This window comes from Sphingomonas faeni (assembly GCF_023195535.1).
Taxonomy (GTDB): domain Bacteria; phylum Pseudomonadota; class Alphaproteobacteria; order Sphingomonadales; family Sphingomonadaceae; genus Sphingomonas; species Sphingomonas faeni_B.
In genome coordinates this window covers 1-56233 of the sequence record NZ_JALPNF010000013.1, presented here as the reverse complement: position 1 = coordinate 56233, position 56233 = coordinate 1, and the positions used below count along the sequence as shown (strand labels likewise).

General features: G+C 61.3%; 48 protein-coding genes and 2 pseudogenes. 21 read left to right on the top strand and 29 right to left on the bottom strand.

Annotated elements, in window-relative coordinates:
• Window positions 1-434: 434 nt before the first annotated feature.
• Window positions 435-701, bottom strand: a pseudogene (locus SPHN_RS17160) (transposase); the annotation flags it as partial.
• 935 nt (window positions 702-1636) lie between these two features.
• On the opposite strand from SPHN_RS17160, the gene SPHN_RS17155 reads away from it, so the two are divergent.
• Window positions 1637-2374: a Crp/Fnr family transcriptional regulator gene (locus SPHN_RS17155; protein ID WP_248525016.1), complete on the top strand. Its 738-nt coding sequence runs from the start codon at window positions 1637-1639 to the stop codon at window positions 2372-2374.
• Between the two features lie 718 nt (window positions 2375-3092).
• Here SPHN_RS17155 and SPHN_RS18630 read toward each other — a convergent pair.
• The 5 genes from SPHN_RS18630 to SPHN_RS17135 form a co-directional block, all read right to left on the bottom strand.
• Window positions 3093-3329, bottom strand: a complete 237-nt coding sequence (locus SPHN_RS18630) for a double zinc ribbon domain-containing protein (protein WP_432715110.1) — start codon at window positions 3327-3329, stop codon at window positions 3093-3095.
• A gap of 296 nt (window positions 3330-3625) precedes the next feature.
• Window positions 3626-3937, bottom strand: a complete 312-nt coding sequence (locus tag SPHN_RS17150; RefSeq protein ID WP_248525015.1) for a ribbon-helix-helix domain-containing protein — start codon at window positions 3935-3937, stop codon at window positions 3626-3628.
• Window positions 3934-4602 carry a ParA family partition ATPase gene (parA, locus tag SPHN_RS17145; protein ID WP_248525014.1) on the bottom strand — a complete coding sequence of 223 codons (669 nt, stop codon included), beginning with the start codon at window positions 4600-4602 and terminating at the stop codon, window positions 3934-3936. The genes SPHN_RS17150 and parA overlap by 4 nt, the downstream gene beginning before the upstream one ends.
• 284 nt (window positions 4603-4886) lie before the next feature.
• Entirely contained in the window at window positions 4887-5693 is an 807-nt protein-coding gene (locus SPHN_RS17140; protein WP_248525013.1) for a helix-turn-helix domain-containing protein, read from the bottom strand.
• Window positions 5694-6140: 447 nt separating this feature from the next.
• Window positions 6141-7184: a replication initiator protein A gene (locus SPHN_RS17135; RefSeq protein ID WP_248525012.1), complete on the bottom strand. Its 1044-nt coding sequence runs from the start codon at window positions 7182-7184 to the stop codon at window positions 6141-6143.
• A gap of 529 nt (window positions 7185-7713) precedes the next feature.
• On the opposite strand from SPHN_RS17135, the gene SPHN_RS17130 reads away from it, so the two are divergent.
• The gene (locus tag SPHN_RS17130) at window positions 7714-8163 is read left to right on the top strand and encodes a hypothetical protein (RefSeq protein WP_248525011.1); all 450 of its coding nucleotides are present in this window, start codon (window positions 7714-7716) and stop codon (window positions 8161-8163) included.
• A 365-nt stretch (window positions 8164-8528) separates the two neighbouring features.
• Here SPHN_RS17130 and SPHN_RS17125 read toward each other — a convergent pair whose 3' ends face one another.
• The 4 genes from SPHN_RS17125 to SPHN_RS17110 all read right to left on the bottom strand — a co-directional run bounded on the left by SPHN_RS17125 (window position 8529) and on the right by SPHN_RS17110 (window position 10767).
• On the bottom strand, window positions 8529-8948 hold the full coding sequence (locus tag SPHN_RS17125; protein WP_248525010.1) for a hypothetical protein: 420 nt from the start codon (window positions 8946-8948) through the stop codon (window positions 8529-8531).
• 9 nt (window positions 8949-8957) lie between these two features.
• Window positions 8958-9326 (bottom strand): helix-turn-helix domain-containing protein, encoded by a 369-nt coding sequence (locus SPHN_RS17120; RefSeq protein ID WP_248525008.1) that lies wholly within the window; start codon window positions 9324-9326, stop codon window positions 8958-8960.
• 23 nt (window positions 9327-9349) lie between these two features.
• Entirely contained in the window at window positions 9350-9652 is a 303-nt protein-coding gene (locus tag SPHN_RS17115) for a type II toxin-antitoxin system HigB family toxin (protein ID WP_248525006.1), read from the bottom strand.
• Between the two features lie 122 nt (window positions 9653-9774).
• On the bottom strand, window positions 9775-10767 hold the full coding sequence (locus SPHN_RS17110) for a site-specific integrase (RefSeq protein ID WP_248525004.1): 993 nt from the start codon (window positions 10765-10767) through the stop codon (window positions 9775-9777).
• Between the two features lie 494 nt (window positions 10768-11261).
• Between SPHN_RS17110 and SPHN_RS17105 the strand changes: the two genes are divergently transcribed.
• Both SPHN_RS17105 and SPHN_RS17100 read left to right on the top strand, forming a co-directional pair.
• Window positions 11262-12257 (top strand): NAD-dependent epimerase/dehydratase family protein, encoded by a 996-nt coding sequence (locus SPHN_RS17105; protein WP_248525002.1) that lies wholly within the window; start codon window positions 11262-11264, stop codon window positions 12255-12257.
• Between the two features lie 203 nt (window positions 12258-12460).
• Entirely contained in the window at window positions 12461-18106 is a 5646-nt protein-coding gene (locus SPHN_RS17100) for an autotransporter domain-containing protein (RefSeq protein WP_248525000.1), read from the top strand.
• A gap of 111 nt (window positions 18107-18217) precedes the next feature.
• Here the strand turns inward: SPHN_RS17100 and rfbA are convergent, their stop codons facing one another.
• Genes rfbA through rfbC form a run of 4 tightly spaced genes read right to left on the bottom strand, consistent with a single transcriptional unit; the run spans window position 18218 to window position 21661 of the window.
• Window positions 18218-19084, bottom strand: coding sequence for a glucose-1-phosphate thymidylyltransferase RfbA (gene rfbA, locus SPHN_RS17095; RefSeq protein ID WP_248524998.1), 867 nt, complete (start codon window positions 19082-19084; stop codon window positions 18218-18220).
• Entirely contained in the window at window positions 19081-20022 is a 942-nt protein-coding gene (gene rfbD, locus SPHN_RS17090) for a dTDP-4-dehydrorhamnose reductase (RefSeq protein WP_248524996.1), read from the bottom strand. The genes rfbA and rfbD overlap by 4 nt, the downstream gene beginning before the upstream one ends.
• Complete coding sequence (gene rfbB, locus SPHN_RS17085) at window positions 20019-21074, bottom strand: dTDP-glucose 4,6-dehydratase (RefSeq protein WP_248524994.1); 1056 nt, start codon at window positions 21072-21074, stop codon at window positions 20019-20021. Before rfbB ends, rfbD begins: the two co-directional genes overlap by 4 nt.
• 11 nt (window positions 21075-21085) lie before the next feature.
• Window positions 21086-21661: a dTDP-4-dehydrorhamnose 3,5-epimerase gene (gene rfbC, locus SPHN_RS17080; RefSeq protein ID WP_248524993.1), complete on the bottom strand. Its 576-nt coding sequence runs from the start codon at window positions 21659-21661 to the stop codon at window positions 21086-21088.
• Window positions 21662-21952: 291 nt separating this feature from the next.
• Here rfbC and SPHN_RS17075 point away from each other — a divergent pair, with 291 nt between their 5' ends.
• From SPHN_RS17075 to SPHN_RS17065, 3 genes are all read left to right on the top strand, one after another.
• On the top strand, window positions 21953-23167 hold the full coding sequence (locus SPHN_RS17075; protein ID WP_248524992.1) for a right-handed parallel beta-helix repeat-containing protein: 1215 nt from the start codon (window positions 21953-21955) through the stop codon (window positions 23165-23167).
• Window positions 23168-23341: 174 nt separating this feature from the next.
• On the top strand, window positions 23342-24601 hold the full coding sequence (locus SPHN_RS17070; RefSeq protein ID WP_248524991.1) for a glycosyltransferase family 4 protein: 1260 nt from the start codon (window positions 23342-23344) through the stop codon (window positions 24599-24601).
• Entirely contained in the window at window positions 24598-25290 is a 693-nt protein-coding gene (locus SPHN_RS17065; protein ID WP_248524989.1) for an acyltransferase, read from the top strand. The genes SPHN_RS17070 and SPHN_RS17065 overlap by 4 nt, the downstream gene beginning before the upstream one ends.
• Here the strand turns inward: SPHN_RS17065 and SPHN_RS17060 are convergent.
• Together SPHN_RS17060 and SPHN_RS17055 are read right to left on the bottom strand one after the other, a co-directional pair.
• Window positions 25287-26579: a hypothetical protein gene (locus tag SPHN_RS17060; RefSeq protein WP_248524988.1), complete on the bottom strand. Its 1293-nt coding sequence runs from the start codon at window positions 26577-26579 to the stop codon at window positions 25287-25289. The two genes, SPHN_RS17065 and SPHN_RS17060, sit on opposite strands and share 4 nt — an antisense overlap.
• Window positions 26580-26661: 82 nt before the next feature.
• Entirely contained in the window at window positions 26662-27642 is a 981-nt protein-coding gene (locus SPHN_RS17055) for a glycosyltransferase family 4 protein (RefSeq protein WP_248524987.1), read from the bottom strand.
• A gap of 7 nt (window positions 27643-27649) precedes the next feature.
• On the opposite strand from SPHN_RS17055, the gene SPHN_RS17050 reads away from it, so the two are divergent.
• From SPHN_RS17050 to SPHN_RS17035, 4 genes are all read left to right on the top strand, one after another.
• On the top strand, window positions 27650-29245 hold the full coding sequence (locus SPHN_RS17050) for an O-antigen ligase family protein (protein WP_248524986.1): 1596 nt from the start codon (window positions 27650-27652) through the stop codon (window positions 29243-29245).
• A 123-nt stretch (window positions 29246-29368) separates the two neighbouring features.
• The gene (locus tag SPHN_RS17045; protein WP_248524985.1) at window positions 29369-30064 is read left to right on the top strand and encodes a polysaccharide biosynthesis/export family protein; all 696 of its coding nucleotides are present in this window, start codon (window positions 29369-29371) and stop codon (window positions 30062-30064) included.
• A gap of 121 nt (window positions 30065-30185) precedes the next feature.
• Window positions 30186-32339 (top strand): GumC family protein, encoded by a 2154-nt coding sequence (locus tag SPHN_RS17040; protein WP_248524983.1) that lies wholly within the window; start codon window positions 30186-30188, stop codon window positions 32337-32339.
• Between the two features lie 37 nt (window positions 32340-32376).
• Entirely contained in the window at window positions 32377-33573 is a 1197-nt protein-coding gene (locus SPHN_RS17035) for a hypothetical protein (RefSeq protein WP_248524981.1), read from the top strand.
• Window positions 33574-33608: 35 nt separating this feature from the next.
• Here the strand turns inward: SPHN_RS17035 and SPHN_RS17030 are convergent, their stop codons facing one another.
• Both SPHN_RS17030 and SPHN_RS17025 read right to left on the bottom strand, forming a co-directional pair.
• Entirely contained in the window at window positions 33609-34619 is a 1011-nt protein-coding gene (locus tag SPHN_RS17030; protein WP_248524979.1) for an acyltransferase family protein, read from the bottom strand.
• Window positions 34620-34973: 354 nt separating this feature from the next.
• Window positions 34974-36155 carry a glycosyltransferase gene (locus SPHN_RS17025; RefSeq protein WP_248524977.1) on the bottom strand — a complete coding sequence of 394 codons (1182 nt, stop codon included), beginning with the start codon at window positions 36153-36155 and terminating at the stop codon, window positions 34974-34976.
• On the opposite strand from SPHN_RS17025, the gene SPHN_RS17020 reads away from it, so the two are divergent.
• Window positions 36144-37694, top strand: a complete 1551-nt coding sequence (locus SPHN_RS17020; protein ID WP_248524976.1) for a lipopolysaccharide biosynthesis protein — start codon at window positions 36144-36146, stop codon at window positions 37692-37694. The genes SPHN_RS17025 and SPHN_RS17020 overlap by 12 nt on opposite strands.
• Window positions 37695-37947: 253 nt before the next feature.
• A complete protein-coding gene (locus tag SPHN_RS17015) occupies window positions 37948-38691 on the top strand; it encodes a class I SAM-dependent methyltransferase (protein ID WP_248524974.1) in 744 nt (247 codons plus the stop codon).
• 89 nt (window positions 38692-38780) lie between these two features.
• On the opposite strand, the gene SPHN_RS17010 is transcribed toward SPHN_RS17015, so the two are convergent.
• From SPHN_RS17010 to SPHN_RS18625, 3 genes are all read right to left on the bottom strand, one after another.
• Window positions 38781-39740: a glycosyltransferase family 2 protein gene (locus SPHN_RS17010; protein WP_248524972.1), complete on the bottom strand. Its 960-nt coding sequence runs from the start codon at window positions 39738-39740 to the stop codon at window positions 38781-38783.
• 13 nt (window positions 39741-39753) lie between these two features.
• Entirely contained in the window at window positions 39754-41169 is a 1416-nt protein-coding gene (locus SPHN_RS17005; protein WP_248524970.1) for a sugar transferase, read from the bottom strand.
• Between the two features lie 143 nt (window positions 41170-41312).
• Entirely contained in the window at window positions 41313-41669 is a 357-nt protein-coding gene (locus SPHN_RS18625; protein ID WP_432715111.1) for a hypothetical protein, read from the bottom strand.
• 78 nt (window positions 41670-41747) lie between these two features.
• On the opposite strand from SPHN_RS18625, the pseudogene SPHN_RS16995 reads away from it, so the two are divergent.
• Window positions 41748-41956, top strand: a pseudogene (locus SPHN_RS16995) (DUF4158 domain-containing protein); the annotation flags it as partial.
• A 97-nt stretch (window positions 41957-42053) separates the two neighbouring features.
• On the opposite strand, the gene SPHN_RS16990 reads toward SPHN_RS16995, so the two are convergent.
• Entirely contained in the window at window positions 42054-42812 is a 759-nt protein-coding gene (locus tag SPHN_RS16990; protein ID WP_248524969.1) for a DUF6118 family protein, read from the bottom strand.
• A gap of 9 nt (window positions 42813-42821) precedes the next feature.
• Complete coding sequence (gene traA, locus SPHN_RS16985; protein WP_248524968.1) at window positions 42822-45728, bottom strand: Ti-type conjugative transfer relaxase TraA; 2907 nt, start codon at window positions 45726-45728, stop codon at window positions 42822-42824.
• A 174-nt stretch (window positions 45729-45902) separates the two neighbouring features.
• Here traA and SPHN_RS16980 point away from each other — a divergent pair, with 174 nt between their 5' ends.
• From SPHN_RS16980 to SPHN_RS16965, 5 genes are all read left to right on the top strand, one after another.
• Window positions 45903-46226 carry a conjugal transfer protein TraD gene (locus tag SPHN_RS16980; protein WP_248524966.1) on the top strand — a complete coding sequence of 108 codons (324 nt, stop codon included), beginning with the start codon at window positions 45903-45905 and terminating at the stop codon, window positions 46224-46226.
• A gap of 19 nt (window positions 46227-46245) precedes the next feature.
• Complete coding sequence (locus SPHN_RS16975) at window positions 46246-46470, top strand: conjugal transfer protein TraD (RefSeq protein ID WP_248524965.1); 225 nt, start codon at window positions 46246-46248, stop codon at window positions 46468-46470.
• Complete coding sequence (locus tag SPHN_RS18560) at window positions 46470-46592, top strand: hypothetical protein (RefSeq protein ID WP_349238515.1); 123 nt, start codon at window positions 46470-46472, stop codon at window positions 46590-46592. Before SPHN_RS16975 ends, SPHN_RS18560 begins: the two co-directional genes overlap by 1 nt.
• A gap of 8 nt (window positions 46593-46600) precedes the next feature.
• Complete coding sequence (locus SPHN_RS18555; RefSeq protein ID WP_349238514.1) at window positions 46601-46753, top strand: hypothetical protein; 153 nt, start codon at window positions 46601-46603, stop codon at window positions 46751-46753.
• A 62-nt stretch (window positions 46754-46815) separates the two neighbouring features.
• Window positions 46816-47133: a hypothetical protein gene (locus SPHN_RS16965; RefSeq protein ID WP_248524964.1), complete on the top strand. Its 318-nt coding sequence runs from the start codon at window positions 46816-46818 to the stop codon at window positions 47131-47133.
• Window position 47134: 1 nt separating this feature from the next.
• Here the strand turns inward: SPHN_RS16965 and SPHN_RS16960 are convergent, their stop codons facing one another.
• The 4 genes from SPHN_RS16960 to SPHN_RS16945 all read right to left on the bottom strand — a co-directional run bounded on the left by SPHN_RS16960 (window position 47135) and on the right by SPHN_RS16945 (window position 51895).
• Window positions 47135-48046 (bottom strand): hypothetical protein, encoded by a 912-nt coding sequence (locus tag SPHN_RS16960; RefSeq protein WP_248524963.1) that lies wholly within the window; start codon window positions 48044-48046, stop codon window positions 47135-47137.
• A complete protein-coding gene (locus SPHN_RS16955; protein ID WP_248524962.1) occupies window positions 48018-50510 on the bottom strand; it encodes a hypothetical protein in 2493 nt (830 codons plus the stop codon). The genes SPHN_RS16960 and SPHN_RS16955 overlap by 29 nt, the downstream gene beginning before the upstream one ends.
• Window positions 50511-50513: 3 nt before the next feature.
• Window positions 50514-51173, bottom strand: coding sequence for a hypothetical protein (locus SPHN_RS16950; RefSeq protein ID WP_248524961.1), 660 nt, complete (start codon window positions 51171-51173; stop codon window positions 50514-50516).
• Window positions 51174-51337: 164 nt separating this feature from the next.
• Window positions 51338-51895 carry a hypothetical protein gene (locus SPHN_RS16945; protein ID WP_248524959.1) on the bottom strand — a complete coding sequence of 186 codons (558 nt, stop codon included), beginning with the start codon at window positions 51893-51895 and terminating at the stop codon, window positions 51338-51340.
• A 293-nt stretch (window positions 51896-52188) separates the two neighbouring features.
• Between SPHN_RS16945 and SPHN_RS16940 the strand changes: the two genes are divergently transcribed.
• Entirely contained in the window at window positions 52189-53091 is a 903-nt protein-coding gene (locus SPHN_RS16940) for an HWE histidine kinase domain-containing protein (protein WP_248524957.1), read from the top strand.
• Here the strand turns inward: SPHN_RS16940 and SPHN_RS18550 are convergent.
• Window positions 53088-53678, bottom strand: a complete 591-nt coding sequence (locus SPHN_RS18550) for a response regulator transcription factor (protein WP_248524955.1) — start codon at window positions 53676-53678, stop codon at window positions 53088-53090. The two genes, SPHN_RS16940 and SPHN_RS18550, sit on opposite strands and share 4 nt — an antisense overlap.
• Entirely contained in the window at window positions 53675-55105 is a 1431-nt protein-coding gene (locus tag SPHN_RS16930) for a sensor histidine kinase (protein WP_248524954.1), read from the bottom strand. The genes SPHN_RS18550 and SPHN_RS16930 overlap by 4 nt, the downstream gene beginning before the upstream one ends.
• A 555-nt stretch (window positions 55106-55660) precedes the next feature.
• On the opposite strand from SPHN_RS16930, the gene SPHN_RS16925 reads away from it, so the two are divergent.
• Window positions 55661-56110, top strand: coding sequence for a MucR family transcriptional regulator (locus tag SPHN_RS16925; RefSeq protein ID WP_248525018.1), 450 nt, complete (start codon window positions 55661-55663; stop codon window positions 56108-56110).
• Window positions 56111-56233: the final 123 nt, after the last annotated feature.

Sequence of the window (56233 nt, the reverse complement as noted above, 5' to 3'; positions counted from 1 at the left end):
GCTGCTCGAGCCTATCGGCAACATCCCGCCTGCCGAAGCCGAACACCAATATTATGCTGCCGCAGACAACATCGATATGGCGGCGTGACTCACAACCCAAGGCCTCCGGCAGACCCGGGGCGGTTCAAAGCCTTCGGCGAAGAAGCCCGTAGCCGGGGCTAACGAAAGCTGATCTGGAAAGCCCGCTGTCTAAAGATGGCGGGCTATCCCGTAGGTAATAGATCAAGATTGCGCCGTCCAATCTCACCCGCAGAAGCGTCCGCGTCGGGATCGCCCGCTACGCCGTCCGTGCCTGATGCGCCTGTGGCAAACCCGAGGACCGCTACGCTAAATATGGCCGCTTGTTCATACCGGTTCGTCAAAGGATCGTGTCCCATCACGTGGTGTAGCTTCGCCGGCGCGGCAGCGGCGATCCCCGGTGTGGGCGGGGCTGATCATGCGGCCATGTCTGGCAGCGTGACGAGGGGATCATCGCTCAACTGGGCGATACTTTCCAGTGTGATGCAGTGGGCGCGCTGGACGGCCCATTCGTCGTTTTGTTCGAGCAGGATCGCGCCGACGAGGCGGGTGATGGCATCCTCGTTGGAGAAGATGTCGACGACGTCGGTGCGTCGCTTGATTTCGCCGTTGAGGCGCTCGAGCGGGTTGGTGCGATGCTGCGTTGGGAAGCTCTTGTAGGCGAGGACATCGGAATCTCCGTCGGTTTGAGTGTCGCAACCCAACCTTCTCGAAGATCTCCGATGACCACCCGCGAAGCTGACCGGCCGCTACAACGCTTGCGGGGAGCGCGCGGCCGGTCAGTTTCGCTACCGTCGAGCTACACCACCACCCGGGACACGATCTCGTCAAATGTCGATTTCACATTCCCTACACGCCTCCGCGAGAGCATCGATCCACGGAACGACGGGACGGCAATCCGAAGCCAAATACCCAGTGCGAACCGCTTTGTTAGCCCAAGCAGAACAATCTTTGAGTTCGAAGGCCGTGGCTTCGCTATCGTCCTCGCCCATGTAACTTATTTACTATCGTGATTTTATCTTGGATTATCTTAACGGCTCCCGCTCATGATATTGGTTCGAACCGAGTTGAGGGTGCCGCTATGGTTTGGATGCTTCTGTATTTGTTTATCGGTATCTGGGGCGGATCGGCCCTGATTGCAGTCTCAATGTGGGGGTTCATGAAGATGTCAGACGCGCGAAGAATAAAATCTTCCGCACAAAATTCCGTAATTCCCTGATCCGAGTAGCCAGTTAACGGAATTGCGCGGTAGACGTTTCCAGCGACGTCCTCTTGAACCGCGCCGGATTTTGCCAGAGGCTCCAACTCCTGAAAAGGTGGAGCCTGTATGATCAAGACGACGAACCAGTTTTCGCCGGAAGTTCGCGAACGCGCGGTACGGATAGTTTTCGACCACGAGCGGGATCAAGGCCGGACTGTTCGCCGCTGACCAGCGCCAATTGCGGCGGAGAGTGTCGCTCCCGAAGTCGAACTCGTTCGCCGATTACCGGCCAACTTTCTCGTCGGGCCTCAACATAGGCAGATTCTAGGGGCTTGCTATGTGTTATAAGTTAGTGTCCGAACACGCGCGTCCTTGCACTTCGTTCCCGCAACGGCGTTGAACCCTCGGGGAGTATGTGTGACAAGAGCTCTCTCAGTTTTTACGAACCTCCTCTCCGATATGTTCCTGCTATCGAAGAGTGACCAAGACGCCCTATTATCGTTGGATGTGACGCAACGAGAGATGCCGGCGGGCAGCTATATCGTACGGGAGGGTGACGTCGCACGCACCTGTTCGATCCTGATAAGTGGGATTGCGCTCCGTCAAAAGGTTTCCGCTTTCGGTCATCGCCAGATTGTCTCCCTTATTATTCCCGGCGACGCGCTGGACCTACCAAATGTCTTTCTTGGGACTGCCGATCACGATGTCCGGACATTAACGAAAGCCAATATCGCAACTGTTTCAGCGGTCGAATTGAATGAGCTTGTACAGAATTTGCCAGCACTCGCCGGAGCCATCTTGTTGGCGGTTCTAACCGAAGGATCCATAAGTCGAGAATGGATTTTAAACCTTGGGCAGCGGGATGGGCAAACCCGCGTTGCGCATTTTCTCTGTGAGTATGCGGCACGTATGAACGAGCGAGGTCTTTCCTCCGGCGACGTAATCGATATTTCAATGACTCAGCAACAGTTGGGCGACGTCACCGGCTTGACTGCTGTTCATGTGAACCGAATGCTTAAGCTACTCGAGGCTGAAGGTTTAATTGTAAAAATGGGTCGTCAACTGCGCATACCTAGGATCGCCGCCTTACGGGAGCGAGCCGATTTCAACGCCCGGTATCTACACTTGCCAGGTAGAGAAATGACCAAAAACTAGTGGGGTACGCCGCGCTGCTTTCCTGCTGCAAGCGGAGCACCTGCTGCCGAGGTACCGATGCGGCTCTTGGCTTGTCGAATGGCGGCTTTCGGCTCGCCTATCGCCAACCTGAGCGTCCGGCTCTGGGCGCCTACTGCGCGGCACACCCTGTCGGAAAATTTCCAGTGACACCCCGAAGCCACGAAAGCGGCCATTAATCGGGGCTCAGCATGGGCGACAAACACTGTCGCTTAGCCCGAGTAGGCGGAAACCCAATTTTCGAGGTTTTTCGTCACTCCCAATCGTTAGCGTATAGCTGGGTCCGTTCTGTGTACCGGCCCGTCTGACGGTTTTGGGCATGATCAGAGGGTTGAGTGCTCCGTCGCGACCTTCCGATAACTGCGTAGCAGCTACAATAATGCCGCGTGCTTTGAAAGCGCACCCTGTCGAGGCCCACTATTTTTCGGCCATTTTACTATTTGGGGTCACTGCGCGAAAGTGAGGTTTACGCACGCTGGTGTAAGCGGGCATTACCGTTGACGCGACTTGGATAGTTTCTTGATTAACGAGAACACTACCGGTTTTGCAAGTTACATCTTTTCTAAAAAATAAGATGAAACTGGTACCGCTATATTCGCGACCGCGAGCCCAAGTTAGAACTTTTTGTTACCAAGACCATTATCGGACCGTGCATTAAATCAATCACCCTTCTTACCGCCTAGCGCCTAGCGCCTAGCGCCTAGCCAACCGCACCAACTACAAAGGGATGCTTGCAGTGGAGGCAAGGTACTGTATTTTTAGGGGTTGGCTTTGAACACGATGGGCAATGAAATATCTCTAGAACACTCGGCGTTAGTAACAGCTCTAAATCTCTTGCTCTGCGCGTCGGCAATCGCGCACCACAATACTTGCATATGCTAGCCGCGCTGTTGATCGTCTCATTACAATAAGGGCAGACTTTTTCTTTGTTATTCATGCCCCCCCCCATTTATCGCTCTTATCAATTGGCAACGGCTTATACCGTTTATATACAGGCATTAGTGGTAAGCCCCAATAATGATAGCTATCCCCATACCGTTTTATCTTTTTCATGCGCTCCGCGTCTTGATACGGAACCTCCTGGATCAACTTTCGGCGGGTTCTCGAATATTTGTTATATATCTGACTCTAATAGATCGGCTGTAGAGGCCTAGCTATTGGCTATCGCGTTTATACGATAGGCTGAAAAATGTACCTGCCTATTTCGAACGTGCAAAGCTGACTGCTGCTCCCTCAATCGCCGATTGGGCTTTCGCCGTGCTTACGCAGGACGTCGTTGAAGGCTTCGGCCATCAGCGTCTGGAGGCTTCGGCCATGGCGGCGTGCGAGCGTATGCATCGCGAACGACATTTCGGGCGAAAAGAAACCGGCGATCTGCTTGCGGCCCTGGCGGCTGGCGGGACCGGTGGTGGCCCCCTGCCCCGCTATGGTCTGGCCGTTCGGAATATTCACGGTCGGCACCTGGCCGTCCGTTGTTGCCTGCGCGGTGACAGCTCCAGGGGATGTGCGATCACGCAGATTGGCGAACGAGGGTTTGCGGCTCATGCTGCGACTTTTCCTTTTCGCGCCGGTTTGATGGTCGGTGTTGATATGCCGACCTGTCGACATGTCCACTCGAAGATCTGTCGAACATCGTCCGCGGCCTTGCCTGTCGGCTCGAATTCCATGACCGTTCGCCCTTCGGCGCTGGCGTGACGGAATGCGGCGCGATCAGGGATCTGGATCGGACAGGCGGGCGTACCGAAGCTTTCGACCAGTTCGCCAGCCTCCTGATACACGCGCGGCGCATTGGGCGAGCCGGCGGTGAAGACGACGAAGGCGGGCTTGCGCAACAATTGCACCAGCTTTGCGGTCGTCTGGATCGCCGAGAGATCGAACGCGCTGGGCCGACACGGGATCAGCACCAGGTCGGCGATCTCGACTGCGGCGCGGGCGGCGCTGTCGGCATGCGGGGGGGTATCGATGACGATGAATTCGGCCCCCTGCTCTTTCGCCTGGGCGACCTTGGCGGCGAGCCGTGGTGGCGGACTGTCGATCACTTCGGGCGGAGCCTCCTGGCGCCACGCGGCCCATTGACTGGCGGTTGCCTGGGGATCGGTGTCGATGACGAGCGCGACCCGCCCGGAATCGTGCGCGGCTGCGGCAAGATGCAGCGCCAGCGTCGTCTTGCCGGCCCCGCCCTTTTGGCTGATGATTGCGATTGTCGTCATGTCAGACCACCTACATGTCTACATGGCGACAAGGCAACAGGGCTGGCAAGCGATCTGGCCACAAACCTCGCCTCTGCCCTCTCCTCGACGGTTTCCCCGATCGATAGGTCAGCCGTTTGAAACGCACCGCCAACCGCTTGCTCCATCTAGGGAGCATGTGACGGCGTAGCCGGCATTTCGAGGTTGTCCTTTGTTTTTGCGTTTGTTTTGGTTCTACGAGTCTTTCCGGTGCCGTCAGGCAAATGCACCGACCGGCTAGGTCGGTTCGATATAAGATAATCATATTAAGTTAGGAGCGGTTGCGGATGGATATGAGACTCGCGCTCTCGACGATCGATGGTTGCACCGAGTTTGGCGAGCATCTTGCCTAATTGCCCCCCGACCGTGGCCGCTGCCATATCCCGGCAGGATAGTCCCGCGACCATCGTCGCGACCTCGCCGGTACGGTCGATTTCGTGCTGTACTGCATCGTCGGGCAGGGGGGCCGGCCGCATCCAGCGGGGCATGAAGCCAAGCACACGCTGGGGCAGGGTCGGGCGGTACGCGTTGGACGTCTGCCGATAGCGTGGCCCCGGTCCGTCCGCGTCGATCCGCTTGAAGCGGCGCTGGCGAACGAGAAATCCGATGTCCTCGAGGATATGGAGGGCGCGGGCGATGGTCGCGCGGCCGAGGCTGGTCGCATCCGACAGGTGATCGTAGCTCGGGAAGACCCGCCCGCGGTTGAGCCGTGCCAGCGTGAGGATCTCCTCGTAGACCCGGACGGCAGCGGCGGTCAGCGTGACGATCCGGCGCTCGGCCGCGGTCAGGATGCGATCGCCGGCGCGGGCCTCGCGGCGCAACTGGCGGCCCGCATCGAGCGTCCGCCGGGCAATCCGCAGCAATTTGTCGGTCTCGCCCTTGGCCGGCACCGCAAAGAACAGCTCCTCGAACGTCCCCGCCTCGATGCTGTCGCGCAGCACCGGTGCGCCTGTGCGATGCGGCATGCGGGCGCGCTTGGTGCCGGCATCAGACGCTACATTGCGCGCGCCTACGCTCGCGCCCGCCTTGCCGAGCGCCCTCGCGGTCGCCTGGCCCAGGGTAAAAACCGTCATCTTCCATCCCCTTGTCGGGGCTGGGACCAAGGCAAAAAGGGGCGTGGCGCGGAACGCGCATCCTTGAACCGAAGTTCGTGTCCGGCTATGTGAAGGGGGTCTGATTGTGACCCCGGATCGACGTTTGGCGACGTCGCTCCATCTAAGCTTGGGATGCCCGGCCTCGTGCCGGGCTTTCCTTTATGAGGTCACAGCCACTCCATCTTCGGTCGTGCCAGCATCAGCGCCGACATTTCTCGATTTTTGCAGCAAATCCCGGAGAGTGAAAGCACCTACGGTTCGTGCTTTCGAGTATCAATTACGAATTACTTTACATTTCGCAGTCAAAAGTTCGTGCTTTCGAGTATCAATTCATGCGCGCATTCGTGCTTTCGAGTATGAATTACCGTGTGTCTTCGTGCTTTTGGATATCAATTCCGATGCAAGTTCGTGCTTTCGAGTATCAATTCACGATGCCCGATCGAAATCGGGCGATGCCGATTCGCGCCGTGATTCGGAAATCGAGTGGCGCATCGATCCCCGCGCCACGTCGTGGGCCGCTTCGTGGGCCGCTTCCGTCGGCGGACCCATCAACGGCGCAGAGTCGAGCAAGGCTGGGCGCCGGGTGATGACGACCTTGACCGGGTTGCTCTTGCGGCCGCGCTTGACGGTATCGACCACCGCGTCGGGGTCGCTGACGGTCTCGATCAGTTCGAGCCGGTAGTCCGGAATCGTGTCGGCGCCCGCGATTTGCCGCAGTGCCGCACGGAAATTGGCAAGCGGATTCTGGTAGCCGATCTGCAGCCGGAAGGTCGCGAGGTCGATTTCGAAGCCGTCGCCATCGCCGGTCGAGCGTGCGACTTCGTAGATCCGCCGTTCGATCGGTCCCAGTTGAAAATACGCCGCGGCATAGTCGAGGACATGCCGATCGAGCAGGATCGCCCTGAACAGCCAGTCGCAGAGCCGAACCTTGACCGCCTTCAACCGCCGCTCGCCGGCCCGCGTCTTGTTGTAATGCAGCTTTGCTTCGGACAACCACGAGAAAAACCCTTCCTCGCCTTCTCCGCCCGCCTCGATATTGGTCTTGATCTGCGTGCCTTGGAGCCGTTCCAGCGCCTCCGACAGCCGGCCATAGGAGCGCGCGCTGTGGTTGCTGCCGGTGACGCTGAACAGATCGTGCGCGGTGAACACGAAATCCTGCGCGACATCCTCGCCCGCCTCGAGCTTGGCGGCCATCAGGCTGGCGATGTAGAGCACGATCTCCTTGTCGTAAATCGTCGCCACGCCGCTGGCGCTCGGGCGGACCTCGATCGTGACGGTATCGGTCTGATAGCTGAGCGGCTTCATCCAGGCATTCTTGCTGAGCGCGAAGAACGGGAAGGCCATCAGCGATCGCTCGCCGCGGATCTCGCCGTACAGCGGGCTGTCGAGCAGGAAGAGCTCGCCTTGGGGGATCCTGGACGGCGTCGTCTTGCCATCCTTGGTACGCTTTACGGTGGGCGATCGGGTCATTGGCTATTCCTACTCGAAAGCACGAACTTTTGGCATCCCATCTCCTGCCATACGGGGCAGGGGGGGCGCTACCGCCCTCCAGTTCGTGCTTTCGAGTAGAAATTCACCGGGCCTTTCAAGCAAATCGACTAAATGCTCCATCTGGTCCTGCCGTTGCTCTGATGCGTCCTACCCTGTCTGAATGTCGACATGTCGACATGTCGGCGCGTCGAGGCTTCGACAGGCGAGGCGTGATAGGGTGCGCCGCGCATTTGCTACGGGTCTGCCTAGTCGCCAGTCCGGATCCAATCTCTCCGCATTCGAGGAGAAGGCAACACAGCAAACATTCAAACATCTCGACGTTCCGACGATCTGACAGATCGACGGCTCGACAAGTCGATGTGTCGATGTGTCGACATATCAGAATGTTGTCTGCGGTAGTGCTTCCGCCCTTGGCCGATCCGCTTCTCGAACACGTCCGGAACAGGACGGCAACGAAAGGCGAAAGATTTCGCTTTCCTTCGAATCGGCGGTGACTCATAGAATCACGATGCCGATCCGCCCCGAAAACCGCTGGCTCTATCCGATCGACTGGCGGCAAGTGTCGGACACGATCCGGTTCGGCCGCGCCGGCGCGCGTTGCGAACAGTGCGCGCGGCCGCATCGCCGTTTCGTCGCGCATCTCGGCGATGGGCGCTGGTGGGACGCCGAAACGGGATGCTGGCGCTCGGAGCGCGGTCGACGGATCGTGGTCCGCGACCGGTTCGAGCTGGCCGGCGTCCGCACCACCTATGTCGTCCTGGCCTGTGCGCATCTCGATCACGACCCGGGGCACAACACGCCGGCCAACCTCGCCGCCCTGTGCCAGCGCTGCCACATGCTCCACGACGCGGCCGAGCATCGCTGGCAACGCTGGTGGAACGCGTTCCGCCTGCGCGCGCTGCGCGACCTGTACGAGGATCCCCGCCTTACCCGCGACCGTCTTGCCTTACGTTCTTGATCGGTCCGCAGCGACGCATGTCAGTCGAGCACGACGACACGTTGAGATTGAAGCTGTTGTCTATCTGTCGACACGCCTACATCACGACAGACATACATGCCTCACCGCGTCATGTCGAAGGATAGCCGTTCTACGATAGCGGACGCCTCGGCGAACCGATTGAGCTCGCGCGAACAAGTCGGTGAATTGCCACCCACGCGCCGTCAGAAGCCCCACCAGCGTTCTCTCCTAGCCCGGGAACGTTTTGATAATCAAACGCGGCCACCGCCTCGTCTCCGAGCAATGGCGTAATTGCCGACGCAAACTAGACGGTATGCAACCGCCTAATTGTAATGATCAATCGTCAACCGTGGCCTGTCTTCAGGTCAGAGCAAACTCGATTTAGAGGTTTGCTGTTTAGCTTGCCGAGACCCTTCGGGTTTCAAACCCGATCGAGACGTTTGACCAAGATCGGACGTTGTTTTCCCCAACGGCTTTCCCGGGGAAGATACATCGCCGCCAACCTTGGCCTCCAGGGCCTCCACACGGTTGGTCAGCAGCTCGAGATCGAGCTTTTCCGGCGTTGCCTGCAACGCGCCGACCTGTTGCTCCAGTTCGTCGATCCGCTTGGTCGCGGCGGCGATCCGTATCCCAGCCTCCATCCGGTCGACGTCCGCCTTTATCGGATCCTCCGCCGCCTTCGCCGCTGCCGGATTTGTTGTTGGCGTGGGCGATGATGCCCGGTCGCAGCCTGCCACAAGGATCAAGCACGCCAGCGATGCGGTGGCCCTACGGAAATATGTCATGCTCTCCGCCTACGCCGTCGCCAGCGCGTAATCCTGCACCAGCACCTTTTCGGGGACGTGCCACGCCCCCGCGATCTTGCGGATCATCGGAAGCGTGAGGGCACGGTGACGCGCCAGTATCTCGGTCGCGCGCGACTGCCCAATCAGCGCGGCGAGTTCGGCGCGGGTATAGCCGTTCATCTCCATCGCCGCCTCGATCGCGCGCACCGGATCCAGCGGTTCGATCGGCCAGCGCCGGCTCTCATACGTCTCGACCAAGGTCGCCAGCACGTCGAGCCGATCGCCCGCCTCGGTGCCGTCTTCCGCGCCCCACAGCGCCTCGATCTCGCGCAGCGCCGTTTCGTGATCCTCGTCGGTCCGGATAGGACGAATGTGCATCGCACCACCTCCATTGGGCATAGTCAAAACAGGCTCACCGTCAGCGCATCGATCTTGTCATAGTCCGCATGCGTGCCGACGAACTTGATGAAGGCGATCGACCGCTTCCAGTCGAACGCGACCACCATCCGATAGTCCCCGCCGGCAACCTCGAACCGCACCCGCTCGCCGTCGAGCGACTTGGCTTTCGAAAAGTCCGTGACCACCTCCAGCGGACTCTTCCACGAAGCCGCGCTGGCGACCTCATGCCAATGTCGCAACGAGGCTTCGGTCGTCGGGTGCCTCGCCCAGAACGCGATCAACCGGTTCCTGGCGATGATTCTCATGCCTCGACGAACTAGCATTTCCCATGATGGGAAGCAAGCCATTTTCCCGCCATGGGAAGCATGGGCTTCGTGCCTCGTATATATAGCCATATATATAAGGCCGGATCGCTATCGCTTCGGCGCTACAGAAAGCGTTCGCCGGCATGGTCGCGAAACAGCTCGTGGTTGCGGACATAGTCGGACAGGATCTCAAGCGACTTGTGCCGGCTGACCTCCTTCATCTTGAACACCGTCGCGCCCTGCCGCGCCGCCTCGGTCAAAAAGCCGGCCCGCAGCGAGTGCCCGGCAACCTGCGCCGGATCATAGCCCGCGGCCGCAGCGCGTGCCTTGACGACCAGCGCCACGCCGCGGTCGCTCATCGGCTTGGCCGTGATCCGCCCCTGCGGAGTCAGCTTGCGGAACACCGGGCCGTCACCGAACCCGGCGCACGCGATCCACGCCAGCAGCAGCGCCTTGGGCCGGATCCGACGCCCTTCCGGCACCGCGATCGTCGCGCCTTCGCCTTCCTGGTCGGTCTTCGATTTGCGGATCGTGATCAGCAGCCCGTCGGGCGTTATCGCGACGTCGTCGATATCCAGCGCGACCAGTTCCGATCGCCGCAGGGCGGCCGCCATGCCGATCGCGAGCAGCGCGCGATCACGCACCGCACGCACGCTGTCGCCTTCGCAGCCACGCAACATATCGCGCAGCATGTCGCCGTCCGCGGCCCGCTTCTGGACCTTCTTGATACCGTGGGTTCGCCGGATCCCGGCGACGACATTGCGGATCGCGACCGCGCCCGGTTGCTGCTGCGGCGGATCATACCCGGCCTGCGCGTGCATATAGCCGATCGCCGCCAGGCGCCGCCCGATCGTCGATGGCCGCGCGCCGGTATCCGCTTCGGTCGACAGGAAGATCGCCACCGCGCCGGGTGCGGCGGGCAGCGGCTCGATCGCCCGCGCCGCGCACCAAGCGAGAAATATCCGCCAGTCCGACTCATACGCCCGTCGCGTCGCCGGCGCCCGCGCCGCGGCGACATAGGCGCGGGCCACCTCGATCTCGTCGTCCAGCAGCAACGGGATCAACGGTGTCGGCGAAATCCGCTTCAGCGCGGTGTCGTCGAGATCGTCGGTCATGCGTCGTTGCTCCGGATCGGGGATAAGCGGCGACGGGTTCGATCGATCGCAAAATCCGCGCCCATTTTGCCTTGGCCGACCTTAATATCTTTATTCCGAGAATATCAATTATCGGAATAAACTTTTACCGCTCAGCGACCCGTGGGATCGCTTTTGCTTCGTTTTGATCTAAGGACGCCATCTGATTGATTTAGCCGGCACTTTACCAAAATCGACAGGTCTTCGAACAAGCGCGGCACTTGCCACTCACGTTCCCTTTGTCGAAGGAACCGTTTGCCAAGGAACCGATGCTCAATGTCGCACGAGCCGCGCTCGCTGGCTAAGCATCTTACCGACACGAATGACCAGACAAGATCGCTTTGGCAGTGCTGATGTTCCAGGGCCTGCCGCGTGAATAGAGCGCCCTGGTACCCAGGCGACACTTCAGCACGAGCTGTCGTTGCCGTTTACGGGGTGCCATCCTAGAACCCTCGCGATTTTCTAGGAGTGACCGCATGCGCGTTCTCGTTACCGGCGCGGCCGGATTCATCGGCTTCAACGTTAGCCGCCATCTGATGGCACGCGGTGATACCGTGCTAGGCATCGACAGCCTCAACGACTATTACGACGTTAGGCTGAAGCACGCGCGACTGGCTGAGCTTGGCAAGTCGGATGACGGGTTCGCGTTCAAGCAGGTTGATTTCTCTGATCACGTGGCACTCGATGCCGCTCTTAACGCCGAGCAGTTCGACCGCATTGTTCATTTGGGCGCGCAGGCTGGCGTGCGCTATTCGATCGAGAACCCACGCGCCTATCTGCAAGCGAACCTCGCCGGGCATCTGAACATGATCGAGATTGCCCGGCATCGACAGGTCGAGCATATGGTCTATGCCTCTTCCTCGTCGGTTTATGGTGGCAACGATACGTTGCCGTTCCGTGTCGAGGACCGCGTCGACCAGCCATTGTCGCTCTATGCTGCCACCAAGAAGGCGGACGAGTTGATGAGCGAGACTTACGCACATCTGTACCGAATTCCGCAGACCGGGCTGCGCTTCTTTACCGTTTATGGCCCGTGGGGGCGTCCCGACATGGCGATGTGGCTGTTCACCAAGGCGATCTTCGACGGCCATCCAATCGACGTGTTCGGCGAGGGCCGGATGCGGCGCGACTTCACCTATATCGACGACATCGTCGCCGGCATTGTCGCTTGTGTCGACAATCCGCCTGCCGACGACGGCACGGTCAAGGCAGGCGGCAGCATCAGCCCGCACCGGATTTACAATATCGGCAACAGCCGTTCCGAAGACCTCGGCGAGATGATCGCGTTAATCGAGCAGGCGTGCGGCCGCCCCGCCGAACGTCGTCTACTGCCGATGCAGCCAGGCGACGTGCGCGACACTTTTGCCGACATCAGTGCGATCCAGCGGGATCTAGGCTTCGAACCGCGCACCACCCTAGGCGAGGGCCTGCCGCGTTTCGTACAATGGTATCGCGAGTACCACGGCCTTTAATAACAAATGACAATCTGAATGGGTGACTACTAACCACTCTTCAATACTATGCCGATTCCAACGATATAGTTTGCCCAGCCTGATGTTTATCACCCTATTGACGTTAGCTTACAACCAAAATTTTTTGATCGACGTCTTGATCGGGGTAATGGTAGCAGACCCACAATGATGCGTGTCGCGTTGTACGTACCGGGGGATTTCAAATGGTTGGTAAGCTTGCGCCGTGGCCGATGCGGTCGCGCTTGGTGTCGTTCGCGCTCGGCAGCAGCGTCCTCGCGATCGTCGCGAGCGCATCGCCCGCCTCCGCGCAGTGCGCACCCGACCCGACCAGCATCAACGGAACCACGACCTGCAGCGGTGTCGACAGCGACGGCCTGAACGTTCCGACCAGCGGCACCCGCGTCATCGTCCAGCCGGGTGCGACCGTATTCGCCGGAAGCAACGGGGCGGGCATTGCGACCTCCGGCAGCAGTTCGACCCTGACGATCGGCGGCAGCGTCGTCGGTGGGAACCGGCCGGGCGTCAGTGTCACGAACGCCAATTCCTATTACGGCTATCTGGGACCGTGCGATCCCTATGCCGGCGCGAGCGTCATCGTGTGCGAGAGCCCCTACGGCTATGTCTACCCCTCGAACGCGACGGCGATCGGCATCGACGCAGCCGGCGTGGTCAGCGGCAGTTCGGCGATCCGGTTGCAGGCCAATCCCAACAACAGCGCAGGCACGCTGACCGCGACGATCGTCAACGCCGGCACGCTGAGCGGCAGCGCCGGCGCTGCGCTGGTCGCCGATACCGGGGCCTATTTCACGCAGATCACCAATCAGGCCGGGGGCACGATCGGCGGGATCTCCGGCGTGTCGCGGACGATCGTCAACGCGGGGACGATCAACGGGGGCATCGTCGCCGGCACCCCGACCGGTTTCGCGCCAGGTACGGTCATCACCAATTCCGGCACGATCAATGGCGGCATCTCCGCGGTGATCCAGTCCGTCGCCAATACCGGCACGATCGACGGCGGTGCGACGTCCGCGATCGCGGCGAACACTACCACCGCACAATATGTCTCGATCACCAACAGCGGGCGGATCGTGTCGAACGGCAGCGCCGCGACGCTCACGACGCCGGGCTACGCATTCGTCCAGAATAGCGGCTCGATCGTAAATACGGGCAGCGGCGGTGCAATCGAGGTCGGCAACAGCCTGACACTGACCAACGCCGCGGGTGCGACGATCGGCAGCGCAGGCCCGGTCGCGATCCGCGCCGGCGTCCTCAGCCTGACCAATGCCGGCACGATCAACGGGTCGGTCGTGTCGACCGGCACGGCCAACCAATACGGCATGGTCGACATCACCGCCGGTACCATCAATGGCGACCTGTTGCTCGGCGCGAGCAACGACACCGTCGCCGCGCGGTTCGACATCCCCGCTGGCCGGATCGCCGGCGTCAGCGGCACGATCGACGCAGGGTCCGGGATCGATACGCTGACCCTGTTGGTCGGCGGTGACGCGACGCTCGGCGCAGGCACGATCCCCGCCAGTTTCGAGCGGCTCGGGCTCGACCTCACCGACGCCACGGTGACGCTCGCCAATGGCATCCAGCTGCCCAACGGCGTGTCGGCGACCGGCACCGGAACACTCGTCAACGACGCGACGCTGGCGACCACAGGTCAGGCGATCATCACGTCCGCCCGCTATCCCGGCACTTTGTCGGTGGTGAACACCGGATCGATCACCGCGAACCTTGCCAACAGCTATGGTTCGGCCGTGTCGGTCAATCTCGGCGCCCTGACGAACAGCGGCACGATCACCGCGGTTGGTGGCAGCGGCGTCAGCGTCACCAACTATGACGGGACCGCGCTGACCAATACCGGCACGATCACCGCATCGGGCTTCGGCGCGCTGGTCTATTCGGGGCCGCTGGTGAACAGCGGTACGATCCGCTCGACCGGCAACATCGGCGCGATCATCAGCGGTTCGTCGTTGAACGCCACGCCGTCGAGCAACAGCGGCCTGATCGAAGGCGCGACCAGCGGCGTGTCGCTGTCGTTCGGGCGCTTCGTCAATACCGGCACGATAATCGGCGGACCGACGGGCACCGGAGCGGGCGTCGACATCACCTATTACGGTATCGTCGACAACCAGGCGGGCGGGACGATCACCGGCGCGACCGGGATCAGCGCGCGCAACGGCTATAACAGCATCGTGCTGAACGCCGGGACGATCAACGGCGGTGTGAACTTCGCGAGCGGATCGAGCTACGACCAGTCGCCCGACGTTTTCGTCGATACAGGCGGCGTGGTGAACGGCGCGGTCCGGCTCGGCGGCGGGGACGACCTGTTCGTCACCGACCTGGTGCAGCCGGCCGAGCGCGCCTTGGGCGGTGCGACCGGGGGAGTCGATGCCGGCGACGGCTATGACAGCATCGTCTACCGCGTCGGTGCCGACACGACGGCGCAGATCGCACGGCCGACCGGCTTCGAGGGGGTCGGTTACGAGCTGGCGAACGCTGCGGCGCTGACGCTGACCGCGGCAAGCCCGCTGGCGAACACGCTGACGCTGTCTGGCACCGGCAAAGTCGATCTGACCGCGGACATCGTCGCGGCGGACCGGACGCTGATCGACATGACCGCGCCCACCGTCGCGCAACGGATCGGCGATCCGGATGCAGCGGCGAACGCGCTCGACGTGATCAGCCGCGGCACGCTGACGGCCTCCACCACCGGCGATGGGTATTATTATAGCCAAATCTCTGCGGTGAACGCGGGCGAAGGCCGGTTCGAGAATGCCGGGACGATCAACGTCACGGGCTTCGCATCCGACTATTATTACTATTACGCGCCGCTGGCGATCGTCGGGAACGGCACCGTCGTCAATTCGGGGACGATCAACCTCGCAGGCCTGTCCTACGGCATCAGCGCCCCGGCGGTCGTCAATTCCGGTACCATTCTCGGCGCGATCGGCGCGCAGACCTACGGCGTGGTCGGCGCGCAATCCGTCCAGAACAGCGGCAGCATCGTCACCGACGGCACGGCGATCACGGGCGCCTATTACGCCCCCAGCCAGATCATCAACACCGGGCTGATCGAGAGCCGCCAGGATACCGCGTTGGTCTTCTACGAGGGCGCCGACATCCTCAACGATAGCAGCGGCGTCATCCGTGGCGCATCGCAGGCGATCACCGCCTACGGCAGCACCGTCGTCAACCGCGGTACGATCGTCGGCGACGTCTATCTCGGCAGCTACCCCGGTTACAGCATGTCCAGCTATACCGCCGATGGTGGCACGCTGACCGGCGACCTGGCGTTTGGCGAAGGCGACGACGTCTTCGTCCAGACCGGCGCGACCACCGGGATCAGCGGCGTGATCGATGGCGGCGACGGTACGAATGCCGTGATCCTGCAGCGTAGCGGTGCAGGCAGCTTTACCGGCGCGACCAACTTCGCGACGCTGGCGGTGAACGCCGGCACCTGGACGCTGACCGGCGCACAGACCTATGCGGGCGGCACCACCATCGCCGCGGGCGCGACCGCGATCGGCACCGGCGCGGTGCTGAACGGCGCCTTTGCCAATGCCGGTGCGCTGGTGTTCGACCAGTCCATCGACAGCGGCTTCACCGGTACGATCACCGGCAGCGGCAGCGTCACGAAGGCCGGCACCGGCACGCTCACGCTGGGCACGCAAACCTATACCGGTGCGACCAACGTGACCGGGGGCACGCTCGCGCTGACCGGAACGCTGGCCAGCACGACCTACGACGTGGCGACAGGCGCGACGCTGACCAGTGGCAACGCGGCGACGATCGCCTCGACCGTATCGGCACTGTCGATCCGCAACGCTGGCACGATCGAGAGCACAAGCGGCGCGGCGATCGCGCTGGGGCTTGGCGACGACCTGATCGTCAATGCCGGGCGGATCGTCGGTGCCAACGGCATCGCGATCGACATCGGGGCGGGCAACGACACGCTCACGCTGATGCCGGGCTCGACGATCGTCGGCCGCGTCGATGGCGGCGCAGGCACCGACCAGGTGGTCCTGGGCGGAACGGGAACCGGCAGCTTTGCCGGCGCGGTCAATTTCGAGCGGCTGAACGTCGCCTCGGGCAACTGGACGCTGGGCACCGCGTCGAGCTTTGCGAACGGCACCGGCATCGCCGCAGGCGCGACGCTGACGGGCACCACGACCACGCTCACCAGCGGGATCGCCAATGCCGGCACGCTGCGTATCGACCAGGCTAGCAACGGCGCCTTCGCCGCGACGCTGACCGGTACGGGCACGCTGGTAAAGGCAGGCACCGGCAATCTGATGATCGGCAACCAGCTCGGCTTTACCGGCGCGACCAGCGTCCAGGGTGGTCGCCTCACGCTTGCCGGCACGCTACCGTCCGCGGTGACCGTCCAGTCGGGCGGCACGCTCGGGGGCAATGGCAGGATCGCCAGCGCGACGATCGCCAGCGGCGGGACGATCGCACCGGGCAACAGTATCGGCACGATCGTGATCGCGGGCAATCTCGTCCAGCAGGCGGGCTCGACCTATGCGGCCGAGATCGACGCGGCGGGCCGGTCCGACCTGATCGCGGTCGGTGGCACCGCGACGCTGCAGCCCGGCGCGCAACTGGCGCTGTCGGGTACCGCCGGCGGGATCGGCACCCGCTACACCGTGCTGACCGCGGCAGGCGGGATTTCAGGCAGCTATACTGTCATCCAGCCGATCGGCACGGTCGCCGGCACCGAGGTCCGTCTCGCCAATACCGGCACGACGCTGTTCGCCGACGTCGCCCGCAGCGGGGCCGGCTTGGTCGCACTGGCCGGCACCGGCACGGCCAACCAGCGTGCGGTGGCCCCTGCCTTCGCCGCGCTAGGCGTCGGCAACGCTGCCTATAGCGCGCTGACGTTGATCCCCGACGCCGCGACCGTCACACGCGCATTCGACCTGCTGTCGGGCGAGGTCCACGCCTCGTTGCGGACCGCGATGGTCCGCGATGCGCAGTTCGTCCAGGGCACCGTGCTGGCGCGCACGCTGGCGGACCAGCCGAGCGGCCTGTGGGGCACGCTGCTCGCCAACAGCGGCGACGACGATGGCGGCCGCAATGCCGGCGCAGTCGATCGCACCACGCTGGGCGGCGTCGGCGGGTTCGATATCGATCTGGCCGGCGCGGATGCCGGCCGCGTCGGCATCGCCGGAGGCTATACGCGCACCAAGGCATCGATCGACGCGCGCGCCAGCGACGCGAAGGCGAAGACGGTCCATCTGCTCGGCTATGCGGGGGGTGCTTATGGCGCGATCCGCATCCGTGCCGGGCTCGGCTATGCCTGGTCGAACGCGCGCACCGATCGGTTCGTGGCGTTCCCCGGCTTCGCCGATCGCCTGCAGGGGGACTATGACGGCAACAGCGCGCACAGCTTTGCCGAAGCAGGCTATGCGCTGCCGCTCGGCGGAGGCACTCTCCAGCCGTTCGGCGGGCTTCAGGCGTTCCGGATCCACACCGACGGGTTCACCGAGACGGGTGGCGCGACCGCATTGACGGTCGCCAAGCGGACCGAGTCCTTCGCCTTCGCGACTGCCGGCCTGCGGTTCGACACACCGATCGTCGAGGGTCTGTCGGCCCGCGGCGTGACCGCGTGGCAGCGCCGCATCGACGGTAGTGCGCCAACCAGCGCGGCGCGGTTCGCGACCGCCGCCACGACGTTCGACATCGCCGGCGCACCGCTGTCGCGCGATGCGATGACCGCCGGGCTCGACCTCGTCTGGGCACCCGCCGCGAACATCCGGATCACGTCGAGCTACGCCGGCCTGATCGGCAGCCAGGGCGAGGACAGCAGCTTCAAGCTGTCCGCCAGCATCGGCTTCTGATCCGGGGGGATCGTGATCCTGTGGTGTACCGCCCCCCGATCCGCCGGTGGTTTCGGCGGATCGGGGGCGGTACACGACTAGCGCAACCTCGCGGGATCGTCCCGCGGGGCCTTATTCCGCGATGGCGTTGAGGATCGCGCGGCCATAGGCGGTCTTGCTGAAGCGTTCGCCGGCAGCACGAGCCTGGTCGATCGTGATGAAGCCCTGCTGATAGGCGATCTCTTCAAGGCAGGCGACCTGAATGCCCTGGCGGTGCTGGATAGTGCGGACGAACTCCGAGGCCTCGAGCAAGCTGTCGTGCGTGCCTGTGTCGAGCCAGGCATAGCCGCGGCCCATCTGTTCGACGAACAGGTCGCCGGCGTCCATGTAGAGACGGTTGAGATCGGTGATCTCGAGCTCGCCACGCGGCGATGGTTTCAGGTCGCGTGCGAACTGGATGACGCGGTTGTCGTAGAAATACAGGCCGGTGACCGCATGGTGCGACTTGGGCTTTGCCGGCTTTTCCTCGAGGCTGACCGCTTTGCCGCCCGCGCCGAACTCGACCACGCCGTAGCGCTCGGGATCCTCGACGCGGTAGGAGAACACCGTCGCGCCGCCCTTGCGCGCGACCGCGCTCGCCAGCAGGTCGGTCAGATGCGCGCCGAAGAAGATGTTGTCGCCGAGCACGAGCGCGACATCGTCGTCGCCAATGAAGTCCGCGCCAATCGTGAACGCCTGGGCAAGGCCCTCGGGCTTGGGCTGTTCGGCGTAGGAGATCGCCAGGCCGAATGCCGAACCGGCCTCGAACAGGCGACGGTAATTGTCGATATATTCGGGGCTGGAGATGATCAGGATGTCGCGGATGCCGGCGAGCATCAGCACCGACAGCGGATAATAGATCATAGGCTTGTCGTAGACCGGCAGCAGCTGCTTGTTCACGGCGAGCGTCGCCGGATGGAGCCGCGTGCCCGAGCCGCCTGCGAGAATGATGCCCTTCATTGGGAGATGTCCTTCTTGGGGGCCCCGAGCAGTTCGTCGAGGATGTTGCCGAGCGCGGTCTGCCACGCTGGCGGATGGATGTCATAGTCGCGGGTGATCGCGTCGTGGCTGAGCAACGAATTGGCGGGCCGCGTCGCCGGTGTCGGATAGTCGGCGGTGGTGATGCCCTGCACTTCGGCGCTGGCACCGCCGCGTGCGGCGCTCTGTGCGAAGATCTCGCGCGCGAAGCCTGCCCAGGTGACGGCACCCGCGTTGCTGAAATGATAGGTGCCGGTGGGGGCGACGGGGTCCTCGACCAAGCGCATCGTGATCGTCGCGAGCGCTGCAGCGAGATCGGTCGCCGAGGTCGGGCTGCCATGCTGGTCGTCGACGACGCGAAGTGTCGGGTTGGTCGCACCGACGCGCAGCATCGTCTTGATGAAGTTGTTGCCGTGCGCGCTGACCACCCAGGCGGTCCGGACGATCGCGTGGCGTGCGCCCGAGGTCCGTACCGCGAGTTCGCCGCCAAGCTTGGACGCGCCATAGACGCCAAGCGGTGCGACCGGATCGTTTACGTCCCAAGCGCCATCGCGCGCGCCGTCGAAGACATAGTCGGTCGAGACCTGGACGATCGGGATACCGGCCTTCGCGCACGCCTCCGCAAACGCTGCAGGCGCCATCGCGTTGACCGCCCAGGCGGTGACGATGTCGCTCTCGGCCTTGTCGACCGCAGTATAGGCGCCGGCCGAGATTACCGCGGCCCAGGGCTGGCCGTCATGGCCCTCGGCAACCTTCGCGGCGATCGCGGCGGTATCGCGCAGGTCGAGTTCGTCGATGTCGATCGCAGTAACCGCCCAGCCATTCGGCCAGGCATGGCGCTTCAGCTCGGTGCCGAGCTGGCCATTCCCGCCGGTAACGAGGATCTGCTTCACGCCACCAGCCTGAGCGCCATCGCTCATACGGAAAGCCCGCGGCGCTGGTCGGCCTTGTGCTCGGCGACGATCGCTTCCCACCAATCCTGATTGTCGAGATACCAGGCGACGGTCTTCTCGATCCCCGTCTCGAACGTCTCGGCCGGCTCCCAGCCGAGCTCGTCCTTGATCCGGGTCGCGTCGATCGCATAGCGCTTATCGTGGCCGGGACGGTCGGCGACGCAGGTGATCTGCATCGCATAGGACTGGCCATCGGCGCGCGGACGCAGCCGGTCGAGGATCGTGCAGACGGTCTTCACGACCTCGAGGTTCTGCTTCTCGTTGTTCCCGCCGACATTGTAGGTCCGGCCGGGCTCGCCTTTTTCGAACACCGCATGCAGTGCGCGGACGTGATCCTCGACGAACAGCCAGTCGCGGACCTGATCGCCCTTGCCGTAGACCGGCAGGTCGGCGCCAGCGAGTGCCTTGACGATCATCAGCGGGATCAGCTTTTCGGGGAAGTGATACGGCCCGTAATTGTTCGAGCAGTTGGTGATCAGCACCGGCAGCCCGAACGTATGGCCCCAAGCGCTGACGAGATGGTCCGACCCCGCCTTCGACGCCGAATAGGGCGAGCGCGGGTCGTACGGCGTGTCCTCGGTGAACAACCCGGTATCGCCGAGCGAGCCGTAAACCTCGTCGGTCGAGATATGATGGAAGCGGAATGCCGCCTTCGCCTCGTCGTCGAGCCCGAGCCAATAGGCGCGTGCTTCGCTGAGCATCGTGAAGGTGCCGACGACGTTGGTCTGGACGAACGCGCCGGGTCCGTCGATCGAGCGATCGACATGGCTCTCGGCCGCGAGATGTGTGACGATTTCGGGCTTGAACTCGGCGATCGCGGCCTTGACGGCGTAGGCGTCACAGATGTCGCCCTGAACGAAGCGATAGCGGTCCGAGCTCGCGACGCGCTCGACCGTCGACAGCGTTCCGGCATAGGTCAGCTTGTCGAAGTTGAGGACCTCATGCTCGGTGTTCTCGATCAGGTGACGGACCAGCGCCGAGCCGATGAAACCGGCCCCGCCGGTAACGAAAATACGCATGGGTCTGTCCTTCAGACGAGCGGGCCGAGCGGGCGGCCGTCATAGGGGAATGGGCTGTCGAAATCGGCAAGCAGCGGCTGGACCTGGTCCTTGGCCGAAAGTTCGGGGACGGTGCCGGCCGGCATCGGCCAGTCGATGCCGCCCGTGCCGAGAGCGGGGTCATCCCAGCGGATACCGCCATCGGCATCGGGCGCATAGGTATCGGAGCACTTGTACGTCACTTCGCAATCGGGCTCGAGCGTCACGAAGCCGTGCGCGAAGCCGATCGGAATGAAAAGCTGATGGCCGTTCTGAGCCGACAGTTCCGCGCCGACCCATTGTCCATAGGTCGGGGATCCCTTGCGGATATCTACCGCGACATCGAAGATCCGGCCGCGGATGCAGCGTACCAGCTTGTCCTGCCCACGTGGGGGAGTCTGGAAATGCAGGCCGCGCAGGGTGAATGCGGGGACCGACAGCGAATGATTGTCCTGCAAGAAGGTGCAGGCGATGCCCAGCTTGGCGAACGCCTCGACGTTGTAGGTTTCGGTAAACCAGCCGCGGGTATCACCGTGGCGCCTGGGGCGGATCAATTGAACGCAAGACATGGGCAGGCGACATAGCCCTGCACTCGGCCAGGAGCAATTGCGCAGAGTGCGACCGCGACTTGCTTGCCCTGACCTTTGTTTGGGCGTCACGCGTCGTAGCGCCCGGCAAAGCGGATCAGTCGTGGCAGCAGTGTACGGTCGACCTGTTCAGGCACGTGTGTTGTTCCTACGACTAGATATTCGAAACGGAACGCGGCAGCGTGATGGACGGTGGCCGCCAGCAGGAGACAGATATTGCGCGATCGTACGGGTATTGATCGGCGATGGATGATGGGCAGTACGTTGCTAGCCATGGCATCCGCAGCCTGCGGACAAGGCTTGCGAACGGATGGCGGCAGCAACGTCCGAGCGTTCGGAGCGAAGGGTGACGGTGTCACTGACGATGCAGCCGCGATCCAGCGCGCGATAGATACCGTGGCCAAGGCTGGTGGTGGAGTCGTGACGATCGATCCCGGCGTGTACCTGCTACGTTATCGTCCCTCGGACGATGGCGATGGCGGCAGCGGGCTGACGTTACGATCCGGAGTGACGCTAGCCGGTACTGACCGCGATCGCTGCATCCTGAAACTCGCCGACGCACAGCTCGGCCCAGGCTCCTATGCCCGAATTATCGCCAGCCAAGGCGAGCTTGCCCGCGCTGGCTTGCGCGGGTTTAGCATCGATGGCAGTCGCCAAGCGCAAGGCCAATTCCGCGACGAGTTCGGCGGCGCGGCCGTGCTGTTGGGATGGAAGGGCCGGTGTATCGACGTCACGGTCGAGAACATGGCGGTCCGGGATGCGGTCGGCCAAGGCATCATGTTGCAGGGAACGACGGGCAACCTTTCACGCAATCTCCGGATCGCGAACAATCTGGTCGAGCGGACTAGCTTCATCGGCATCCAATGCTCGCAGTTCGACGGGATCGAAATCGTCGGCAACCGACTTAACAACTGCCGGGACAACGCGATCGACGTGTATGGCGACGACACCGAAGGCCATTCAACGGTCGCGACATCACACCGCGCGATGATCGCCGACAACATCATCCGCGGCAGCAGCATCGGCGTGTTCCTAGAGACCGTCGCGGACTGCATCGCCACGCGCAACGTCATCACCGACTGTCGGACCGCAGGCGTCCGCGTCAACCGCATCCACGGCGAGCCCCGCAACCTGACGATCTCACGCAACAAGATCAGCGGCACGCCAATCGGTGTGGCAATGGGCGGCGATACGGGCGGCGTCATGATCCGCGACAACGACATTCGCGGCTTCGACAAGGCGGGGATCGAGCTCAGCTACAATGTCAGCCGGGTAACAGCGACCGGCAACCGGTTCGTGCCGAAAACCGCGCAGGTTCCGATCGTCCTCGGTCGACCAACGATATTGGGATCGAAGCCCGAGGAACAGCTCGCGCATATCGACATACACGACAATCGCGTGCCGCGCCGGCACGATCCCGCCAAGCTGTTCGTCAACGGATATCGCCGCACGGTAGAGGTGGCGGTCGGCGGTTTCACGCGCGAATAGCCCTCATCGCCGCGACCGCACCCGTCTTGCGGTCGCGGCCTCGCCGATGCAAGGCGCACCTATGACATTGCCAGTTGAACAGATCACCCGGGCTCGCGCGGGCTGGGCGAGCTATCATCCAGATTGTCCTGTTCGGATCGCGCGCCGCAGTGCAGTGCGCTCGATTGGCATGCCATGAATCCTGACATCGATCGACCGCTGCGCATCCTCAACGTCAACCAGAACTATCATGTCCTGGGCGGAATGGATGTTGCGATGTTTCAGCTAGAGGCGATATTAACGGCGTATGGGCATCATGTCGTGCCCTTTGCGGCAGCCGATCCGGCCAATCGGCCGACCGACTATGCCCGCTATTTTCCACCCGCGCCGCCCACCACCGATACCGCTGCGCGCGATCTATTGCGGACGCTCTACTCGCCCACGGCACGGCGGGCAATCGGCCGGATCCTGGACGAACAAGCGATCGATCTTGTCCATCTGCACAGCTATTTCAAGCGGCTGACGCCGGCGATCCTGCCCGAGATCCGACGTCGCAACATTCCGATCGTCCAGACCATGCACGAATATCGCGCGGTCTGCCCAACCTCGCTGCTCTACCGCGACGGCCATGTCTGCACCGACTGCCACGATCGCCGCTATGGGCAGGCAGTGCGGCATCGCTGCGCTGGGGGATCGCTGGCACGCTCGCTCTGGAATGTCGCCGAGATGCGGCTGTCGGATGCGCTGGGGCACAAGCGCGACATCGCCCGCTATCTGTCGATCAGTGCCTACCAGCGCGATCAATTGATCGCGATGGGTATGGCTGCAGACCGGATCGAGACCATCTATCATCCAGTCGCATTGCCACCTGCCCCGCTAGACGCTCCCGATCGCAATATCGTGTTGTTCGCCGGCAGAGTGGAGCCGCACAAGGGGATCTTCACGCTGATCGAGGCCGCGCGCCGACTCCCCCATATCCGTTTCGCGATCGCCGGGGACGGCGCGGCGCGGGCCGATGCGGTGGCGCAAGCAGCCGATCTCGGCAACATCGAATGGCTTGGCGTCCTCGACGCCAAGGGACTGGCCGCACAGCGTGCGCGCGCGCTGTGCGCAGTCGTACCATCGCTGTATCCCGAACCGTTCGGACTCACTTCGATCGAGGCACTGGCGCACGGCGTACCGGTGATCGCATCGGCGATCGGCGGACTGGCCGAGACCGTTCGTAACGAGATCGACGGTTACCTGGTGCCTCCGGGCGACGTCGACGCGATGACCAACCGGATCTCCCGGCTGGCGTCGACCCCTGACCTAGCACGCCGAATGGGGGCAGCCGGGAGCGCACGCGCCGCAGACGAGTTTTCGTCGGAGCGTCATTACCAGCGGACAATGGCGGTCTATCGCCAGGCGCTGTCCGAACACGCGGTGGTGTCCACGCCCCGGGAGGCAGCCGCATGATCGTGACCCTGATCAAGAAGCTTACCGGGCGGACCTATGCGATCGAGCCGAGCGATATCGGCTATCTGATCGCCAAAGGCGGTATCCCGTTCCTGCGCGGACTAATGTGGAGCGTGATCCGGCTGCGGCGACCGTCCGGGTTGTTGCTCGGGCCCGGAATCCAGTTCGTGCAGGCGAGCCGGCTGGCTCTGGGCCGCGGCGTGGCGATCGGTGGATATGGCTATGTCGATTGCGCGGCGAGCGCAGGGCTGGTGCTCGGCGACCGTGTCACGTTGCGCGAGCGGGTGTGGATCCAGAGCCGAAGCGGTCTCAACGACCGCGCAGTCGGCCTCCGGATCGGCGCGCGCAGCTATGTCGGGCCCAATGCGGTGATCGGCCTGGGCGGCCCGGTGACGATCGGCGAGGACGTTCAGATCGGCGCCGGCCTCACCATCACCGCGGAATCGCACGAAGCCGGGCCCGATGGCAGCTTCGTCTCGGGCGCGGTATCGCGGCAAGGCGTGACGATCGGCGACCGATGCTGGTTGGGCAACAACGTCTCGATCCTCGATGGCGTGACGATCGGCGAGGGATCGGTGATTGGCGCGGGCTCGATCGTGACCCGCTCGATCCCGGCTTACGCCGTGGCGCTGGGCACCCCCGCAAAGGTCAGGCGTTCGATAGCGCCAGCCGTATCGGCACAGGCTTAGCCAGGTCGATGCGCCGGACGGACGGCACTCGACCCCGACACCGCATCTGGCACCGCCCCAAACGTTGGCAAGAGGCGGCGCATACGACGGAACAGTGGTCGAGCTGAACGGAATGCGAACGGGTGACCAGCATGTTCGAGCGCGAGAAACACCCACAGGATCGGCATCACCTTGGATGAGGAGAAGATGTCAATGAAAAACGCCGCGATCACTAGCATGACAAGCGAGAACTTACCGATACTGCGCTGCTTGAGCGTGCGCAGTGCGACAATAATCCAGCCTGCGAAAAGTGCAATTCCGATCAAACCTGTCTCGCCAAAAACGCGCACGTAATAGCCATCAACAGCGTTGCTCCAAGCTCCGGGCCCCCAGCCAATAAAAAATTGTAGCCAGCGGGCAGCAGTCGATCTAATAATTATCGGCCAACGCACCGCACGATATTTGAAGCTGAGATCGCCGCGTGTGTTCGGCATGTAGCGAAAAATCTGCGATCCCTGCAGAAACCGCTCACGGTAATAGGCCGGCCGCGGCACTACTGGCACGCGCTGCCACGTATAGGATAAAAGTCCACCCATTGCGAGTGGCGTCTCGGATTGGCTAAGGCGCGACTTACTAATCGCTGTATATAGCGGCTGCGCTGCTACAGTTGCCACCAGTGCTCCAGCAAATCCCAGCGCCATAGTACGACCAGGCCGCGCTGCCGCAAAACTAACAAGAACCCCAAGGAGCGTGATCCGCGCTTGCGTCAGGAAGATGAGCACAATCATGAATGGCGTCAACCAGAAGGCTGGAGCAGCATAGGCCAGCATCGCCAGCATCGCCGAGGTTTCGAATGGACCAGAGGTGTTGATTGTCAAACGCTGCGATGCGCCGGTGAACTTGCCAATCCGTGGAATTACGCCGGCATATTCGCCAAAGCCCCAAACTATGAAGACGGCACAGATTATCAGACAGGTCCAGCGTAACGCTCGAGTACTAAGCCGTGGCGCCGCTTCGTACATAATGAAGAACCATGTCATGTACTGCGCGAGGCGTATACCATAGACGATCCCGACGGCACCGCTTTCAGCAATGTTTATGACCGCAGATATCAGTCCAAAACCGATAAAAGTCAGGTAGGCTTTGGCATAAGCGGGTACCGAAAACTTTCGTCGAGCCGATAAAAGATAGATAACGAACGTCACCGCACTGATAATATCTTCCGGACGAATTGCGGCCGAGCCGATCGTGTAGAGATCGATCTTGGGCGCCAGGACGTACAACGCGAACAGAATGAGATAGACGTTCATCGCGCGAAAATCCGGGCATACGAGTGGAAGCGAAGCGCGCGGGCTATGTCACAGGCTTGGCGTGGATGGCAAATTCGGCATCTCAAGCTAGCAACTGCGGAAAGAACGCAGCCGCCTCGGCGTCGGCCAGCACCTTGATCGCGCCAGCATGATCGACGCAGGCCTGTCGATTGGTTGTCCAGTCGCGCGCAGCCGCGCCGATCACGGCCTCGATCAACGTGGCATCTGCCTTGCGATCGCGCGTCAATAAGTGGGCGCGTGTGCGAATACGATCGCGGATACATCCCGTATCGTTTGCCACGACGTCAATGCCGCGGCCATATGCCTCGAGCATAACCAGCGGTTCGGCTTCGTCGATCAACGTCGTAGGCAGGACGAACAGATCGACATCGGCAAAAAACCGCTCCTTTTCATCGCCATCGATCGCACCGCGATACTCAACACGGCCGCAATAACCGGCGACGGCGGCGGTCAATGCGTCATGTAGCAAAGGGTCTGCACAAGGTCCCGCAATTACCAGACGCCACTCATGCCCCCGAGCCGTCAGCACTGCGAACACATCCAACAGATAGGCGACGCCCTTCTCTGGGGTCAGTACGCTCATATGACCCAACGTTATTGGCCGGCTTGGTCGCAACGTGTTTGTTAATCGAGGGCCAAACAAATAAGCGTTGGACAAAGTAATTGCGCGATAATCATGCCCGGCCAGATAGAGGCCGGCGAACCGGTCTTTCATATTCGTCGACAGCAGCACATGCCGCTGGAATGCGCCACCTGCAGCGACCAGCATCCGCATGTTGCGTGCCGGACCAAGATTGATCGGCCGAAAGCTATGATGGTGGATAACGTGAACGATCCCGCGCAGCCGCATGAGTAATACGAGCGGTACGAACAGCCAGACACCCGCTTGGCCCGGCACCGAAAGATAAGCTCGGTCACGCTGCTTTCCGCCAGTTAGTATTGCAAGCATCGCTCGCAACACGCCGCGCACTTTGGTGCCGGCAGTCCCACCGATATCATGAAGCAGTATAGCTCCCCCACGTGCTGTCAGCTCTTCGAGCATAGCGCTATTGCAGTTCGACTGGCCGTTGAGCGGGGGGGGCAATGCTCCGACGAACCAAAGTCGAGAATGCTGTGCATTCTGGCTTTCGCGTACGTCGTGGGTCGGCGGAGACGTTAAAAAAGGCATATTTCAAGAAGGCCTGTGGGACGACTTGGATCGGGCTTACCGTTGCCATCCCAAATTCGGTGTGCGAGACGCGCGTCCTATCGAAGATCACGGGCGAGGAAAAGTGACCCTAGCACAGGATATTCGCCGCGGAGATTTCGTCGTGGCGGCAGGATTGCTGGGCCTTGCCCTGCTTGCCGGCGGTGGCAGCCCGGTTGCCTCGCTACAGCGGATGATCGTCGAACTAGGTGGCGTGGTCGCACTAGGCTGGTTTTTTGTACGTGGTTGGCGTGCGCCGCGTGGACGGTCGGTTACCACCGCCTTCATCCTTATTGGAGCACTTGTCGTACTCGTGATCGTCCAGACCATCCCCCTGCCTCCTGGTGTCTGGCACAGCTTACCAGGACGCGGTGCGGTCATTGACGTCCTGAACGTGGTCGGCGCGCCGGATACGTGGCTGGCGTTCAGCCTCGACCCGACCGCTACACGCGAAGCAGGCTATTTTCTCATAGCGCCAATCGCGATGTTCGTGGCGACCCTGCATCTCAATCGCGACGAACAACTCAAACTTCTCGTCCTTATCGTTGGTGCGGCGTTGATCAGTGCCATCTTGGTGATGATTCAGGCGCAAGGCGCGCTGTGGCTAACTCTCTATGACGCCCCGCATGCTACCAAGGGCAAGGGCATCTTTGCTAACAAGAACCATAACGCTGCGCTGCTAGTACTCGCGATTCCCCTCGCCGCCATGCTGGGACGCAGCATGGTATGGTTCCGTCAGCCTTCCACGCAACGCACGGTCGCAGGTATTGTGATTGCGGTTCTCGCGGTCGCGGTGGTTGGATGCCTTTCCCGTGCGGGCCTTGCTCTGCTTCCGGTTGCACTGGTTGCCTGTGTTCCGCTGATGGGCGGATGGGCGCTAGTGCGCCGCTATCCTAAAATAGCTGTCGCATTTCTCGCCATTTTACTGGCGGCCGCAGTGGTAATCGCGCAGTCGTCGATTGCGCAGGAGACACTCGACCGGTTCGGCGCGACCCAGGAAGGGCGCTATGTATTCTGGCCTGACGTGCTAACCGCCATCCGCCAGTTCCTACCATGGGGGTCTGGCCTGGGTACATTCGTACCGGTATTCCGGATGGCTGAATCGCTGGAAGCGGTGCACCAGACCTTTACCAATCATGCGCATTCCGACTTCATGGAGATCGCCTTGGAAGCCGGAGTGCCGGGCGTCATCTTAGTTCTAGGGTTTGTCGGCTGGCTCATCACGACTGCCTGGGCACGACTACGCGGCCGGATCGGCACACCCGATTTCGCGCCCATGCTTGCCGTGCTAGTGGGGATAGTGATACTGCTTGCCGCCTCGATAGTCGATTATCCGCTGCGTACCTTGCTACTCGCCTGCGTGTTTGCCGTGTTCGCCGCGATTTTAGCGTCTCCGACGCCGTTCCGTGTACCGACACTTCTCCAGAGCAAACCGGGTCGCCAAGGACGCTACCGGTAAGGTGCCTGTGATAACCATTCCGTTTATGGCCCACCCTAGCCAATCCAGCAAACGGCGGGTAAGCGCTCTGCTCGATCGGACGGGACCCTCCCCAAACCGATCCGTCACTTGCTAGAGGCCATGATGAAGGCTCGTTTTCTCTTCCTGCTCTCAAGTATACCGCTGAGTGCCTGCGTCTCTTCCGAAAACTGGAAGGGATTGCCTGCCGGACAAAGTGCGTATGAGACTATTCCTGCCACACGGCCGGCAGGAAGCCGTCCCGAATATCGGATCAATGTTCAGGATACGCTGACCATCTCCGTGTTCCGCGAGCCCGACATGTCGGTCAAGGATGCGCCGGTCGAGACCGGTGGTACGCTGGTGTTGCCGCTCATCGGTCGAATTATGGCCGCCGGTAAGACAACCGAGCAGTTCGCGAAGGAGATTCAGTCGAGGTTGGCCGCACGTTATCTTGTCGATCCCCGCGTATCGGTGATTATCATGGAGTCGCGTGCACAGAACGTAACTGTCGATGGTGCCGTCAACACTCCTGGCGTCTACGGACTACAAGGCGATACCACATTGCTTCAGGCTATAGCCTTGGCGCGTGGGGCAACGCGAACCGCGACGGTCGACAAGGTCGCCGTGTTCCGAAACATTGACGGCAAACGCTATGGTGCGCTGTTCAACATCGCCGATATTCGCGCCGGTCAATCAGGCGACCCCATTTTACAAAGCGGCGACTACGTTGTCGTTGGCACCTCGGGGATCAAGGCACTCGGCTACGATCTGCTGTCTCTTGCTCCGGCCGCGGCGCTGTTCGTACCATTGGTCAATTGATTGCGCCGTTACCTCGGTCGCTGATCGCCTCATTCATACCTTCCGATATCCTCGCTTGCCCGGATCCCGCATGAACAGTGTCACATCTCATACCTCACGCATGCATCATCAGGACGCAGCTATGATGTCGCAAGACGAGATTCCGCACGAGGAAACAGGTCCAATTGACCTGCGTGCAATTTGGTCGGCTGTGTATCGCAATCGGCTGAAACTAATTGTTATCATCGCCGCTGCGCTGTTGATTGGGCTTTTGATAACCTTTCTCAGCACGCCGATCTTCCGTGCTGAGGCACGTATCCAGATTGAGCAACAGGCCGCCGAAATTTTGGCAGGCAACACAGTTGAGCCGAACGGCGATTCGATCATGGACGGTGATCGTTTTCTCCAAACCCAGCTCGACATCATCAAGAGTCGGACGCTTTCGCGCCAGGTCGCCGAGAGTCTGGGCCTGTACCGGAACAACGCATTCTTAGAAAAGATGCACATTAAACCTGCGGCCGAGCCACGTGGGGCCTATAACCTCGTTCAGACGCACCGCGAGCAGGTCGTCGACGCGCTTCAGAACAATGTCGAGGTCGAATTACCGGTTGAGTCGCGGGTCGCGGTCATCTCGTTCGACAGCCCCGATCGCCAGCTGTCGGCGCAGGTCGCCAACAGTTTTGCCGACAGCTACATTGTCGGCAACATCCAGCGGAAGTTCAACACTACCGCCTATGCACGGCGCTTCCTCGAAGGACAGCTGCGACAGACCCGCCAGCGCCTTGAAGAATCCGAACGCGCGCAGATCGAATATGCGCGATCAGCCGGGCTGATCGATGCAAGCAACAGTGCCGATGCAGGTCAGGCGATGGGGCCGCGCTCGCTGACTACCGCCAATCTGGTACAGCTCAATCAAGCCTATGCGCAGGCATCTGCCAATCGCGTCACCGCCGAACAGCGTTGGCGTGAAGCAGCCGGGACGGCACTGCTCAGCCAGCCCGAGGTGCTCGCCAATCCCGCCGTCCAGACTTTGATCCAAGAGCGCGCCAAGCTCCAGGCGGAATATGCCCAGAACGGTAAGCGCTACCTTCCCGACTATCCAGGGCAGACCCAAGCGTCGGCGCAGATCGACACGATCACCACGCAGATCAATCGTCTGGCTAGTAGCATCCGTGATGGCATTCGCCAGCAATATGAGATTGCCGCGAGTCAGGAAAAGGCACTCGAACGCGATCTGAATACACTCAAAGGCACGACGCTGACCGAGCAGGGTCGTGGAGTTCAGGCCAATATCTTGCGGCGTGAAGTTGATACCAACCGGGCGCTGTATGATGCGCTGCTGCAGCGTTACAAGGGCGTCAGCGCGACAGCTGGAGCCTCATCGAACAACGTATCGATTATCGATCGGGCAGACCCACCGATCCGTCCGGTGTCGCCGCGCCTTATCCTTAACCTCGCACTCGCGTTGTTTACTGGACTGCTGTTGGGCGTCGGCTACGTCGTACTACGCGAGCATTTCGACGACGCGATCCGCTCCAGCGAGGATGTCGAGCATGAACTCGGCACCAGCATGATCGGGCTGGTGCCGGTACTGGCAACCGACCAGACTCCAAAGGACGAACTGCAAAAGGTTCGTTCGGATATGTCGGAGGCGTATTACGCACTTCGGTCGGCGCTGGAACTGTCGACCCCGAGCGGAGCGCCACACAGCCTGATGGTGACGAGTAGCGGGCCTGCAGAAGGAAAATCGACCACATCCTACGCACTTGCCCGTGGGTTCGCGCATATTGGACGTCGCGTCGCGCTGATCGATGCCGACATGCGAAAACCAGCACAGCACCGCAATCTCGGGCTGTCGAACAAGGCTGGGCTAGCTAACCTGCTGGCGCGGCAGGCGACGTTTCAAGACGTGCTACAACGCACCGATACGCCCAATCTCGATTTCATCGCAGCAGGGCCAACCCCAATCAATCCAGCGGAGCTGATTGCAGGCAGCGGGTTTGCTACGCTGCTCGAGCAGATCAAGAATGATTACGACATCATCGTAGTTGATGCGCCACCTGTACTCGGTCTGGCCGATGCCCCAACTTTGGCATCGCAGGTAGAGGCCACACTGTTCGTGGTCCAAGCCAACCACACTCGTGGTCGGCAGGCACGCGTCGCTCTTGGCCGATTGAAGGCGGGCCGCGCTACGGTAGTAGGTACGTTGTTGACCAAGTTCGATGCCAAGGTAAGTGGCCAGTCGAGTGATTATGGCTATTCCTACAGTTATGGCCAGACCGACGAGCGGAGCTGATCGAATGGCGGAAAGCGCTGGGGCGTCGCGGAGTGGCGTGCACCGTCTGGGTCGTACCGCGATCGCGGTAACGCTTGGTGCATGGTTCTGTTGGCAGATCGGCGCGGCGGGATTTGCTGGGCTGGCGGTGCGTTCCGCCGATCCCCGACTACTTGCGGTCACTGGCACACCCTCGCATCCGGAGGCCGGATCGATCCTCGCGCAATCACTGCTGGCCGCCGGCGATGCGGCGGGCGCGGCACGGATCGCGCAATCGATCGTCCAAATCGATCCGACCAACGATCGCGCGCTGCGCGTGTTGGGCCTAGCGACCGAGAAGCTTGGCCATCGCGATGCCGGTGCCAGGATCATGCGCGAGGCCGCTAATCTTGGCTGGCGCGATACCCCGACCCAGCTGTGGATTCTGCAAGACGCCGCGCTCCGCGACGATGCCGTGACCGTCATTCGCCGTGCCGACGCGCTTGCACGCCGCGGCCGTTTTCCCGATTACACCCGTGCTATTTTCCTCGCCTCGCTCAACGAACCCCGCTTGCGTGCTGGGCTCGCTGAAAGCCTCGCCAAACACCCGGTATGGCGCACTAGCTTTTTTTCCGACGTACATCAGAGACTCCCGGCAAACTCTACTACCGGCATGGAGGCGCTGTTTCGTGAAATGCGCGTACATCGGCAGGGGATCGCACCAAACGAATGGTTAAACTATATTGACCGGCTGGTCGATCTTGGTGATTTCCGGCGCGCACGAACGCTATGGGCGATCAATTTCTCGATTCCCACGGCCCGCTTTGGCGAAACGCCTTATGACGGGACGTTCGCGCTGGCCTCCAAACGACCAAGCGATGCCGCGACCAGCCAGTTTGAATGGGTGCTCAACCCGGATACCGCAGGCGCGGTGGTCTTCAACCCCGGTCCGCGCGATGCATCGCTAACAATTCCTGCAGAGCTTGCTGGTGGCACGACCATCGCATCACAATTGATGATCCTTCCGCCGCGCAGCTACACGCTGACCGCGCGTGTCGACGGCGACCCCGCCTCGGCCGCGGCGGGATGGAACATCACGTGCTTGCCCTCGGGCCGGGAATTACCAAGGCGTCTGACCCGCGGTGCCGACGATGAACTGTCCACGGTCGCGTTCGATGTACCGAAGGATAGCTGCGCTGCGCAGCGGTTGACTTTGATCACGCGGGATCGATCAGATGCGCAAATCGTGTCGATCGGCGATGTTCGTATCCGCTAAGCGACGCAATCGATGAGACGGGCCATTTGCTGAAGTTAGACGACCGGTTCCAGCGCACGCACAGCCACAGTGGCTCGGCGCCTGTGGAATATAACGATCAGCTTCTTCTCAACCAGGCGATAGAGGATGTAGCCGGCGACGATCGCTAACAGAGTGATCACGGGAATGATCACTGCGACCGGCATTCTCGGCACGACAATCACTCCCAACTTGCAGACACACGAAATCGCGATGACGTGGACCAGATAGATCGAGAAAGATGCATTGCCGAGCTCGGGTAGGATGGTCCCGACGTATTTCTTGTGCAGGTCTGCATAGATCGCGAGCGCGACGACGCCGCTGAACGGCAACCCGAACATCCACACGCGCCACGCCGCCCCACTCACTGGGAGCGTCGCTAGCACCAGCGCGGTGCCGGCTAACATCCAAGGGAACGAACGTCGATCATAGAGATAAGCACCGATCGTCATCCCAAACACGAACTCGAGAATTATCGGATTTTGTAGAAAAAACGACGTCCCCTGTCCCGTGAGAACCAGGATCAGAATGGCAAAGGCGGTGGCAAGCCATGGCCGCGGGGTCAGCGCCATCGCTATCGCGGCGATGGCGTAGAAAAATATCTCATATTCGAGTGTCCAGCCGACGTTGAGGACCGGATATGTTTCTGCACCGTTCAGCCATGACAGGAAGAAGAACGATTGGACAAGATGCAGCGTGCCCGAAACATTGTTCCGTGCCAGACCTGGGATATGCGTCAGCACGAAAGTTAAAGTCGTCACGATCCAGTATAACGGAACGACCCGTTGAAATCGACGCTTAGCAAAAACTGCAGCATGCTTTTCTCGGCTCGACCCGATGAAAACAATGATGAATCCGGATATAACAAAAAATAGATCAACACCATAGGATCCCAGATCTAGGAGGGGATACGGCATCGACCCACCGAAATATGACAATGCAGTTAGTTGTGCATGATAGGCTACAACTAGAACCGCGGCGACTAAACGCAAAACTTGAATTCTCAGGAACATAGGCTTGTTTTGCACTGTTACACGACCTGATCTACGAAAGCACGAAAGGTATTATGGCAAGGCTATACAATATTATAGAAAATGATGCCGGCTTACGTGATCATTAGGAGATGTCATCCGCCTTGACCGGAACGCACCACTTCGAAATCCCATGGCTCCGCTCCGTATAGCCTTGATCATTTTGGCGAATGTTGGCCAGCTCTTCGCCATACAGTAAATACTCTCGCGACCAAGCCATCTTCGCTGCAAAAATACCACGAATATCGTAGGTTAGTTACCGGCTCTCGCGACTACGGAATGAGCTATTGCGCAAGCGAAAGGGCCTATTGCGGTGCTTTGTGCCCGACGGACGATCGAGCGCTTCCACGCTTATTGTAGAGGAAACCGCGCGCTGGGGGTAAGGTCGCCCGCCAACCCCTCATCCGAACTTTGCCGGATGAAGCGATAGCGTTCGAGGTGACCTGACTGGCGCGCATAATGGCGAAGAATCGCAAAATAAACGTACCGGTTGAGCGCGAAGATTAGCCGATTACGACGCCGAAAACGGCTTTCGAAATATGCGAGATTGCGAAACGTGTAATAGGTCCGGAACGCGCTGTCAGTGAGCAGCGCACCGAGGAATCGATTGCGCAATTGCGCGTTCTGCTGAAATGCGTCCTCGAGATCATCGACGATCGCATCGCCGATCTGGACGATGCGTCCACCGCTGCTGGTGATCCGCCACGTGAACTCGGTGTCGTCACCATATTGGCCGAATTCGAGCCGCGGCATCCCGAGCCGGATGACGAGCGAACGAGCGAACAGCATGCCGCCATATGGTGCGACGCCCAGCGCTATTCTGGCCGATGACACCTCACGGCGTTGCAGAGCCGCAGGCAGCGGCAGGCGGTTGATCAGCTTATCGAGGAGGTCGCCGATATGGAATCCACCGAAACTATCCCAGCGAGTCATCAATTGCTTCGCCGAGACGCCTCCTGCGAAATGCTCGGGGCGCAAGGCCACCACCGCAAGCAACGCCGAGGGCGTAGAGGCACATTCTTCGTCATAGCCCTTGCGCAATTTGGCAAGGCATCCGGGTCGCGGGCGGTTGTCGTCGTCGAGCATCCAGATAAAAGGCATGCTGCTTGCCATCGCCGCATCTAGCCCAGCCGCATAACCCGCGGCGCTGCCCTTGTTGCTGCCCATCGACACGATCTCGACGAAACCAGTGAAGCGGTCGGTCAGTTCGTCCTCAACCGGCCAACGTGCGCCGTTGTCGACGACTACAACCCGTGCCACACCTTCCTTCCGCAACGCCTCGATCACCGCGATCAGCATGGTGCGCCGTTCGCCGTAGGTGACGGTGACGGCGACGACGTCGCCCTTACTCTCATCGGATATCATGACGTCTTGCACCGAATCCCTTGTGCCACCGTTCAGACGGCTTGCCGCTCCGTTCGATTGCGTTGAGACCGCATTAGCGTGATCGATGGCGCGCGCAAACGCCCTGTTGTTGCCGCGGGATGGCAAAGCTGCGGGCGTGCCGGTAGATGCCAGGCCATGCCACGCCAAACGCCGTCTTCCGCCACTCCCGGTACACCTGCCATTGCCGATCCAGGCAGTGCTGATATTTTCATCGATCCATTGGGGTTAGACACCGAAATCCACCCAGAAAGTTTTCGGGAACGTGCCGTAAGAGGCACTTTACACACCGGACTTGCGCAGATTATTCGAATTCCGCTGACATTCGCTATGCAGATCATCCTTGGACGTATCCTGCTTCCCGAACAGTTCGGTATCGTCGCGATGGCGACGCCTGTCATCGTGTTGATCGAAATATTCACTAACCTCGGGCTGGCGCAAGCCGTGGTCCAGCGCGAGAAAATTACGCAAGCCGATCTCAACGCAATTTACTGGGTATCGCTTGCCGGGGCGTCGTTGATGCTCTTGCTAGTGGTGCTATTCTCACCACTGATCGCGCAGATGTACGGCCAACCCCAAGTTCGTGCAATCGTGGTCATACTCGCTTTGCAAATGCCTATTGCCGCCATCGCCGGTCACGCTTCGGCGCTTATGGCGCGCCGGATGCAGTTCGGAGCGATCGCGATCGTCGACGTAACTGGAACAGCTACCACTTTCGTTGCTGCTATCACAAGCGCGCTGCTTGGAGCGGGCTCTTGGTCTATTGTGATCGGGACTATGGCGGGTACGCTTACACGCGCGATCCTTGATAGGCATTTATCTGGTTTTCGCCCTGGCCGTCCGACATGGACCCCGGCAACCGGCGAAATGTTGGGCTTCGGTGGAAAACTTATATCCACCAGTCTACTGAACTACGTCTCAAACTACAGCAATACCGTAGTGATTGGCGTTTTAATGGGTGCCCGCACATTAGGGCTATTCGATCGCTCTTTTGCACTAGTTCTTAGGCCCATTGCCTCAGTAACATTACCTGTAACTCGTGTAGCCGTTCCCTTACTCTCACGCGTGCGCAATGATTCCGAACGCTACGGTAATGCCTTTGCTGCGCTGCTCCAAGGTATGGTCCTTATTGCTATGCCAGGCCTGATCACGGCGAGCCTACTGGCACGCGATGTTGTTCTAATGCTGGTTGGCCCAAACTGGCTTGAGATGGTTCCAATGTTTTCGGCGATTTCAATTGCTGCTATTTTTCAAGCCTTGTCCGGCGCAAGCTCTTGGCTATTCGAGAGTCAGAACCGCGCAGGTGAGCAGATCTCCGTGGCGTGGTGGAGTGGCGTCCTGATTGTCGTATCGTTACTTTGTGGCCTACGCTTCGGCGCTGTCGGCGTAGCAATCAGCTATGCGATGTTCGCGCCATTCTTCCACGGCCTGTATCTTTGGGTTGCTACACGCAGAGGGCCGGTAACGCGAGCAATGGCTGCGCGAGCAATCTATCCACTGCTTATCGCCGCAATAGGTGCCGCCACAGGCGCATTTTTGGTAGATCGGTTCGTACCGGGTCTTTACGTTCGCGTTGTTATGGGCGGCGTTGCCGCATACGCTCTGGCGGGAGCTATCTTATTGACCTTTTCCGAAGGCCGCAAAATTATCAATTCCCTATTATCTTTTCGTCGGATAACTAGACCTTAGTAAGGTCTATTTATGTTTCTTAATATTCTTACCTAGGTGTATCATGACTGAACAATGTAGACTTTGTCTTTCCGATCTAGTTTCTAGAAAATTCAAAGCCCGAGAAATGATGATAGGTCACCGAGATTTATTTCAGTACCACGAATGTGGAAATTGTTTGAGTCTAAATCTTGATGATAATATAGATAAAAGTGCACTTGCCCGCTATTACGGACCCGGTTACTATTCTTTCGACGCGAACCAAAGCTCATCTTTGAAGAAGTTCCTGATCAGTCAACGCGATCGGGCCATAGCAGGCCGGTTCACACCACTGGGCACAGCACTGGCATGGGCAAAGCCAGACCAGGAGATGTCGCTAATGCGCTCTTACGGGCTAGCCCGCGATGCGGCAATCCTAGACGTTGGCTGTGGTGCTGGACATTTCCTCAATCGTCTCGCCGATATAGGCTATACCAATCTTCTCGGCATAGATCCCTTCATTCCTAGCGATATGCGATCGACCGGTGGAGTCCCGATCTTGCGGCGCGAAGTCAGCGAGCTCGATGGGCGGTTCGATCTCGTGATGTTTAATCATTCACTTGAGCATGTCGAAGCGCCACGCGATGTACTGGCAAGCGCATCCAGGCTTTTGACGCCGAACGGCCAATGCGTTGTGCGTATTCCTACCGTATCGTCTACTGCATGGGACGAATATGGCGTCGACTGGGTACAGCTTGATGCGCCACGCCATGTCTCGCTACCATCACGCGACGGGATGCGGATCGCTGGCAAGGCCGCAGGCATGTCGCTGGAACGCACCGTCGATGATTCGAGCGCATTCCAGTTTTGGGCGAGCGAGCAATACCGACGTGATATCCCGCTGTCTGATCCACAGGTTTTTACCGGTATGTTCAGCAAAACGGAAATGGGGCGATTCAAACAGCGAGCTTCCGAACTGAACGCACAGTCACGCGGTGACCAGAGCGCTTTCGTGTTTAAACGCGACCACGTTGTATAAAATACCGGAGATGAGAACCAGTTAGCATTGAGAGTTAGCTGGTTCCTTCACCCTGAATCCTAGTCAGGTCTGCTGGCATATCAGGGCTGCTACCGCCAGTAGAAGGGTTGCATCGAGAGGCGCTGCTTCCAGCGGTTCGACAATTTGGCCTCGCGACTGCCCATCTTGTAGCCGGCGTATTTGGCGAAGGTCCGCGTGACTGCCGACGGCAGTTGCAGCGGGTCGTGCCGCGCGAGATAAGTGAGTTCCGAGCGGATGAAGCGAAGCCCCTCCCCCTCGGCCATGCCGAAGGTATCGAGCAGCCAACGATTGCGACCGTGAAACACGCCTACGTCGAAATACCGGCGGAATTCCTCGGCGATCGTATAGCCGTGGCTGTGCATCACTTCCGCGTCACCGCGATAGGCGATCCGCCAGCCCTTGATCAGCATCTGTCCCGCGACCAGCTGGTCCTCCGCGAAGAAGGCATCTTCGGGGAACCCACCCACCGTCGCTAGCGCCGCAGTGCGATAGGCGGCGAAAGAATCCGAACAGAATACGGTCTTCACGCCACTTCGTGCGCGATCCTCGAGCGACCGCGTTTCCGATACCCGGGGATAGTTGGTCAGTCGTGCATGTCGCTCGATACCGCGCGCCACGGTGCGTGGCAGCTGCCGGCCATAGGCCATGCCGACCTCCGGTTCGGCAAACGCATCGACCAGTCGGGCGATCGTATCCGGCGCCTGTGGAATAGCATCCTGCGTCAGCATGACGACGATATCGGCCTCGGGCCGCATTTCAACGGCGCGCTGCCGGGTTCCGCCATGATTGAACGTGCGACGTTCGATGCCCACGACCGTCGCCCCGAAGGCGCGGAATGCCGCGGTGCTGTCATCATCGGATTCGGAATCGACGATCAGAAACTGGGCTGGCTCGAGCCCCTGCTCGGCCAGCGCCGGCAACAGCGCCCCCAGATAGGCGCCGGCGTTGAGCGTCGGGATGACCACCGACACGCGTGCCGGATCGATCGTCCATTGCTGGATCCCGGACTGGTTTCCGGTTTGGGACACGGTGAGAGTCGAATCAGAAGGCATTGTCGTGCCTGATGACGAAGATGGTCCTGAACAAAATCCACATATCCTTGCCCATCGACCAATCGCGCAGATATTCGAGATCGGACGACAGCCTGTTCGTCAAATCTGCGGTCAGCACCGTCGCCCCGCGAAAGCCGCGGATCTGCGCGAGCCCGGTCACGCCCGGCTTGACCGCATGGCGATGCCGATAGCGCGCGTCAATCTCCCAATAAAGCTGCTCAGCCGCGCGGGCCGACAGCGCATGCGGTCGCGGTCCAACCATGCTCATGTCGCCACGCAGCACGTTGATGAGCTGCGGCAACTCGTCTATGCTGTTCCGACGGATGAACTGGCCGATCCGGGTCACGCGACTGTCGCCCCGGGTTGTCAGCACGCTAGCCGTCGCATCGCATTGATCGTCGAACATGCTGCGGAACTTGAGCATCATGAACAGCGTGTTGTCGCGGCCGATCCGCTGCTGCCGGAAAAGGACGGCGCCGGGGGATTCGAGACGGATGGCGATCGCTATGCCGACCAGCAACGGCGACAGCAGCAGCAACGCGATCGACGAGACGATAATGTCGAAAAGCCGCTTCATGATGCGGTCGCGCAGATGCAGCGGCCCTGCTGACACCACCAGCGTCCGGTGGTTATGATAATGGCTGACACCGATCATGCCGATGCGATCGACCTCGGGCGTGAGGATCTCGCCGTCAACGGCCATGCTCTTCAGCACATGCGCCCAAGCGACTACCCGGTCGTCGCGGCATGCTATCACCACGCGATCGGCATGCGCGACGAGCTTGGCGAGCCGGTGATATTCGAGCGGATCGTCGGTTGCCGGATCGAACCCGATCTGGGCGGTATCGAGGATCATGCCATGCGACGGCGCAGTCCAGGCGATGCCGTCGACCAACACGACGGTGCTGAACGGCGTCCCGCCCAGGCGGCGCAGCATGAACCGACCCAATATCAGCCGTTCGCCGATGATCAGCCCGACCGCGCTTAACGTGCCCGTCCAGAAGACCAGACGGGAAAACGCCGCACCGATCTTGAAGGAATAGGCGATGATAAGCATCGCTGCTGCCGCAAACGCGATCGCACGGATCGCGGTGAACGCGCCGACCCGCGGATCGCGCAACACTGCACCGTTATACGATCCGTTGATCGCCGCGACCCAGAGATAGATCGGCAACAGAACGCTCAGAATCGTCGCGCCGTGGAGCGTGGACCATGTGCCCAGATACAGAAGATTGGCGAACAGAAATCCCAAGCCGATCGCAATCACGTCGGCACTCACCAACGCCGCATAACAGCGTATCCGTCGTGTCTCCATATTTTTGACCGAGATCAGGGAGTCCGGGAGGATCAAAGATTCTGTCGCGGTGGCGACGCTGTCGTAGCGACGTTTGCTCTGGATATTCATCAAATCTGTTCCGGTGAACCAACTGAGGGGCTTGCCCGCCTGCGCAGGCCTATGCCACGGATAGACAACAACCGTTAGTCTCGATGCAGTTGGCGTTAGGGCAGTGCCGATCACCGTATATTCGGACGCGATACAGATCGACCTCAATCGCAGCCCGGGTTTTCGCCATTCTCGCGCAGGTTATCTTTTAAGGCTTCTATCATCGGCGCCTGCCTGAGCATTCCGGGCCTCCTCGACAAGGAACTGACCGGCATGTCGCATTTCGGTCGCTGACCGAACAGATGGTTACGACCACACCGCATGGCGAAGTGCTGTTCTCGATGTTCGGCGCGCTCGCCCAGTATGAGCGCGCGCCGACGCGCGAATGAAGGATGGCCGGCCTCGCCGCGGCGAAGCGCCGCGATCGGCAAGGCGGCAGACCGCTCGCGATCCCCCCTGAGAAGATCGAAGCGATCACGAATGCCCTTGAAGGCGGGATCAACAAGGCCGCGGTGTGCCACAACTTCGGCGTGCTGCGTTCGACTTTGATCGGTACGCTCACGCGAATCGGCTGGACCGTCCCCGCCAGGCTCTGCCCCATACCGCGTCGTTCCGTTCTGGCCAAGCGCAGCGCGCCAACCTTCTGGCGCTGCCGGAAGATGAAGCGGACCTGGTACCATACTGGACGCTTAGTGCGGTTGACTGGCGCATCATCGTCAGCCGGAAACGCGCGCATAACCGCCTCGGATTTGCGATCCAGCTTTGCAGTCTGTGCTATCCGGGGCGGTTACTCCCATCGCACCAACTTTCCAGTCGGCCAGGACCGCATCACGATCCAGATTCAGCGGATAATCTTCCGGCGGTTACCGAACGATGGTGACCGACCAGCCAATCATATACGTCTTTTACTCCTCGCGCCTGTTGTCTTCATCCCCGTCCGCCGATCCCGTCATGATCGTGCATTTGACAGATTTACCTGCCGCCGCGGCGGCTTTGCGGCACTTCGTCAGGGCTGTCCGGTTCTCCCGCTCAATGACGCTACCATCGGACATCATGTTCCAGGTCTCGACTGATCCGGCTGCCGCCATCCGCAACGCTCCCTCCCAAACGGTATCGACGCCAAGGCTGCGTGCCGCCAGCTTCTCCGGCCATTGCCAGCTTGTCGGTGCCAGTTCGCGCGCGACCAGCCCCGGCAGGATCATCCATAACAAAATACCGGCTGTCATCCCGCCCAGCCCGAACCATAGCTGCCGGTTTTTCTGGTCATGCTTGGTCCACGCGGACCCCGCGATGGCGCGAAGCTCGGCCATGACGCGGACCTTGTCCTCGCCGGCCTTGGCGAGTGCCGCCTGATCCTCCCGCCGTGTAGCGCTGCCCGCTGCCGCGATCCGCTGCACCATCTGCTCAGGCGTCATCGCCAGTGCCGGGGCTTGGGTAAGTATCTGGCCGATCGCGTTGATCCCGCCGGTCGCGGTGTCCACGCCCTGCTGGATCACGCCAAGCGTCTCGGTATAATCAGGCACGTCGATATGCGCCCGCTCAGCCGCCAAGCCCTCCACGGCGCGGCGTAGCAACGCCAGCTCACGATCCTGACCTTCTACGACGGCCCGCAACCGGTCGAACGCCTCCGCCGGATCGCCGCCTTCCTGAATATCGTCGTCCATCATGTCCCCTTACCGGCTCAGGTCGCGGTCGCGGTCGCGGGTAGGCTGCGCCAGTTCCTGCCCAATCGACCGACCGCGCTCCCTGCTCAACGCCATGTCGGGAGCGCGACGCCGCAACACGGATTCGAGCTGTGGGTCGCGGTGCAGCCCGCCCGCAATGCTCTCCATGCGCTTGCCTAGCGTCTCCGCACCCGCACGGTCGCCGGCACGTTCCATGCTGGCGCGCGCCTCCTGCATACTCTGCCACTGCTCTACAAAGCGGTCCGCGCGCTTCTCAGGGTCGATGCGGACCTGACGTTCCACCTCCATCGCCTTCGCCGCCCCGCCTGTGTTCCCCTCGGCCGCGTCGCGCGCGAGCCGGGGATTTCGCTCGATCGCGCTGGCGAGGTCGCGCGCGGCATGGTGCCGGGTCTGGTCGAGCGCGTAGCCCGCCTTCACCAGCGCCTGTTCCTGGTGTGCCAGCACCGGCAGCCCCTTTTCCTTCATCCGGCCTATATCGGCTGCGGCACGTCCATAGCGTTCAATCGCGCGGGCCTGTGAGGGTGCAACCGGCCGATCGGCTGCAACACGCTCCGGCGACGCCGCCCGCTCCACTGCCGGTTTTGGCCGAAAGCCGTCGAACATGCCCCGCGCCTTTCCGCGGACCTTCTCGACCATCTGGCGCGCGCGTTCCGGGAACCGGATCTCGCGCCGATCGGCAAACGCGCGCGCCTGGTCCTGCTCGGGCTTGGCATAGTCGCCGGCCATATCCTTGCCCCGGTCCCGCGACAGGGCATGAACAAGCTGGCCCCGGTCGGCGAAGTCGTCGCGGCCATAGTGGACCTGCACGCTGTCACGGTGCCGCGACATGCCGACATAGGCGCTGTGCCGGTCCATCCCGGGGGTGGCAAGAATATGCGCCCGATCGACCGTCACGCCCTGCGATTTGTGGAACGTCGCCGCATAGCCATGATCGACATGGGCATAGTCCTTGGTGTCGAACGCGACGCCACGCTCGTCATCGAGGCGCACCGCCATACCCTCGGGCGATACCCGCTCGATCGTCGCCAGCGTGCCGTTCTTGACGCCCATGCCGCGTTCGTTGCGAAGGAACATGATGCGGTCGCCGGTCGCGAACTGCCGATCGCCGCGTTCGGTTTTCACCGCCACGTCGTCGCCAAGGTCGCCGGATGCACGCAAGCGGCCCCGCGCTTCCTCGTTCAGCTCGCGCACTTCGGCATTGGTATGGGTGAGGATTATCCGGCTGTTGCCGGGCTCGGCCTGGCGCGCACGATCCCACCCGTCCACCAGCTCACTCCGCGCCGCTTCCCGCGTATCGGCTGCATGAACCATGCCGCGACCGTCATAGGCGTGGATCGCTTGCGCAGTACGCCTGGTCGCCAGCGCGCGGGTGGCGTCGCGCTGCCAGTCCTCGCGCTGCCGGCGTATCTCGGTAATCTCGGCTGCGCCGTGGCGTTCGGTGACGCTGCGGAATGCCGCGCCCGCCTCGATCGCCTGCAACTGCTCGGGATCGCCCACCATGACGACCTTGGCCCCGGCATCGCGCGCCTGGGTCAGCACCCGCTCCATCTGGCGCGAACCAATCATGCCGGCCTCGTCGACGACCAGCACATCCCTGGGACCTAGCTTCTCGCGCCCCTGATCCCACGCATACTCAAGGCTGGCGATGGTACGGGACTGGATGCCGGACCCGCCCTCAAGGTTCTCGGCCGCGATACCCGACAACGCCGCGCCGCGTACCGTGTAACCCTGCCCCTCCCATGCCTCGCGCGCGACACCCAGCATCGCCGATTTGCCCGACCCGGCATAGCCGACGACCGACGCCAGCCCGGCGTTGCCGGTCACATGGTCGAAGGCGTCCCGCTGCTCGCCGGACAGGACAAGCCCCCGACCCTCGGCCGCGCCGATCGCGGCGTCACGCTGCCGATCGCCGACACCATGCCCGGCGCGGCCCGCCAGCTCGTCGCCGGCACGCTCAAGCCGGACCTCCACCGCGATCATGTCGCGGGACGTAAACCGCTCCTGGTCGCGCCCGTCCTTGCCTAATGCAACCAGCTCAGGCGCGGCGCGCACCGCCGCCATCACCTGGTCGAACTGCTCCTTGCCGTCGCTATGCCGGAACGCGAAGACCGCTAGGTCGCGAATGGTGAACGTCGCCTGGCTGCGCGTGATTGCGTCCAGCGCGACATTGGGATCGGCGATGATCTTCTCGCCGTTCTCGCGGGCGATGCGCGCGTGATCCTCGATCCGCTCAGCTTCAAGCCCCTGCTCTGGACGACGTGATGCTGCGGGTCCGATCTTGTGCTGCGGCTCCAGCGCGATGCCCTGATCGGCATAGGAGCGATGATCGATCCGCCCCTCAAGCCCAAGCTCAACCATCCGTTCGTTGACGTGCGCGCTCCACGCCTCGCGCCAGTCCTTCAACAGATCGGTACTGTTCCAGTCGCGGTTCTTCTGCCCGAACCCCTCAGGCCCCACATCGCGCATCGCCAGCATGACATGCGCGTGCGGCTTGGGACTGCCATCCTTCGCCTTGTCCCAATGCACGTTCAGGTCCGCGACCATCCCGCGTGTCACAAACTGCTGCTTCACGAAATCCTGCGCCAGTGCGACGCCTTGCTTCTCGTTCATCTCGCGCGGGATCGAGAACTCCACCTCGCGGGCAAGCTGCGCGTCCTTGCGCTTTTCCCCTGCCTCAACCTCGTTCCACAGCGTTGCACGATTCGACAAACGTTCCGGTGCGCCCTCCGGCAACATCACCTCGGAGTGGATGACGCCCGCCTTGTTCGAGAAGTCATGATCGCGCCCTAGCCGGTCATCGTGCAGCTCGGACGCGGAGCGATAGGCCGCGCTAGCAACGGCGCTCGATCCGTTCGCGCGGCTCACAACCTTGGCAGAGAAATGGTAGATCGCCATGACATCCTGCTTATTGCACTTCTAAGCGCACGTCGGCAACGACGTATAAGCGCGCACTCACAACATGCTTCGCTTCTCGTGATTGACTTGCTGCAGCTTTCTTCTCGTTCTAACTTTACCTCGGTAGCGAGTGCGCTACGATGCTCCGGACCGACACGCGGAAGGATAAAGGCGATGCGGAAGGTTCGCGATTACGACGCCGAGCTGAAGGCGCTGGGTGACAAGGCACGCGCGCTCAAGGCAAAGCGGGTCGAACAGCTCGGACAGCTCGTGGCCGCAACCGGGGCCGATGCGCTCGATGCGGAAACCCTTGCCGGGGTGCTGCTCGATGCGGTCAAGTCAAAGGATACGAACGCGAAGGAGGCATGGCGCGCGAAGGGCGTGGCGTTCTTTCAACGGCGCGGGCGCAAAGGTGGCGGCGCTGTTCCAATTGACGGATCGGGTTCTGCGGTTGAACCGGGCGGCGACACTGCGGGCGGAAGCCGCAGAACGTCGTAACGATACGCGGGGCTGGGTCATGCAACGCCGCGAACGCACACGCTACCTGATCGAGCTTGGCGGGCTGGTCCAGAAAGCCGGGCTGGTTGAGCTGACTGGCGACGATCGCGCGACACTCTACGGCGCGCTGCTCGATCTCGCCGGACGTGGTCGTGGCGACGATGCAGGCGATGTGCTGGCGCTCTGGAAACGACGCGGAAAGCGGGCGTTTGATACGGAAGCGGAAACGACGGAGGAGAGCTGATGGCGGATTTCGATACCGAAGCGATCCGTGCCGAAGTTCGGGCAATGACTTTCGTGCGCGGCACGCCCGCCGATATTGTCGAATGGGGTGAGACTCACGAAAACTTCCGCGCCAACCTGTGATCAAAAACATGATCCCGACGCTGAACAAGGATGCGTTTTTCGCGATGATGCTGGAGGAAGCCGTTCCCCCACCCCTCGTCTCGCAAATCCTGCTCCGGCTCTACGATCATCCCGACGCCCATCCGGAGTTGCCGATCATGCCGGCCTTGGCTCTGCACTGATGGCGGATCCGCTCATTGGCGGGGCTCGGCCGATAAGTTGGCGGCTCGCGAGGTTCGTAGCGGTGCTGGTGCTGTTCGTCAGCAACTCCCGGCTGAAAGCGATCTTCGGACGTGGCGAGATAGCGACAGACGTGCCGCTCCTGCTGTTCGGCCTGATCCTGTTCGCGACCTGGCGCATCAACCGTCGCGCCGCCAACCGGCAGAACGAATTGCTCGGTCGGTTAGAAGGGCAACTGATCGAGGCATATACCATGCATATCAGAAAGCTTGGTCGCGGATTGACGTTTCACCCGGTTGTTGGGGAGTTGCTAAGGGTAGCTCGTTCTGTATCGGGCAACGAGAACGATCCGCCTAGCAATGCGGTAGGCGTGATGCTTTAAATCATAGGGCACTGAATTCCACGGTCAGCGTATCGCTGTACTTGCCAGCGACCGCGGCAGGCGTGCCGTTGATGATGAGGTCGAGCGGTAATGATGTCCCCGCGACCGTGCGTGGCGTATCGACCAGCCGTTCCCAGTGACGCGCCAGGTCTACTGGATCGTTCTCGACCTGCGCGGCATATGGGATCCCCGTTTCGTTCGGCGCCCCGCCCTCGCGCAGCAACCGGCCGCGATTGATCGAATCAATCGTCAGCCGCGCGCTGCCATTGGCACGAATTTGAATGAAAACGCGACGCGTCGTGGGCCCGGTGATGATCCCGAAATCGACCGCGGTGACGCTTGCCCCCTCGCCGAACGTGCCGACGGCACCGACAATGTTCATCTGTGCAAGCGGCAGCACGAAGAGCACAACTTGGACCGGTATCGGCGCGGTGTGCGTCACGGTGGTACCGGGATCGCGAAGCTCGAGCGAAAGGTCGGCAGCATGCTCACCCGCGGCGGCGACCGCGTCACGGCTGACAACACCGTTGATCGTCACCCGTGTCCGCCTGCTGCCCGCTGCTGTGAACCGCCACAGACCGGGGCTGGCGGTGGACCAGAGTGCTGCATCATCGCTTGCGGCGACGAACCGCAGTTCGACTCCGGTGCCATCGATCTGCTGCGCATCCACGCTGTTGCGCGCGCCATCAAGTAGCGCCAGTTCGCCTTCGCACGCCCGCTCCCCCCGGTTCTCAATGTCAAAGCTCAGTCGTGCGCCAGCATGCGTCGGTGCGAACGGATCATACTCGACCCGCATCTGCGACAGGACCGGGATGATAGTTAGGTCGCATGCCCGCGCCGGCGTAGGCAGCACCCATGCCATCGCGCATACCAGCAAAGCGAGCTCAACTCGTAACGCGCAGCGTGCCGACATCGACTACCCCCTCCGCCGTTGCCGGCACAGTGAACTGTGCGGACGCACCGCTTGGCAGCGCCAGCCGGTATCTGCCGGGGGCCAGCCGATCGGCGACGAAGCGTCCGGCACGATTCGTGAAGAAACCGCGCTCCTTCCACGTCTTGCGACGGGCCGGGCCGACCGGTTCGATCGTTCCCGAGATCAGCGCGATAGGCCCTTCTGCGGAAACGAGGAACCCGACCGCGATGAATGAATTCTCGCTGCCGATCACGGAGCGATACCCAGGTCCATAACCGGGGAAGATGTTGATGCTGCCGGTGCCGAGATCATAACCCACCGGCAGCGGATCGACCTTCACGTCGTAATGGCTGGCCCCATAAGCGCGCCCGATCGGGACCAGCGCGGGACCGAACAGGCCCGACCGCGCGATGATGCGGTCGCCAGACACGATAGAGGCCTGCGCCCCGTGCAGCGTGCGATGGACGGGCGCGACGACGAAGCCCTCGTCGACCGATCGACCGAGTGCGAATGTGCCACCGGCAAACCCCAGGAAGGTGCGGACGTTCCAGTCGGAAACGTTGGACGGCGGCCCGTTGGTGCCTGCCCGTTCGATCCGGTTATGGTTGAGCACCAGGTCGAACCGGTTATTGACATAAGCTAGCCTGCCCGAAATCGCACTCGTGTCACGATCTTCGGTATAGCGCAGCGTGCCGCTGACTTCGCCCAATCGCCCTTCGGGCGACCTGCCGATCTCGACCTCGCGACGGTTGCTGCCGGTATCGAGGCGTGCATTGAACGTGTCGCGACGCCCCAAGCGCACCGACAGGCCGATCGCGATCCGGGTGTCGTTGCCGCGGCCATTATCAAAGACGATGCGTGATGCGGTTCCGTTGATCCCCACCCGTCCGAAGCTGCGTCCGATCGTCATGTCGCCGCGGTAAGAACTCGGTGCACCTCGACGCGCCATGGTATAGCCCGCGCTGACCCCGGTGCTGATATCGAGCGGCGCTAGCCATTGCACCTGCAACGCGGTTTCCAGCGCTCGCAGGTTCAAAGTGTCGCGCGCGAAGGCGTCTTGAAATGTCGGACTGCGAAAGTTTAGCGATCCGGCTATCCGGAGGTCGTCGCGGCCCCGTATCGAGAAATCGCCGCGATAGTCGAGCGAGATCGCATAGCCCGCGTTGCCGCTTGCCAGCGACTTGCTCGCTGCAGTCTCTAACTGGAAGAAGCCGAGCGGCGTACCCAACACCGCGACACCCCCCAACTGCACGGCACGGCTAGTCGCCTGCCCGTTCAGTCCCAGCGTCGTCGTGTCGGAAAGGCCGTGATAGACATAGCCGGTCGCTGCGGGCGATCCACCATAGCGAAGATGGTCGCGCTCGCGTGCGCCGATCGCACCGCCGAACTCGGTGATTCCCGGCGTCAAGAGGCTTGTCGTATTGAATACATCGAAATTGACGATCTCGCGGCGACCGCCAACGTCCTCGACGACAAGCTGGATCTGGTTGGATCCGGCAGCGAACGGAAAGTCGCCGATGTCGTACCGACCGGGGGCAAGGCGGATCGTCTGCACCCGGATCTGGTTGACGATTACGTCCACGCTCGAAGCGCGATCGAGCGTGAATTCCTGTCGACCGATTGGGCGCGTATTCTGGAACGGACGGATGGTCGAATAGGCCCGTTCAAGCCCAATGCCGAGGATGCGGCCCGAACCCTGAAACGAGGTCGAACTGGGCGTGAATTCACCGAGTGTCGCGCGCAACGCCTTGGCGAACAGATCGTGCGTCAGCCGGAATTCGCGGCGGCGCCACCGGGTGCCATCATAGCTTGCGCCCCCCGTCATGGTAACACCATCGAATCCACCGATATTGGCGATGGCGTCGAGATCGACGCGGACGCCCTCGAATCCGCCTTTGTGCCCGTAGTCGTAGCGTTGGCTTGCTCCAATATTGACCCCGGCGGAGACAGTCTCGGGTTGGTCGAAGCCGGCCGGGATCGGGACGTCCTGAGCATAGCCGAAACGCAGAACCGCGGGGATCGAGGCATTCGCCGCCAGGGTGCCGACCACCTCTAGCGCGAAGCTGTCGAAGCGCAGCGTGAAGCCGTCGACATCGAGCGCGGTGAATTCTACCCGCGGGCGACCGGCGATGCGCGCGACAAGCGCGGTCTTCAGCTTCGTGTCGATGACGGTGGCGACAAGGTCGATCAGCCGCTTCGCGTCGATCTCGCCGTTGCCCTTGGTATCGACCGCGACACTGATCGTGCCGAGAAACTTGCCGTTGATCTTGAGCGAGACCTCCAGCGGCACGCGGACCGAGGTCACCCGGCCCGGCGGCGAGCTACCGCCCGGTTGCTCCGCTGCCTGTTGCAACGGATCAGGCACGACCAGCGGCTGGGCAGCGGAGCCAGGTCCTGCGCACAGCGCGCACCCGCCCACCGCCCACAGCAGCGCCGCGCCGCGCGGCCTTCCGGAACGTGCCATGGCTCACTGGACGGTCAGGGTAGGCGTTATGGTGCCCACGAGACCCACCAGTAATTTGGCCGGAACGCTTGCCCGCCGCGACTGACGAGGCATGAAGGCCGAAAACTCACCGATCTTCAGGCTGTCGGGTTCCAGCACGACGGACTTGCCTGCCGTGTCCGTGAGTGTGAAGTTGGACGCGTTAAGCACTGCGATCCCGGGCCCTGTATTTGCGATCGTCAGCATGAGGTCGCCGTTTGGCGCGCGGCCGACATCCTTGACCGCAATCACCGCTTTCGCCTTGTCAGGCGACACGATGACATGGCTGAGGAAGTTGAAACTCACTTTGACGTCTGACGACGCGCCGGACGTGCCGACGGCCGGGACGAAGCCCGGCGCGCTGATCGGCAACTGCGATACCCGAACGCCGTACATCCTCGCGTCCGCGATTGCCGGATCGCCGATGTAGCGAACCTGGACGGTCTGTTCCTTGCCGGGCGCGACCTCGGTCTGCGCGGGGTAGATCAGCACGTCCTTGGCCTCGTCGACGCGGCTGGCAGCACCGTCGCCATCGACAGTGGCACGAAACGGCGTCATTTCCAGTGTGATCGGCACCGCGCCGGTATTCTTGATCGACATCGTCAGCCTGGCGTTGGGGCCGGACGGCGCGATCGTCGCCAGCATCGGCTGTACTTGATAGCCTTGCGCCGCGCTCGTGGTCGGTATGGCTATCCACAGCGCTGTCGTCGCTGCCACCAATCCCCAGGCTCTCATCTCATCCTCCCCCGTTGAAAAGACGCAACCAGGAGGCGCCAGTTTCTGGCGTCCTCCTGCTCGTGGATCAGCGATCAGACCGCGCTGGCGGTAAAAGAGAACACCTCCGAATACGTACCTGCCGGTGCGGCATTGGCCGGGAAGTTCTGTGAGGTCGGGGTGTTGTTCGCATCGGCTGCGACGTTCAGGTTCAGCGACAGTACCAGCGGGATGCCGTTGGCGATCGGCTGGGTGTAGCCGGTGTTGGCGCGCGTGAACTGGTTCTGGTTCTCGACGCCGCTGCCCGGGAAGGTATCGTGGGCGGCGATGGCGAACGCAGGATCGCTCGGCGAGTCGAGGATCAGGTCGTAGTTGATGCGCTGCGTCACGGGTCCGACTTGCTGAGTCAGATCACCATTCTGCGTCTTCAGCACGAACTTGGTTCCGGTGGCCGAATTGCACGACAGGCGCAGGTTGGCGACCGTCTGCGTTCCCGCCATCGCGATCGATGCGCTGCCGCTAGACACGTTGGTGAGATTGACGTTGCAATAGGGGGCGACGACTCCTTGCACGCTTAGCGTTTCGGCCGATGCGGGGACGCTGGCGATTCCAGCGACGATGGCGGCGCTGGCGACGAGGATGGACGTTTTCATGGTATCTCTCCTGTTGGCATGAACCGTGTTCGCGTCGATGCGAACACCCTTTGCGACGGACCAGACCAAGCGACCCAAACCGTCGAGCCGTCTTGTCCACCCAAACACCGCATCGTGTAAGTCCGTGCAAATACTGATGAGTTGTAGTGAGGTCTCAGTATTCATCGCGAATTGCCAGATCGCATCGACAGTGCGCATGTTGGTTAGCCAAGCCTTTTTCCGACAATCCACCTTCGTTCATGGGCATGGGAGTGGCATCCATATTTGCGAATAGCACAAGAAGGGGGCGTGGGATGGAGCCAAGGTCGCAATTAGAGGTAGAGACCGTCGAGATATTCTGCGCGGATCTGCCGCACACGGCATCACTGCTCGATCGGAGCGGTACAGTGTTCTGGACCAATGGTCCTGCCGTCGCGCGCAGGCGGACCCCTTTCGCAAGCGTTTCGGGTGACGTTGACGCCCTGGGCAACTGCGGCGACGGGGCTGTGCTCACGTCGCACGTTGATGTGCCGGTGCATCTCCCCCGTCACGGACGGGCTACGCTGCGGTTGATGCAGGCCCACCCGTCCAGCCTCGACGACAAAGGCATGATGGTGCTGCAAGAGACGCAGCATCGGGCGCGCAACTTGATCTCGCTGGTGATGGCGATAGCCTCACAATCTTTCGCTGACCGGGCTATGGACCCCGGAACGTCAAAATTTATCGACCGGCTCGCCAGTCTTGATGCGGTCGTTCGGGTCGGATGCGAGGCTGAAGGCGAATTCTGCCCGGTTTCGACGATAGTCGGCCAGATCGCCCGCCGCTTCCAGGATCCGGGACGGCCCCAATTCCAGATCAAGGGGGACATTGTCGCGTTACCAGCAAGGTGGGCGCATACGCTGACGCTGGTCCTGCACGAACTCGCGACCAACGCGATCCGGCACGGTGCTCTTCGCGATCCGAAAGGCAAGGTTGACGTAACCTGGCGGCGAAGTGCCGACGTCGAGGGGCACGCCACCTTCGATTTCGAGTGGCGCGAGCACGTCACCACGCCGGTCGTCCCGACCAACCGGAAGGGATTTGGCAGCCGAATGCTGCGCACCTCGATCGAGACCAGCCGGCAGTGCACTGGATCTCTTGTGTTGCTGCCTAGTGGGCTGGTGTACAAATGGACGCTGCGTCTTAGCGCGGGCGATCTGCCCATAAGAGAAGGTTAGCCGAGTCCCGCGTGCATCCCCAAGCGCACGAGCATTGGAATACTGTCCGCACCGGTCTTCTCCATCAAGTGGGCGCGATACGTTTCGACCGTCCGCGGGCTGATCGTCAGTTTTAGCGCGATCTCCTTGGTCGTCGCGCCGTCGATGATAAAGCTCAGCACCTCTCTCTCGCGTCGGGACAGGCCGATCAAGGTTGCGCGTGCGGCATCCAGGTCGGTAGTCCGCCGACGTGCCGCAGCGATCGCAGCGAACAGCGCTTTCGCTTCGAACGGTTTTTCCAAAAGGTCGAGCGCGCCGGCCTGCAGGGCTTTCACAGCGAGCGGGACATCGGCGTGCCCGGCAATGATGATGACGGGATCGTCACGCTCGCGCGCCGCAAGGCAAGCCAGCAGCTCGATGCCGTCAGTGCCCGGCATCATCACGTCGCTGATGATGATCCCTGCCGACAGTCGGTCGAGCATATCGAGAAAGACATCGGCACTGGAAAAACTGCGCGCCGGCGACCCGTCTGTTGAAAGCAGCAGCGCCAGCGATCTACACATTTCTGGTTCGTCGTCGATGACGTAGATTGGTCTATCTGCGATCACGCTCCTATCCTCCTATAGCGGCGTCCCGGCAGTGTAAAGCAGAACACCGCGCCCCCGTGGCTGCTCCCGTTCGTGCCGGTCAGTCTGCTGCCCAATGCTTCAACAATTCGCGTGGAAATCGCGAGTCCGACGCCCAGCCCGTCGCTTTTGGTCGAACAGAACGGTCGAAAGATCATGTCGAACATGTCGTCCGGTATCCCGGCACCGCTATCCTCGACGATAAACGAGATCGCGCCCTCGACGTCGGTACGGGCACTCAGCTGCACGGTCCGCCGCGTACGATCGCGCACCGCGTCTGCTGCATTAACGAGCAAGTTGACTAAGACCTGCTGAACCTGGATGGGATCCACTAGCACGTGACCAGCAGCGGGATCGATGCTGATTTCTAATACGGCATCGGCCTGTTTTAACGCTAGTCCTCCGAGCTTGGCGGCATCCATTATGATTGCTCGCACATCTGTCCAACTGGCGTCGGTTGGCCGGTGGCCGATGAAATCGCGCATTTGCTTGAGCACCGCTGCTGTGCGCAAAACCTGTCCGGCGGCATCGGAGAGTGCTGCAACCGCGGCGGGGGGAACACTGTCTAGCTTTGTCAAAATCGAGGATGCCGCATTGATATAGATTGTGGCGGCTGCGAGCGGCTGGTTCAGTTCATGTGCGATTGCGGAACCAAGGAGGCCCAGCGCAGCGGCTCTGGCGACTTGGTTCAGTTCCTGCTGAGTCGTCGCCAGCGCCTCTGCAGCCACAATCGTTGCGGTCTCGTCGCGGATATATACGGTTCGGAAGTGTTCCCCGCGGATCGGCAGATCTGTCGCCGACAAGCGGACTCGCCGTGCCCTGCCGTCCGGCGTCTTGATGATGTGGACGCCGATTTCGATAGCGTCGTGGCCTTCGAAAAGATCCGGCACGCGCGCGCCAATGATCGCTTCGCGTGCCAGATCGAACAGTCTGCATCCTGCACTGTTCACCGCGACAATTCGGTGATCATAACCGATGATCAGGATAACCGCTTGAGACGTATCGAACATTCTTTGCAGCATTGCCTCGCGATGACTGCATCGTTCCGTCAGCGACTTTTCGCGCGCACGCAGCCGTAGGAATGCTTCGCCTGCCCCTGAGATGATGAGGCAAAGAATGATCACGATAATTGTGTTGGCGCTCTGCACAACGGGATTGCCCGTATCTAGCCAAAGTGTGCCGCCGACGCCGATGGCCAGGGCGACAATACCGGCGCTCAGCCCGCCCCTGGCGACGCTAAGCGCTACTCCAGCGACGACGAACAGATACGGCAGGTTTGCGCCAGTCAGCAACGCTATCGCCTTGCTGAAAATGATGGCAGCGAAGCCCGTGCCGGCAGCAAGGAGGAACTCGGTCGGCCGCGTTTGGTCACCCTGAGGGTGATCGATATTCAGCCAGAAATCCTGCATTACGCGGCCAGCGATCTTAGCGTGTGCTGGACACCTGCACCTGCGTGCACAAACTCGGTGGCCGTAGTCAAACGACCTAGAATTGATTGGCAGGTTTTAGGAGCGCCACCATGGCTTTGCTCAAAAAAAAGCATCCTCTCCGATCACCCCCCCCATTGATATTTGAGCGATCGGCGGATTATTTCCGGGCGTATCGCTCGATCAATACTGCCAAGTAGGCGCAAAATAAGGTGGAGGCGCCGACGTGTCCGTCTACAATGCGGTAAAACGCCTGCCATGTAAATCCGTAATACTACGGAGGCTATTGCGGATGAATAATCCGTAAGGTAAGTGGGCAGGGTAGAACGCGGTGTAGATCGTGTCAGATTTCTAGCGGTAGTCGTATTGATGCTACCGATCAGTTTCAAGCGATTATGAGCTTATCTGGGTGTCTGACCGATACCTCGTTCCCTACGAGGGCAGGACATCCAAATTCCTTGAATTGTGGCGACCGCTGCGGCAATAATCCGGTCGGATAATCACCTCACTCGACGGATTCGAATATTGACCGACGAAATGAACAATAGGGAACTCGCTACCGAACTTACGGTGGCTTGGCTGTCGAATCCAAATACGCGAGCTAGCGCCGATGATGTCGCCGCGTTTATCTTAGCCGTAAAGGCATCTTTGGACGGTTTAACTACGGGTGTGGAAACCGTCGCTGCGCAAGAGCATGCAAGTCACGAACCCGCCGTAACGGTTCGTAAGTCACTCGCATCGCCAGACCGTATTATTTCCCTCATAACCGACGAGTCATACAAGACACTTCGCCGTCATCTTAACATGCATGGTCTAACGCCACAGCAGTATCGCGAACGCTACAATCTTAAAGCTGACTATCCGATGGTTGCCGCCAATTATTCGGAAGTGCGCCGAGCGATGGCGATGAGAATCGGCCTTGGTCGTAAGCCGAGGGCTCAAGCGGAAGCCTCTTCTTCCTCCATAAAAGCTCCTACCAAGAAGTGAACCGCGCCGGGTTTGTCGGAGGCTCCAACTCCTGAGAAGGTGGAGCCATGACGAGCAAGACGACGAACAAGTTTGCGCCCGAAGTCCGCGAGCGGGCGGTACGGATGGTTTTCGATCACGAGC

Bases quoted from the DNA above. Each gene is read 5' to 3' on its own strand.
- SPHN_RS18630 (WP_432715110.1), bottom strand. From the start codon at position 3,329: ATGAATAACAAAGAAAAAGTCTGCCCTTATTGTAATGAGACGATCAAC.
- SPHN_RS17150 (WP_248525015.1), bottom strand. From the start codon at position 3,937: ATGAGCCGCAAACCCTCGTTCGCCAATCTGCGTGATCGCACATCCCCT.
- parA (WP_248525014.1), bottom strand. From the start codon at position 4,602: ATGACGACAATCGCAATCATCAGCCAAAAGGGCGGGGCCGGCAAGACG.
- SPHN_RS17140 (WP_248525013.1), bottom strand. From the start codon at position 5,693: ATGACGGTTTTTACCCTGGGCCAGGCGACCGCGAGGGCGCTCGGCAAG.
- SPHN_RS17135 (WP_248525012.1), bottom strand. From the start codon at position 7,184: ATGACCCGATCGCCCACCGTAAAGCGTACCAAGGATGGCAAGACGACG.
- SPHN_RS17130 (WP_248525011.1), top strand. From the start codon at position 7,714: ATGCCGATCCGCCCCGAAAACCGCTGGCTCTATCCGATCGACTGGCGG.
- SPHN_RS17125 (WP_248525010.1), bottom strand. From the start codon at position 8,948: ATGACATATTTCCGTAGGGCCACCGCATCGCTGGCGTGCTTGATCCTT.
- SPHN_RS17120 (WP_248525008.1), bottom strand. From the start codon at position 9,326: ATGCACATTCGTCCTATCCGGACCGACGAGGATCACGAAACGGCGCTG.
- SPHN_RS17115 (WP_248525006.1), bottom strand. From the start codon at position 9,652: ATGAGAATCATCGCCAGGAACCGGTTGATCGCGTTCTGGGCGAGGCAC.
- SPHN_RS17110 (WP_248525004.1), bottom strand. From the start codon at position 10,767: ATGACCGACGATCTCGACGACACCGCGCTGAAGCGGATTTCGCCGACA.
- SPHN_RS17105 (WP_248525002.1), top strand. From the start codon at position 11,262: ATGCGCGTTCTCGTTACCGGCGCGGCCGGATTCATCGGCTTCAACGTT.
- SPHN_RS17100 (WP_248525000.1), top strand. From the start codon at position 12,461: ATGGTTGGTAAGCTTGCGCCGTGGCCGATGCGGTCGCGCTTGGTGTCG.
- rfbA (WP_248524998.1), bottom strand. From the start codon at position 19,084: ATGAAGGGCATCATTCTCGCAGGCGGCTCGGGCACGCGGCTCCATCCG.
- rfbD (WP_248524996.1), bottom strand. From the start codon at position 20,022: ATGAGCGATGGCGCTCAGGCTGGTGGCGTGAAGCAGATCCTCGTTACC.
- rfbB (WP_248524994.1), bottom strand. From the start codon at position 21,074: ATGCGTATTTTCGTTACCGGCGGGGCCGGTTTCATCGGCTCGGCGCTG.
- rfbC (WP_248524993.1), bottom strand. From the start codon at position 21,661: ATGTCTTGCGTTCAATTGATCCGCCCCAGGCGCCACGGTGATACCCGC.
- SPHN_RS17075 (WP_248524992.1), top strand. From the start codon at position 21,953: ATGGCATCCGCAGCCTGCGGACAAGGCTTGCGAACGGATGGCGGCAGC.
- SPHN_RS17070 (WP_248524991.1), top strand. From the start codon at position 23,342: ATGAATCCTGACATCGATCGACCGCTGCGCATCCTCAACGTCAACCAG.
- SPHN_RS17065 (WP_248524989.1), top strand. From the start codon at position 24,598: ATGATCGTGACCCTGATCAAGAAGCTTACCGGGCGGACCTATGCGATC.
- SPHN_RS17060 (WP_248524988.1), bottom strand. From the start codon at position 26,579: ATGAACGTCTATCTCATTCTGTTCGCGTTGTACGTCCTGGCGCCCAAG.
- SPHN_RS17055 (WP_248524987.1), bottom strand. From the start codon at position 27,642: ATGCTCGAAGAGCTGACAGCACGTGGGGGAGCTATACTGCTTCATGAT.
- SPHN_RS17045 (WP_248524985.1), top strand. From the start codon at position 29,369: ATGAAGGCTCGTTTTCTCTTCCTGCTCTCAAGTATACCGCTGAGTGCC.
- SPHN_RS17040 (WP_248524983.1), top strand. From the start codon at position 30,186: ATGATGTCGCAAGACGAGATTCCGCACGAGGAAACAGGTCCAATTGAC.
- SPHN_RS17020 (WP_248524976.1), top strand. From the start codon at position 36,144: ATGCCACGCCAAACGCCGTCTTCCGCCACTCCCGGTACACCTGCCATT.
- SPHN_RS17005 (WP_248524970.1), bottom strand. From the start codon at position 41,169: ATGAATATCCAGAGCAAACGTCGCTACGACAGCGTCGCCACCGCGACA.
- SPHN_RS16990 (WP_248524969.1), bottom strand. From the start codon at position 42,812: ATGGACGACGATATTCAGGAAGGCGGCGATCCGGCGGAGGCGTTCGAC.
- traA (WP_248524968.1), bottom strand. From the start codon at position 45,728: ATGGCGATCTACCATTTCTCTGCCAAGGTTGTGAGCCGCGCGAACGGA.
- SPHN_RS16980 (WP_248524966.1), top strand. From the start codon at position 45,903: ATGCGGAAGGTTCGCGATTACGACGCCGAGCTGAAGGCGCTGGGTGAC.
- SPHN_RS16975 (WP_248524965.1), top strand. From the start codon at position 46,246: ATGCAACGCCGCGAACGCACACGCTACCTGATCGAGCTTGGCGGGCTG.
- SPHN_RS18560 (WP_349238515.1), top strand. From the start codon at position 46,470: ATGGCGGATTTCGATACCGAAGCGATCCGTGCCGAAGTTCGGGCAATG.
- SPHN_RS18555 (WP_349238514.1), top strand. From the start codon at position 46,601: ATGATCCCGACGCTGAACAAGGATGCGTTTTTCGCGATGATGCTGGAG.
- SPHN_RS16960 (WP_248524963.1), bottom strand. From the start codon at position 48,046: ATGTCGGCACGCTGCGCGTTACGAGTTGAGCTCGCTTTGCTGGTATGC.
- SPHN_RS16955 (WP_248524962.1), bottom strand. From the start codon at position 50,510: ATGGCACGTTCCGGAAGGCCGCGCGGCGCGGCGCTGCTGTGGGCGGTG.
- SPHN_RS16950 (WP_248524961.1), bottom strand. From the start codon at position 51,173: ATGCTGGCGACGATCGCGCCGTCCGGCCCCAACGCCAGGCTGACGATG.
- SPHN_RS16945 (WP_248524959.1), bottom strand. From the start codon at position 51,895: ATGAAAACGTCCATCCTCGTCGCCAGCGCCGCCATCGTCGCTGGAATC.
- SPHN_RS16940 (WP_248524957.1), top strand. From the start codon at position 52,189: ATGGAGCCAAGGTCGCAATTAGAGGTAGAGACCGTCGAGATATTCTGC.
- SPHN_RS16930 (WP_248524954.1), bottom strand. From the start codon at position 55,105: ATGCAGGATTTCTGGCTGAATATCGATCACCCTCAGGGTGACCAAACG.
- SPHN_RS16925 (WP_248525018.1), top strand. From the start codon at position 55,661: ATGAACAATAGGGAACTCGCTACCGAACTTACGGTGGCTTGGCTGTCG.